Annotated in this window: 56 protein-coding genes and 2 pseudogenes (1 of these 58 running past the window's edge); 34 read left to right on the plus strand and 24 right to left on the minus strand. The window is 33.3% G+C overall.

Annotated features, from left to right (window positions below; translation table 11 throughout):
- The 5 genes from MK119_RS06320 to MK119_RS06340 form a co-directional block, all read right to left on the minus strand.
- A partial coding sequence (locus MK119_RS06320) for a LytTR family DNA-binding domain-containing protein (RefSeq protein ID WP_290671960.1) occupies nucleotides 1-679 on the minus strand: 679 nt, incomplete at its 3' end.
- Nucleotides 676-1,722 (minus strand): histidine kinase, encoded by a 1,047-nt coding sequence (locus tag MK119_RS06325; protein ID WP_290671962.1) that lies wholly within the window; start codon nucleotides 1,720-1,722, stop codon nucleotides 676-678. The genes MK119_RS06325 and MK119_RS06320, both read right to left, overlap by 4 nt.
- 21 nt (nucleotides 1,723-1,743) lie before the next feature.
- Nucleotides 1,744-2,862, minus strand: a complete 1,119-nt coding sequence (locus tag MK119_RS06330; protein WP_290671964.1) for a serine hydrolase domain-containing protein — start codon at nucleotides 2,860-2,862, stop codon at nucleotides 1,744-1,746.
- A gap of 140 nt (nucleotides 2,863-3,002) precedes the next feature.
- Nucleotides 3,003-3,527 (minus strand): hypothetical protein, encoded by a 525-nt coding sequence (locus MK119_RS06335; RefSeq protein ID WP_290671966.1) that lies wholly within the window; start codon nucleotides 3,525-3,527, stop codon nucleotides 3,003-3,005.
- A gap of 91 nt (nucleotides 3,528-3,618) precedes the next feature.
- Entirely contained in the window at nucleotides 3,619-4,563 is a 945-nt protein-coding gene (locus MK119_RS06340) for an SPFH domain-containing protein (protein ID WP_290671968.1), read from the minus strand.
- 93 nt (nucleotides 4,564-4,656) lie between these two features.
- Between MK119_RS06340 and MK119_RS06345 the strand changes: the two genes are divergently transcribed.
- Nucleotides 4,657-5,310: a hypothetical protein gene (locus MK119_RS06345; RefSeq protein WP_290671969.1), complete on the plus strand. Its 654-nt coding sequence runs from the start codon at nucleotides 4,657-4,659 to the stop codon at nucleotides 5,308-5,310.
- Between the two features lie 116 nt (nucleotides 5,311-5,426).
- Here MK119_RS06345 and MK119_RS24225 read toward each other — a convergent pair.
- The 6 genes and pseudogenes from MK119_RS24225 to MK119_RS06370 all read right to left on the minus strand — a co-directional run.
- A pseudogene (locus tag MK119_RS24225) lies at nucleotides 5,427-5,651 on the minus strand (OmpA family protein); the annotation flags it as partial.
- A gap of 21 nt (nucleotides 5,652-5,672) precedes the next feature.
- A complete protein-coding gene (locus MK119_RS06350) occupies nucleotides 5,673-5,885 on the minus strand; it encodes a hypothetical protein (RefSeq protein ID WP_290671971.1) in 213 nt (70 codons plus the stop codon).
- A gap of 1 nt (nucleotide 5,886) precedes the next feature.
- Nucleotides 5,887-7,398, minus strand: coding sequence for a glutamate--tRNA ligase (gltX, locus tag MK119_RS06355; RefSeq protein ID WP_290671973.1), 1,512 nt, complete (start codon nucleotides 7,396-7,398; stop codon nucleotides 5,887-5,889).
- Between the two features lie 292 nt (nucleotides 7,399-7,690).
- Nucleotides 7,691-9,634 (minus strand): T9SS type A sorting domain-containing protein, encoded by a 1,944-nt coding sequence (locus MK119_RS06360; protein WP_290671974.1) that lies wholly within the window; start codon nucleotides 9,632-9,634, stop codon nucleotides 7,691-7,693.
- A 148-nt stretch (nucleotides 9,635-9,782) separates the two neighbouring features.
- The gene (locus MK119_RS06365; protein ID WP_290671976.1) at nucleotides 9,783-10,832 is read right to left on the minus strand and encodes an alkane 1-monooxygenase; all 1,050 of its coding nucleotides are present in this window, start codon (nucleotides 10,830-10,832) and stop codon (nucleotides 9,783-9,785) included.
- 154 nt (nucleotides 10,833-10,986) lie between these two features.
- Nucleotides 10,987-11,814 carry a transporter gene (locus MK119_RS06370; RefSeq protein ID WP_290671978.1) on the minus strand — a complete coding sequence of 276 codons (828 nt, stop codon included), beginning with the start codon at nucleotides 11,812-11,814 and terminating at the stop codon, nucleotides 10,987-10,989.
- Nucleotides 11,815-11,924: 110 nt separating this feature from the next.
- Between MK119_RS06370 and MK119_RS06375 the strand changes: the two genes are divergently transcribed.
- The 15 genes from MK119_RS06375 to MK119_RS06445 all read left to right on the plus strand — a co-directional run bounded on the left by MK119_RS06375 (nucleotide 11,925) and on the right by MK119_RS06445 (nucleotide 26,942).
- Nucleotides 11,925-15,350 (plus strand): DUF4175 family protein, encoded by a 3,426-nt coding sequence (locus tag MK119_RS06375; protein WP_290671980.1) that lies wholly within the window; start codon nucleotides 11,925-11,927, stop codon nucleotides 15,348-15,350.
- Complete coding sequence (gene ybeY, locus MK119_RS06380; protein ID WP_290671983.1) at nucleotides 15,343-15,765, plus strand: rRNA maturation RNase YbeY; 423 nt, start codon at nucleotides 15,343-15,345, stop codon at nucleotides 15,763-15,765. The genes MK119_RS06375 and ybeY overlap by 8 nt, the downstream gene beginning before the upstream one ends.
- A 50-nt stretch (nucleotides 15,766-15,815) precedes the next feature.
- Nucleotides 15,816-17,687, plus strand: a complete 1,872-nt coding sequence (mnmG, locus tag MK119_RS06385; protein WP_290671985.1) for a tRNA uridine-5-carboxymethylaminomethyl(34) synthesis enzyme MnmG — start codon at nucleotides 15,816-15,818, stop codon at nucleotides 17,685-17,687.
- A gap of 33 nt (nucleotides 17,688-17,720) precedes the next feature.
- Nucleotides 17,721-18,548 (plus strand): GNAT family N-acetyltransferase, encoded by an 828-nt coding sequence (locus MK119_RS06390; RefSeq protein ID WP_290671987.1) that lies wholly within the window; start codon nucleotides 17,721-17,723, stop codon nucleotides 18,546-18,548.
- A 203-nt stretch (nucleotides 18,549-18,751) separates the two neighbouring features.
- Nucleotides 18,752-19,594: a class I SAM-dependent methyltransferase gene (locus tag MK119_RS06395; protein WP_290671989.1), complete on the plus strand. Its 843-nt coding sequence runs from the start codon at nucleotides 18,752-18,754 to the stop codon at nucleotides 19,592-19,594.
- A gap of 327 nt (nucleotides 19,595-19,921) precedes the next feature.
- Entirely contained in the window at nucleotides 19,922-20,446 is a 525-nt protein-coding gene (locus MK119_RS06400; protein ID WP_290671991.1) for an OmpH family outer membrane protein, read from the plus strand.
- A 293-nt stretch (nucleotides 20,447-20,739) separates the two neighbouring features.
- Nucleotides 20,740-23,118 carry a TonB-dependent receptor gene (locus tag MK119_RS06405; protein WP_290671992.1) on the plus strand — a complete coding sequence of 793 codons (2,379 nt, stop codon included), beginning with the start codon at nucleotides 20,740-20,742 and terminating at the stop codon, nucleotides 23,116-23,118.
- A 4-nt stretch (nucleotides 23,119-23,122) separates the two neighbouring features.
- Complete coding sequence (locus tag MK119_RS06410; protein WP_290671994.1) at nucleotides 23,123-23,971, plus strand: DUF4249 domain-containing protein; 849 nt, start codon at nucleotides 23,123-23,125, stop codon at nucleotides 23,969-23,971.
- Between the two features lie 196 nt (nucleotides 23,972-24,167).
- Complete coding sequence (locus MK119_RS06415; RefSeq protein WP_290671996.1) at nucleotides 24,168-24,689, plus strand: RNA polymerase sigma factor; 522 nt, start codon at nucleotides 24,168-24,170, stop codon at nucleotides 24,687-24,689.
- 10 nt (nucleotides 24,690-24,699) lie between these two features.
- Entirely contained in the window at nucleotides 24,700-24,831 is a 132-nt protein-coding gene (locus MK119_RS06420) for a hypothetical protein (RefSeq protein WP_290671998.1), read from the plus strand.
- Between the two features lie 62 nt (nucleotides 24,832-24,893).
- Entirely contained in the window at nucleotides 24,894-25,244 is a 351-nt protein-coding gene (locus tag MK119_RS06425; RefSeq protein ID WP_290672000.1) for a hypothetical protein, read from the plus strand.
- Nucleotides 25,225-25,566, plus strand: coding sequence for a hypothetical protein (locus tag MK119_RS06430; protein ID WP_290672002.1), 342 nt, complete (start codon nucleotides 25,225-25,227; stop codon nucleotides 25,564-25,566). Before MK119_RS06425 ends, MK119_RS06430 begins: the two co-directional genes overlap by 20 nt.
- 143 nt (nucleotides 25,567-25,709) lie before the next feature.
- Nucleotides 25,710-26,132, plus strand: a complete 423-nt coding sequence (locus MK119_RS06435; RefSeq protein ID WP_290672004.1) for a hypothetical protein — start codon at nucleotides 25,710-25,712, stop codon at nucleotides 26,130-26,132.
- 187 nt (nucleotides 26,133-26,319) lie between these two features.
- The gene (locus tag MK119_RS06440; protein ID WP_290672006.1) at nucleotides 26,320-26,640 is read left to right on the plus strand and encodes a hypothetical protein; all 321 of its coding nucleotides are present in this window, start codon (nucleotides 26,320-26,322) and stop codon (nucleotides 26,638-26,640) included.
- Entirely contained in the window at nucleotides 26,604-26,942 is a 339-nt protein-coding gene (locus tag MK119_RS06445) for a hypothetical protein (RefSeq protein WP_290672008.1), read from the plus strand. The genes MK119_RS06440 and MK119_RS06445 overlap by 37 nt, the downstream gene beginning before the upstream one ends.
- A 97-nt stretch (nucleotides 26,943-27,039) precedes the next feature.
- On the opposite strand, the gene MK119_RS06450 is transcribed toward MK119_RS06445, so the two are convergent.
- A complete protein-coding gene (locus tag MK119_RS06450) occupies nucleotides 27,040-27,540 on the minus strand; it encodes a hypothetical protein (RefSeq protein WP_290672010.1) in 501 nt (166 codons plus the stop codon).
- A 902-nt stretch (nucleotides 27,541-28,442) separates the two neighbouring features.
- Here MK119_RS06450 and MK119_RS06455 point away from each other — a divergent pair.
- Genes MK119_RS06455 through MK119_RS06465 form a run of 3 tightly spaced genes read left to right on the plus strand, consistent with a single transcriptional unit; the run spans nucleotide 28,443 to nucleotide 32,589 of the window.
- Nucleotides 28,443-28,955 (plus strand): RNA polymerase sigma factor, encoded by a 513-nt coding sequence (locus MK119_RS06455; protein WP_290672012.1) that lies wholly within the window; start codon nucleotides 28,443-28,445, stop codon nucleotides 28,953-28,955.
- 53 nt (nucleotides 28,956-29,008) lie between these two features.
- The gene (locus tag MK119_RS06460) at nucleotides 29,009-29,932 is read left to right on the plus strand and encodes a FecR domain-containing protein (protein WP_290672014.1); all 924 of its coding nucleotides are present in this window, start codon (nucleotides 29,009-29,011) and stop codon (nucleotides 29,930-29,932) included.
- Nucleotides 29,933-29,988: 56 nt separating this feature from the next.
- Complete coding sequence (locus MK119_RS06465; protein WP_290672016.1) at nucleotides 29,989-32,589, plus strand: TonB-dependent receptor plug domain-containing protein; 2,601 nt, start codon at nucleotides 29,989-29,991, stop codon at nucleotides 32,587-32,589.
- Here MK119_RS06465 and MK119_RS06470 read toward each other — a convergent pair.
- Together MK119_RS06470 and MK119_RS06475 are read right to left on the minus strand one after the other, a co-directional pair.
- The gene (locus tag MK119_RS06470) at nucleotides 32,586-32,774 is read right to left on the minus strand and encodes a hypothetical protein (protein WP_290672018.1); all 189 of its coding nucleotides are present in this window, start codon (nucleotides 32,772-32,774) and stop codon (nucleotides 32,586-32,588) included. The two genes, MK119_RS06465 and MK119_RS06470, sit on opposite strands and share 4 nt — an antisense overlap.
- A 324-nt stretch (nucleotides 32,775-33,098) precedes the next feature.
- Nucleotides 33,099-34,259 carry a DNA polymerase III subunit delta' gene (locus MK119_RS06475; protein ID WP_290672019.1) on the minus strand — a complete coding sequence of 387 codons (1,161 nt, stop codon included), beginning with the start codon at nucleotides 34,257-34,259 and terminating at the stop codon, nucleotides 33,099-33,101.
- Nucleotides 34,260-34,979: 720 nt separating this feature from the next.
- Here MK119_RS06475 and MK119_RS06480 point away from each other — a divergent pair.
- The 8 genes from MK119_RS06480 to MK119_RS06515 all read left to right on the plus strand — a co-directional run bounded on the left by MK119_RS06480 (nucleotide 34,980) and on the right by MK119_RS06515 (nucleotide 45,100).
- Nucleotides 34,980-35,558, plus strand: coding sequence for a DUF2652 domain-containing protein (locus tag MK119_RS06480; protein WP_290672021.1), 579 nt, complete (start codon nucleotides 34,980-34,982; stop codon nucleotides 35,556-35,558).
- 57 nt (nucleotides 35,559-35,615) lie between these two features.
- Nucleotides 35,616-36,041, plus strand: a complete 426-nt coding sequence (locus tag MK119_RS06485; RefSeq protein WP_290672022.1) for an SRPBCC family protein — start codon at nucleotides 35,616-35,618, stop codon at nucleotides 36,039-36,041.
- 184 nt (nucleotides 36,042-36,225) lie between these two features.
- Nucleotides 36,226-37,413: a phosphoglycerate kinase gene (locus MK119_RS06490; protein ID WP_290672023.1), complete on the plus strand. Its 1,188-nt coding sequence runs from the start codon at nucleotides 36,226-36,228 to the stop codon at nucleotides 37,411-37,413.
- A gap of 141 nt (nucleotides 37,414-37,554) precedes the next feature.
- A complete protein-coding gene (locus MK119_RS06495; protein ID WP_290672025.1) occupies nucleotides 37,555-39,237 on the plus strand; it encodes a S41 family peptidase in 1,683 nt (560 codons plus the stop codon).
- 146 nt (nucleotides 39,238-39,383) lie between these two features.
- The gene (locus MK119_RS06500; RefSeq protein WP_290672026.1) at nucleotides 39,384-41,027 is read left to right on the plus strand and encodes a LysM peptidoglycan-binding domain-containing protein; all 1,644 of its coding nucleotides are present in this window, start codon (nucleotides 39,384-39,386) and stop codon (nucleotides 41,025-41,027) included.
- 26 nt (nucleotides 41,028-41,053) lie between these two features.
- Complete coding sequence (locus MK119_RS06505) at nucleotides 41,054-42,040, plus strand: DUF4837 family protein (RefSeq protein ID WP_290672027.1); 987 nt, start codon at nucleotides 41,054-41,056, stop codon at nucleotides 42,038-42,040.
- Nucleotides 42,041-42,425: 385 nt separating this feature from the next.
- Nucleotides 42,426-42,617, plus strand: a complete 192-nt coding sequence (locus MK119_RS06510) for a hypothetical protein (protein WP_290672028.1) — start codon at nucleotides 42,426-42,428, stop codon at nucleotides 42,615-42,617.
- 356 nt (nucleotides 42,618-42,973) lie between these two features.
- On the plus strand, nucleotides 42,974-45,100 hold the full coding sequence (locus MK119_RS06515) for a Tex family protein (protein WP_290672029.1): 2,127 nt from the start codon (nucleotides 42,974-42,976) through the stop codon (nucleotides 45,098-45,100).
- 113 nt (nucleotides 45,101-45,213) lie between these two features.
- Here the strand turns inward: MK119_RS06515 and MK119_RS06520 are convergent, their stop codons facing one another.
- The 10 genes and pseudogenes from MK119_RS06520 to tatA all read right to left on the minus strand — a co-directional run bounded on the left by MK119_RS06520 (nucleotide 45,214) and on the right by tatA (nucleotide 50,181).
- Nucleotides 45,214-45,846 (minus strand): hypothetical protein, encoded by a 633-nt coding sequence (locus tag MK119_RS06520; RefSeq protein ID WP_290672031.1) that lies wholly within the window; start codon nucleotides 45,844-45,846, stop codon nucleotides 45,214-45,216.
- Nucleotides 45,847-45,871: 25 nt separating this feature from the next.
- The gene (locus MK119_RS06525) at nucleotides 45,872-46,180 is read right to left on the minus strand and encodes a hypothetical protein (protein WP_290672032.1); all 309 of its coding nucleotides are present in this window, start codon (nucleotides 46,178-46,180) and stop codon (nucleotides 45,872-45,874) included.
- The gene (locus tag MK119_RS06530) at nucleotides 46,177-46,599 is read right to left on the minus strand and encodes a hypothetical protein (protein ID WP_290672034.1); all 423 of its coding nucleotides are present in this window, start codon (nucleotides 46,597-46,599) and stop codon (nucleotides 46,177-46,179) included. Before MK119_RS06530 ends, MK119_RS06525 begins: the two co-directional genes overlap by 4 nt.
- A 36-nt stretch (nucleotides 46,600-46,635) precedes the next feature.
- Nucleotides 46,636-46,992, minus strand: a pseudogene (locus MK119_RS06535) (alpha/beta hydrolase-fold protein); the annotation flags it as partial.
- Nucleotides 46,993-47,182: 190 nt separating this feature from the next.
- Nucleotides 47,183-48,037, minus strand: a complete 855-nt coding sequence (locus MK119_RS06540; RefSeq protein WP_290672035.1) for an acyl-CoA thioester hydrolase/BAAT C-terminal domain-containing protein — start codon at nucleotides 48,035-48,037, stop codon at nucleotides 47,183-47,185.
- A gap of 66 nt (nucleotides 48,038-48,103) precedes the next feature.
- A complete protein-coding gene (locus tag MK119_RS06545) occupies nucleotides 48,104-48,505 on the minus strand; it encodes a hypothetical protein (protein ID WP_290672037.1) in 402 nt (133 codons plus the stop codon).
- A 181-nt stretch (nucleotides 48,506-48,686) separates the two neighbouring features.
- A complete protein-coding gene (locus tag MK119_RS06550) occupies nucleotides 48,687-49,340 on the minus strand; it encodes a hypothetical protein (protein WP_290672039.1) in 654 nt (217 codons plus the stop codon).
- A 28-nt stretch (nucleotides 49,341-49,368) separates the two neighbouring features.
- Nucleotides 49,369-49,698, minus strand: a complete 330-nt coding sequence (locus MK119_RS06555; protein ID WP_290672041.1) for a hypothetical protein — start codon at nucleotides 49,696-49,698, stop codon at nucleotides 49,369-49,371.
- 24 nt (nucleotides 49,699-49,722) lie between these two features.
- Nucleotides 49,723-49,887: a hypothetical protein gene (locus MK119_RS06560; protein ID WP_290672043.1), complete on the minus strand. Its 165-nt coding sequence runs from the start codon at nucleotides 49,885-49,887 to the stop codon at nucleotides 49,723-49,725.
- Between the two features lie 105 nt (nucleotides 49,888-49,992).
- Nucleotides 49,993-50,181 carry a twin-arginine translocase TatA/TatE family subunit gene (gene tatA / locus MK119_RS06565; RefSeq protein ID WP_290672044.1) on the minus strand — a complete coding sequence of 63 codons (189 nt, stop codon included), beginning with the start codon at nucleotides 50,179-50,181 and terminating at the stop codon, nucleotides 49,993-49,995.
- Between the two features lie 129 nt (nucleotides 50,182-50,310).
- Between tatA and MK119_RS06570 the strand changes: the two genes are divergently transcribed.
- The 7 genes in view from MK119_RS06570 to rfbC are tightly spaced (at most 53 nt apart) and all read left to right on the plus strand, a layout consistent with a single transcriptional unit that may run on beyond the window.
- The gene (locus MK119_RS06570; RefSeq protein ID WP_290672045.1) at nucleotides 50,311-51,183 is read left to right on the plus strand and encodes a M23 family metallopeptidase; all 873 of its coding nucleotides are present in this window, start codon (nucleotides 50,311-50,313) and stop codon (nucleotides 51,181-51,183) included.
- 53 nt (nucleotides 51,184-51,236) lie between these two features.
- Nucleotides 51,237-52,736 carry a GH3 auxin-responsive promoter family protein gene (locus MK119_RS06575; RefSeq protein ID WP_290672047.1) on the plus strand — a complete coding sequence of 500 codons (1,500 nt, stop codon included), beginning with the start codon at nucleotides 51,237-51,239 and terminating at the stop codon, nucleotides 52,734-52,736.
- Nucleotides 52,737-52,778: 42 nt separating this feature from the next.
- Entirely contained in the window at nucleotides 52,779-54,473 is a 1,695-nt protein-coding gene (locus MK119_RS06580; protein WP_290672049.1) for a hypothetical protein, read from the plus strand.
- Between the two features lie 10 nt (nucleotides 54,474-54,483).
- Nucleotides 54,484-55,581: a hypothetical protein gene (locus MK119_RS06585; RefSeq protein ID WP_290672051.1), complete on the plus strand. Its 1,098-nt coding sequence runs from the start codon at nucleotides 54,484-54,486 to the stop codon at nucleotides 55,579-55,581.
- Nucleotides 55,574-56,593: a dTDP-glucose 4,6-dehydratase gene (rfbB, locus tag MK119_RS06590; protein WP_290672052.1), complete on the plus strand. Its 1,020-nt coding sequence runs from the start codon at nucleotides 55,574-55,576 to the stop codon at nucleotides 56,591-56,593. Before MK119_RS06585 ends, rfbB begins: the two co-directional genes overlap by 8 nt.
- A 7-nt stretch (nucleotides 56,594-56,600) precedes the next feature.
- Nucleotides 56,601-57,458: a glucose-1-phosphate thymidylyltransferase RfbA gene (gene rfbA / locus MK119_RS06595; protein ID WP_290672053.1), complete on the plus strand. Its 858-nt coding sequence runs from the start codon at nucleotides 56,601-56,603 to the stop codon at nucleotides 57,456-57,458.
- Nucleotides 57,459-57,466: 8 nt separating this feature from the next.
- Nucleotides 57,467-57,671 carry the 5' end (the start) of a dTDP-4-dehydrorhamnose 3,5-epimerase gene (gene rfbC / locus MK119_RS06600; protein WP_290672054.1) on the plus strand. 329 nt of this gene lie beyond the right edge of the window, so the window shows 205 of its 534 coding nt (coding positions 1-205); its start codon is at nucleotides 57,467-57,469; the stop codon falls past the right edge of the window.

Raw genomic sequence — 57,671 nt, forward strand, 5'->3', positions numbered from 1 at the left:
AATTCAAAATTTGCTGTAAAACGTCCTTTTTTAGTCGTACACTGATGGGAATTTTATGTTCTCCAATCAAAATTTGATTTCCTGTAATTTCTGAAATTTGTGCTTTGGAAACCAAATATGATTTATGTGTTTGTACAAAAAATGAATCTGGTAAATTGTCTCGTAATTGTTTTAAGGTAGAATGTGTAATGATGATTTCTGAAGTAGTTACAATTTTTACATAATTCTGCATTGCTTTCAAAAATAAAATTTCATTAGGCTTTATTTTTTTAAGTGACTTATCACTCTTTACAAAAAATACATGTTCGTCCTCAGTTGTTTTGGTCAAACGATACGCTTTGTTAACAGCTTGTAAAAAACGTTCAAACGAAATAGGTTTTACCAAATAATCAATTACTTCATAAGAAAAACTCTCCAAAGCATATTGTGGATACGCAGTGGTCATAACAACGAGTGGAGAAGACTTCAAACTTTTTAACCAATCTAAACCTGACACAATTGGCATGTTAATATCTAAAAATAATAAATCTACTTTTTGTTGCTGTAATATATCATTTGCCTGAAGCGCATTTTTACACACACTAACCACATTCAAAAAGGAAATATCATTGCAATATGCTTGCAAGCCTTTTCTAGCCAAAGGTTCATCGTCTATAATAATACAATTGAGTATGTTCATGATATATCAATTAATAAATCTACAGAATATGAATCATTTTCTTCTGTGACAGTTAATGTATGCTTTTCTGGATATAAAAGTGTCAATCGTCGTTGTACATTTTGTAAGCCAACACCACCAACAGCTGTTTGTTGCAATGAGGCATCAGTAGTATTTTTTACAGATAATGCTATTTTGTGTTTCGATTCTTTGATGTCAATTTCAATCCTATTTTCTGTGGCTTCATAATGATGACTTATATGTTTGAAGGCATTTTCAATAAAAGGAGTCAGCAATAATGGCGCAATTTTCAAAGAAGCATTTTCATAATCAATCGTATAATTTAATGTAATATCATCTCCTTTGCGAATGGCTTCTAAACGAATATACTGAGACACATAATCTAATTCCTTTTCTAAATTAATAAAGGCTTCACTGCTTTCATACAATTGGTAACGCAATAACCCTGAAAATTGCAACAAAGTATCTTTTGCCAAGGTATTATTACTTCCAATTAAATGATATACACTGTTGATTCCGTTAAATAAAAAATGCGGGTTTAGCTGTGCTTTTAAATACTTTAATTCCGTTTGATGCGTCTCTTTTAACAACTCTTGCTTAGCGCGTTCTGCGTTGCGATATTCAAACAAAAAACGATACAAAAACCCAAAAGCACCATACAAAACATGAAAAAATAAATTCTGAATAAACACAGAAAAAACAATAATTGAAAACGGTGCTACCGGGTGAATCATGTTAAAACTTGAGGCAACATACAAATCTAAATAGCTCTCTACAGCAGTAATTCCGAATAAAATAAGCAAAGAATAACTCCAAAATGCCCGTTTTTTATGTTTGATAAAGAACCGTGGAACCAGCCAAAAAACTTGAATATAACACAGAAATGCATTAAAAAACATTCCATAACTATACACAATAGGCATTGTGCCTGAAGCATTGTCAAATCCCATCCAGGTTATATTTCCTGAAGTGATGTACAAATAATTCAACACCCAAAAAACCAGATGTGCTAAGATGAGTATGTATAGTTTTGTTCTGGACATTTATATAGAACTTGTATGATATCAGTTTTTAGATAATAACTCTATCAAAGAAAAACATAAATTATCAATTTTTGGACCTTGTGGACTAAAAGCAGAAAGATTAGATAGGAGCAGCGCCGCTTTTTTATTTTTCTTATCAATAATCATACAGGATAAGTAGCCACCAGTGCCGCCATTATGAAACAATACTGTTTTGCCTTCTTTTGTAATAATGTGCCAACCCAAACCTACGCGAACCATTTCGTTTACTTTGATGGTTTCTTGTTGAGGTAAATTGTACACAGTATTTTCATCTTCGAAGTTTTTACGGATAAATTTTTCCATATCAACAACATTTGATTTCATTCCACCGGCACCAACTAGCGCATCAGTAAAGTCCCAATTAGAAGCTTCTGTACCATCTGCCTTTATTCCAATAACCAATTTATTCTGATCAACCTTTGATAAATCTGTAGTGGTATGATTCATCTGTAAAGGTTTTAAAATCTGTTCTTGTAACAAACTTTCATAACTTTTCTTCGTTTTTTCTGTGAGTATGTAACCTAACAATCCAGCACCTAAATTGGAATACGCACTCACTTTCGTAGGTTCATTTTGTAGTGAAATTCCATTTTTCAAATACGTGTGTAACATATCAATGGTATATTTTTTATACGGATTTTCCATGTTTGTTTGTAATAATGGAAAGATATTTTGCGGTAACCTTGGCAAGCCTGAAGAATGATTGGCAAGTGTTTGTAACGTAATCTTATCCGTATGTTCAGGTGATGTTTCAATTTTGAATGGTAAAACATCTATCAACTTATCATTCAGTTGAAGGTTTCCTGCATGAATTTGATGTGAAAGTAGGAGTGAAGTAAATACTTTTGTGTTAGAACCTATTTCAAAAATAGCACCTTTATTATCTATAGTTTGTAAGGTATCATTCTTACGAATAACTCCAATGTAGTTTGTTTTTTCTCCATCAATCAAAGCAATAGAGAGTTGTACATTATTAGGAAAAAGTTCACTGTTTTCAGCAATGACTTTTGCTATTTCTGATGACATGTTGGACGTGTCAATAGCATTTATGGCTTTCTCTTGAGAAAAACCTAACTGAATATTTAAAAAAATGAAGAGTAAAAAAAATGTTCGTTTCATGATGATTCTTTTGATGTTTCAAAGTAATCACATAAAACGAACACTATATAATTTATTTGACGAACGTATACAAGTTTTTGATGAGCGTGAGTGAATTTCGGCAACACTCGATTTGACTTCTATATAATTGAAAGATTTTATTATTCCTTAATATCTTCGATATCCATCGTATTTTCTGGAATCTTCATAGACGTTTTAAAATCAGGAAAATAACTAATTATTGTTCCAGTATCTTTCATTTCTTTGGCTTCAACAAAAGTCCATTTTTTAGTTGATTCATTAAAAAAACCAATCATATAACTCGTTGCTGTAATACGCTTTTTGTTCATCAGCATCACATTATAGTTTTGAACATAGCAGCGATATTCACCTTGTTCTTTTACTACATCAGACACAGATTTGGTTTCTGCTGTTTCATACTTAAAACCGCCAGCTTTCATTTGATCAAAAGTACTTTTTAAAAACTCTTCCATAACTTCTACGCCGCCAGCTGCTTTGATAAGATTAGGATGTGTAAAACTAAGCAGTGTTTTATAATCTTCATCTATAGTAGCTTTGCAAGCAGCTTTTGCATCGCGCATAGCACTTGCTTTTAGCGCTTTCATATCTTGTGAAAATACTTGTGTAGCGCAACATATAAATAGGAGTAAAGTGATTTTTTTCATCTGTTCATGTTTATTGTTATTGAGCTTAAATATACACATAAAAAAAACCCGAAACATTTAATTTCGGGCTTTGTTGTGTATCGTATGGAGATTACTTGTCTTTATCAGTTTCTCCTTTTTTACGTTTTGCTTCTTTCATAGCTTCTCCAATTTGATTACTTGCGGTAAAGCTTGCCACCATATTGTTAAGCATATCACTTCCAGCTTGTGGAGAGTTAGGCAATAAGATTAAGTTACTATTGGTTTCTTCTCCAATAGACTGTAAAGTATCATAATGCTGAGTTACTACGATCAACGCAGAAGCCTCTTGTGAGTTGATTCCAACTTTGTTCAATACTTCTACAGATTCTTCCAAACCGCGTGCAATCTCTCTACGCTGATCTGCAATACCTTGACCTTGTAAACGTTTGCTTGCTGCTTCCGCTTTAGCTTTTTCAACGATTAAAATACGTTGTGCATCACCTTCATACTGTGCAGCAATTTTTTCACGTTCTGCAGCATTAATACGGTTCATCGCCGCTTTTACTTGTGCATCAGGATCAATATCTGTTACTAAGGTTTTAATAATGTCATATCCATATTCAATCATTGCATCGTTTAATTCAGATTTTACCGCAATTGCAATATCATCTTTTTTTACGAATACATCGTCCAATTTCATTTTTGGAACTTCGGCACGAACTACGTCAAATACATACGATGTAATTTGATCGTGTGGATAATCTAATTTATAAAAAGCTTCGTATACTTTGTCTTTAATTACTTTATATTGAACAGAAACTTTTAATCGGACAAATACATCATCTAATGTTTTTGTTTCAACGATTACATCTAACTGTTGAATTTTTAAGCTCATCTTTCCTGCAATTCTATCCATTAAAGGAACTTTTAACTGAAGTCCTGACTGGCGAATACTTTGAAAACGTCCAAAACGTTCTACAATAGCAGCAGTTTGTTGTTTTACAATGAAAAATGTTCCAAGAATAATAATAAGTAATAGTACTCCAGCAACTACATAATAAGGATTTATTGGCATAATTTGAAGATTTAAAATGTTAGTATATAAAAATAATTTTTTTTGCGTAAAAAAAGGATACTTTTGAGAACTTTAAACCCAAAGTTTCCTCAAATGCAAAAACCTACTTACATAACATTAGTATTGATTTCACTACTTTTTGTTACAAAATCTTTTTCCCAAGGTCGTTATGACAATTACAATCGCTTCGGGATTTCGGCTGGAATTCATCAGTTTGATATTCGTACAAATGACTTAGTAACCACAAAATCTACTGGCTTTCAAGGCGGATTGTCAACACGTGGAACCGTGGCCAGACATTTTGATATGGTGTACTTTTTACACTTAAACTGGCATGAGTTTAATGTATTAGGAAGAGAAACCGCCTCAGCAACTATCAACCAAGAAATTCCATTTAATCTATTAGCTGCAAAAATTGGTGTGTTGGGAAGTTATAAAATTAGCGAGAAACATTTTAGTGTGGAGTTTGGTCCAGCTTTGCAATTGTCTGAAAAATTTGAAATAGACAGTCAGTTTGAAGACTATGTTTTACAAGGATACGATTCGTTTACTGCCAAAGAAGCACGCCAAACCAATCGTTTAAATGTGATGGGCGTTGTCGGAATCTCTGCCGGATTTCAATCATTTAAAATCTCCTTGCAATACGAATATGGATTTACAAACGTTTTAAGTAAACTCACCGTAGACAATAATAAACTAAAAGGAAATATAGAACAGTTGAGTGTTTTAGCCACTTTCTATTTGTAATGTAGTGAAACTCTAATTTCGGAAGTCCAGAGGACGCACAGAAATACGTTAGTTGAACTAATCCCGCTGCAGAGTGGGATCATATAACACAAAAGAGCGCCGATAAGCGCTCTTTTTTATAGTTTCTTAATAATAATCTCAATTCTCCGATTCTGTTTTCTTCCTTCTTTAGTTTTATTAGAGACTAAAGGTTGTGTTTCTCCATATCCTTTAGCTACTAATGTAGAAGCTTTACAACCGTGAGCTATTAAAAGTTCTTTTATTTTTTCAGCTCTTTTTTGTGATAATGCTAAGTTTAAATCTTTATTTCCTACAGAATCTGTATGCCCTGAAATTTCAGCAAAATAGTTGTTAGAAACCTTTTAGATGATATCACTAATGGCGATGATTTCTTTTGCAGGATTTTCTATTAACTTATTAGTTCCACTTTTGAAAATTAAATTTTTAGTGTATTGCCAAAAAGGATTTCGATCATCTTCTGTGATAATTATTGTATTATTTTCTTTTACAGAAAGACCATTATTAATTTTGCATGAAGCGAAACATATAATAACAATAAGCACAATTTTTTTCATCTTACAACATTCCTAATACTTTCTGAATACGCTTAATGGTTTCTTGTTTTCCAATCATAAACATAATCTGAAATAAATCTGGACCACTTAATGCACCAGCCAATGCAAAACGTAATGGTTGCATTACTTTTCCAAAACCAATTTCATTGCTTGTAATCCAACCTTTGATATTCGTTTGTAGGCTTTCTACGCTATAATCTTCGGTAGACTCTATAATTTCTATCAATTTATTTAAAATGTCTCCTGTGCCTTCTTTTAAGGCCTTTTTCTGTGCTTTTGGATCAAATTCTGTTGGTGCTACAAAGAAAAAGTGACTCAAATTCCATAAATCTTTGGTAAAAGAAGCTCTTTCTTTAATCAACTCAACAACCATTTCAATATAATTGATGTCAATATCAGCCAATTCAGGTTGACTTTCTTTAAAAGTAATAGCCAAACTTTCTTTAGATTTTAATTGCATGTATTGTTGGTTGAACCAATCCGCTTTTTTGATGTCAAATCGTGCACCCGCTTTGTTGATTCGTTCCAATTCAAAATCTTGAACCAATTGCTCTAAGCTAAAGATTTCTTGTTCCGTTCCAGGATTCCATCCTAAAAAAACTAAGAAATTGATCAATGCATCAGGGAAATAACCTTCATCTTTGAATCCCATGTACAATTGATCTTCTTTATCATCGTGCCATTCTTTTGGAAATACTGGGAAACCAAACTTAGCACCATCACGCTTGCTTAATTTTCCTTTTCCTGTTGGTTTAAGGATTAATGGTAAATGTGCAAATGTTGGTGCTTCCCATTCAAACGAACGGTATAATAAATAATGCAATGCTAACGATGGCAACCATTCTTCTCCACGAATTACATGTGTGATTTCCATTAAATGATCATCTACAATATTAGCTAGGTGATAGGTTGGCATTCCATCACTTTTAAACAATACTTTGTCATCTAAAATGTTAGTGTCAATTTTTACATCCCCGCGAACAATATCTTTTAAATGTAAAATTTCATCTTGTGGCGATTTGTAACGCACTACATACGGTTCACCAGCATCTATTTTTGCCTGAACTTCTTCTGTAGAAAGCGATAAAGAGTTTGTCAATTTTAAACGATTGTGCCAGTTGTAAATAAAGGTTTTTCCTTTGGCTTCATGATCTTTTCTGTGACCATCTAAGGTTTCAGCCGTATCAAAAGCGTAATATGCATGTCCTTTTTCAATCAATTGGTCAGCATATTGTTTGTATAAATGTTTACGCTCACTTTGTCTGTATGGACCAAATCCACCATCTTTTCCAACACCTTCGTCAAAAGGAATTCCACACCATTCCAATGATTCTACAATATATTCTTCCGCTCCTTCAACAAATCGGTTTTGATCTGTATCTTCAATACGTAACACAAAATCTCCACCATGTTTTTTGGCGAATAAATAATTAAATAAGGCAGTTCTAACGCCTCCAATGTGTAGCGGTCCTGTTGGACTTGGTGCAAAACGAACACGAACTTTTTTAGTCATAGGTAATAGTATATGGTTTTAAAGTGCAAATGTAATACTATTTTGATGTAGAAAAAGTATAATTCTAAAAAGTCAATTGCCCTACTACAAGTGTTTGAATATCTAAATCTTAATTAATAAGTGAAACCTTCAAAGTTTTTAGCCTTGAAGGTTTCGGTAATCAGCAAGTTGAGAAAAATCCTATTTTAAATAAGTGATGTCAAATCGAGTGCAGTTGAGGTGCAATGATAGTATGAAGTTTGCTTTGATTTTTAACTGTACCCGAAGTGACATTTATAGGTAGAAAGTCTTATTATTTTTTAATAAACTTCTCAGTGTGTTTGATACCTGATTCCGTTTCTACCGTCAAGAAATACATGTTATCACTTAATTGTGAGACGTCAATTTCTGAAACTTCAATCGCTTTGCTTTGTACCAACTTTCCAGTAACGTCTGTAATTTTATAGGATACAATCGGTTCGTCACTGTTGAATCTTAATACGTCTGCTGTTGGATTTGGAAACATATTAAAGTTGATCAAGTCGGCTTCGTCTCTTCCTAAGGTTCCGTGCGAACTTCCCATTACAAATAATGAACGTAAATGATCCTTTACTTCATCTGTAAAGACATTAATTGTTGTATTTGTGTTGCTCAGCGAACTTAATGTGATTTGATATGACCAATCTTCATCATAACAGCTATCACAACAAGACGGAACATATAATCCAATTACATACAGCTTGTTAGGTTCAAAAGTATAGTTAGGGAAGGTTGTCGTAAGTCCCCAAACTGGATTTGTAGATGTTGGTAATTGATTGTTAAATCCGCCCATATTACTAGACCAAGCAAAGGTATTAGGAACCATATTGATAAAGTCTACAGGATTTGTGAATGGGAAAGAAGACAATTCTAATTCATATACAAACCATGTATATTGATATCCATTATTTTGTTCTGTACAAATATCACCAACAAGTAAGGAATCATCCGTTGTATCAATACTATTTATTGAGCCAGTTAATTGTTGTGGACTTCCCTGGTGCAGTACACTAATGTTGAGGTTTTGATCTAGTTTTGCTTGTAATGAAATATCATCAATTGCTAAATCGTTTCCATCGCCCAAACCATCTTCTTTTAAGTGAATTTTGATATCTAATACATCTACATCACCATCAAAACATTCCGATATTTGTTGCCAATCACAAGGATCGTCGCTGTTGGTATCAATCGTAATCCAATCGTATAATTGCCCATTTACTTCCAAACGAATTTCTGGTTTAATGTTGAATGTACATTGCGGTAAATCTTTGAAGTTTGCACAGAATTTATAGGTTTTTTCAAAATCAATTGGAATGCTTTGCTCCCAAATTATACTACTTGTTCCGGCTGGTTGTGTTGTACGACCATTTACTAACAAGAAGTCTGTATTGTTGCTATATTGTTCTGGATCAACACAAGCAGAATGATCAGTTACTGTAGTTCCAAAAATACTTGCATCGTTTGATACGTGGTATGCACCTGGATATAAACTGGCATCTTCAGTATAGCTGTTCCCAAATCCGTTCGCACCATTTTCAAAATTTCCGTTTTCTACCAAGTTATCACCTTCACAGCAAAATGCACCTTCATTATTTGGTTCGCCTGGATCAATATCACAATCCTGAATACAAATATTGTCATATCCGTATTCTTCTGTTGGACTTGAAGTTAAATCTAAGAAAAATCGAATTCCCGAAATATTACTGATTAAGTTATTCCAATCGTTACAATCCAATCCAGCACCCATGACCCATTGCCCATTTTCATTTGATGGCAAATCGGTTCCTTCACAGGTTTCAATAGGAGCACAAATATGGACCCAACCGCCATCTTCAACAGCTTGCACATTGGCTACAAAAGTTGCTGTTGCTGTTGGACTTGTTGGATTTCCTGTATAGATAATAAGTCTAGGAGATACAGGCTCTCCAAAGTTTCCATCCTCAATTACTTGAAAATCCCAGCATAAACATTGCCCTTCAAATTCTCTCCAATTTCCAGCATAATCAACATTGTTGTAAATATAAGAAGAACCTTGATCGTCATACGAATGTAGAAAGAAGTCATCCGCGTTTCCACTTGGTCCAAAAGGATCTGCTGTATTTGCGCCAGCAGCAACGCCATTCCAGTTAGAGACATCCTGATCGTTAAAATCATCACAGAATTGTCCAAAGCTTACTCCATAAAAAAGGAGTAAACACAAGGTAATTGTGTTTTTCATAATGTAAAATGTTTAAGATTCTATAATTTGTTTCAAGGCAAAGATGCACCAGTAAGAAACGATAGGTTAGAAGCAAAGCACTAAGATTTGCATCGTGTTTTACCTAATAAGATTATAGAAAAACTTAAGAGTTACAGGAAAAACACCCTTATTTAGTCAGAGAAACCATGTCAGAAGGAATACGTTTGTTCATCACTTTAAACCATAAAGGCGGAATTAAAGCCATGACCATAGAAGTGGGATAACCATAAGGCATCTGCGGGCTTTTTTCATGACAATCCAACAATTGATATTTTTTAGAAGCTTTGTAATGATGATCGCTGTGACGTGTGAGTTCATACAAAACAATACGCCCAATTACATGATTGGAATTCCAAGAATGAATTTCACGTACACGCTCGTAACGTCCAGAAGTTAATTTCTTTCTGAGCAATCCGTAATGTTCTATATAGTTGATGGTTTCTAGTAGTAAAAAACTAACTACGGCGCTAGCTAGAGCAAAAAGTAAAGCTAAACTTCCTAAGAAATAGAATACAATAGCCAAATAGTAAATCTGCAGTAGCGTAAACCAAAACATGTTATTTTTAAGCGAGAAAAAGGAATACTTTCCGCGCAGGCGTAAGTTTTGTTGAATTTTCCAGGCATTCATATACTGTCTTGCTGTTGAGGTAAACCAGAATGAATACACAACTTGATTGTATCGTGCAGTTGCAGGATCTTCTTTGGTAGCGGCATGTAAATGATGTCCAAAATTATGTTCCACAAAAAAGTGCATATACATAGAAGGAAGTAATAACAACTTTGCCATAAGCTGCTCATATTGTTTTTGTCGGTGACCTAATTCGTGCGCAACATTGATACCGTTAGAACCTAAAACTATTCCTGTAGAAAATATCAACCCGATGATTTCAAAGGTTTCATACATTCCTGTAGAAACATTCAAAAGTGTCACAATCAATAATCCAAAAACAACAGGAATATTTAAGTACAATAACCAGTCAAAAATTGGATTCACAGATTTTTGTTCCACTTCTTCTTTGGATAAATTTTCTATGTTTTGCGGAAAAATCAATTCCATAATCGGAATCACCCCAAAGGCATATATGGGAGTTAAAAATGTATAATATCCTCCCAAGCATAAAGCAAGTACGGCAACTAGTGGCGTAGAAAATGCCGCTAAATATTTCAAATCTTTCATAAGTCAATTTCAATTCAAGGTTCATAAAAATACTACTTTTTTTCCTGAATTGAAATTGTTATTTGATTATTGAAAACTATATATGTTTTGTGTTTACAATTATAATTTAAGAAGTTCCTTATAAAATAAAAGGAAGGATCTAGGGGAAACTTTTTTAAAATCGCTTATACAATCCAATAGTTAGTGCACCTTGTTTGGCAACATTGTTCCCAGAGAATGCACCTCCAAAACCTAAAATACCACCAAATGTTCTGTTGAATTCTCCGATGACTTTCAACCCAAAAGCCCTATATTCTTGATTGTTTACGTATAAAGCAGTAGCGGCGTTTCGTAAAGGTATGTTAACGTCACCATCATTAAATGAACTTATGACATCAATAAAACCAGCCAACCAAATTTTTGAATGTACTTTGGTTCCTATTTCACCTCCAATCTTAAAATTATTGCTATAGTTGTTTGTTTTTAAATCAACTCCCGTAAACGATTGAATGTAAAACTTGTCAAAACCACGTCCAAAGTTTACAGTAGGTGTAAAAGTCCAAGCGTCTTGCCCAGTTCTAACTCCAGAAGCTGCCTCAAAAGTTCCAGTATTTGCTTCTACATTTAGTTGACCAGAAATAATCCATTCTTTATTGTAAAACTGATGCCTCAATCCTACAGAAACATTTCCAAAAGCTGATTTGGATTGTTCTAAAATAAAGGCAGTTCCATTTACAGCATCGCCAGTACTTACAAACTTTAAAGGCAGATTTATAATTAAAGTTGTTTTGTCTGACACACCGTATTCTCCATACAATTGTAGTGTATTGTCGGTAATTTCTCGATCTGATTGATAGTCAGGATCACCAAAAATTTCATCATAATTTGAAATAGTGGTAAACGAAAGTTGTGTGTAAAATTTTCCTTTTTCCTGTGTCCAAGGACTTTGTGCAAACAAAATTCCTGAACTCAATAGGGCGATAACTATATATAAATTTTTCATAATTAGCTTATTTATGATGACTTAGTAGCAAGTTTTAAGGAAATCTTACAGAATGTTTAACAAGTTACGCATACTATTAATTGCGTAAATATGTTATTTTTATCAGTTATATGATGAATGCATACGAACACATACAAAAGAAATTAAGTCAATTTGTAACCAAATATTATACAAACGAACTTATCAAAGGCGCGATATTATTTTTTAGCATCGGTCTATTATATTTTATCATCACCTTATTGGTGGAACATTTTCTATGGTTAAGCACAGGAGCAAGGACAGCGTTATTCTGGGTTTTTATTCTGGTAGAAGTAACGCTTTTCGCGAAATTTATTATGCTACCAATGACAAAATTGTTTAAACTACAGAAAGGAATCAGTTTCAAACAAGCATCTCAAATTATTGGAAATCATTTCCCAGAAGTGAATGATAAATTACTGAATGTATTGCAATTGTCTGAAGCGTCTCAGGAATCTGAATTGTTATTGGCAAGTATCGAACAAAAATCGAAAGAACTACAACCAATTCCGTTTCAAGTAGCCATCAACTTTAAAAAAAATATCAAATATGCCAAGTATGCTATTCCTCCGTTAGCAATTGTGTTGCTAGTGTGGATTTCTGGAAACAGTTCATTATTTAGTCAAAGTTATGAGCGTGTAGTAAATTACAAAACCGACTATGAGCCACCAGCGCCTTTTCAATTCATTGTTGTAAATGACAGTTTTCAAGCCATCGAAAATCAAGCATATAAATTACAAGTGCAAACCTTAGGTGATGTAATTCCAGAGGAAGTGCAAATATCGTTAGGAGACGAAACCTATTTTCTTCAAAATAAAGGAGTAGGAACGTTTGAATATACATTTTCACAACCAAAAGAAGCTACAACATTTACGCTAAATGCTAATGAAGTTACCTCAAAACCGTATACGCTAAATGTTGTAAAAGTACCTTCATTGGTAAATTTCCAAATGGTATTGGATTATCCAGCATACACCAAACGAAAAGACGAGGTTTTAAAAAGTACTGGAAATGCAACCATTCCAGAAGGAACCAAAATTACATGGGAAGCCAAAGCAAAACAAACAGAAAAATTAGAATTAATTTCAAAAGATACTACGTATGTGTTTGGCAAGGAGGCTAATGACTTTAAATTGGAACAAAAAATATATCAAAAAATAGATTATCAAATAAGCACAAGTAATTCTGAACTTAAAAACTATGAAAATCTTGGATTCAGCATTAATGTAATCAAAGATGAGTACCCAAAAATAGATTTACAATCCAAAAGAGATTCAATAGATGGCAGAACGATGTATTTTTTAGGACAAGTTTCGGATGACTACGGATTGCGAAGATTACAATTGGTATACTATCCATCGGAGAATGTAGCCAATAAAGCTTCGGAAAACATTCCAATCAGTACCTCAAACATTGATCAATTTCAATATACATTTCCAGGAAATTTACAATTGGTTAAAGGTGTAAATTATGAATTCTATTTTGAACTAACGGATAACGATGGAATTCGAGGAGGAAAGAAGGTAAAAAGTGAAATCTTCAGCTATCGAAAACTTACTGATACAGAATTGCAAACAGAACAGTTGCAACAACAAAATGAAACGATTAAAGACTTAGATAAATCATTAGAAAAACTTCAAAAGCAACAAGACGAACTCAAAAAGATCACGAGAAACCAAAAGGAGAAGAGTGAACTTAATTTTAACGATCGTAAAAAGCTTGAAAAATTCTTGCAACGTCAAGAACAAAGTGATCAAATGATGAAGAAATTTTCTAAGCAATTAGAGCAAAACTTAGAAGATTTCCAAAAAGAAGAAACGCAAGATGATCAAGATAAAGAGTTGTTGAAAGAACGTTTAGAACGTCAACAAAAAGAATTGGAGAAAAATGAAAAGCTGATGGAAGAATTAAAGAAATTAGCTGATAAAATTAGTGAAGAAGAACTCCAAGATAAACTAGAAGAATTAGGGAAGCAACAGCAAAACAATAAAAAGAATTTACAGCAAATTCTTGAATTAACGAAGCGCTATTATGTAACCAAAAAGGCTGAAAAAATTCAAAGACAACTGCAAGAACTTGCTAAAGAACAAGAGGAGCTATCCAAGAAAAATGGAGGCGATAATACAAAAGAAAAACAAGACGAACTCAATAAGAAATTCGAACATTTGCAAAAACAAATGGATGAATTAGATGAAGAGAATAACAAACTCAAAAAGCCTTTAGACTTAGAGCGCAAAAAAAACGACGAAGAAGACATTAAGCAAGAACAGCAAGATGCAACTGAAGATTTACAAAACAGTGAGGAATCAGAAAACGAACAGCAAAAAAGCGAGCAACAACAAAGCGCAAAACAAAAGCAAAAAAAAGCTGCTCAAAAAATGCAACGTATGAGCAAAAGTATGCAAACTGCCATGCAAATGAGTGGGCAAGAAAGCATACAAGAAGATGCTGAAATGCTACGCCAAATACTAGACAATTTGGTTCTATTTTCTTTTGACGAAGAAAATTTAATGAAAGGTTTTGAAGAAATTGACAATTCAAATGCAGGCTATGCTGCTAAGCTAAAACGTCAAAAAGAATTGCGTAAAATGTTTGAGCATGTAGATGATAGTTTGTTTGCATTGTCTTTACGTCAGCCTTCTATCTCCGAACGAATCAATGGTGAAATTACGGAGATATATTATAACATCGATAAATCTTTAGAGCAATTGGCAGAGAATAATGTTTACAGAGGAGTAGCCGCACAACAATATGCTTTGACATCCACAAATAAGTTGGCAGATTTTCTAAGTAGTGCACTAGACAACATGAACCAAAGCATGGGACAAGGTCAAGGACAAGGTTCTCAAGGAATGGGGCAAAGTGGACAAAACCAAGGTCAAGGAAAAGGATTTCAGTTGCCAGATATTATTCAATCACAGGATGAATTGAGTAAACAAATGCAACAAGGTATGAAGAAAGAAGGCCAAGGGAAAGATGGTAAAGGAGGCAAAGAAGGTGGTAAAGAAGAAGGCGATAAAGGCAAAGGAAATAAAGATGGAAAAGATGGAGAAAACGGTCAAAAAGGAGGTGGATCGGGAAGTGGAAATGAAGACGAGTCAGGTAAATTATATGATATATTCAAGCAACAACAAGCGTTAAGAAATCAATTAGAACAGCAATTAAAAGATAAATACGGAGGAAAAATCAAAGATCCAAAGGCGATGGAAATATTGAAACAAATGGAGAAAGTAGAAACTGAATTGCTCGAAAGAGGATTCAATGATGAAACAATGAAAAAGATGATTGAGCTCAAATATCAACTCCAAAAATTAGACAAAGCTGCCTTTGAACAAGAGAAAGAAAGTAAACGAGAATCTACTACAAATCGCAAAGATTTCAACAATACTACAAATGAAATAATGCCTGATGCTCGACAGTATTTCAATCAAATTGAGATATTAAACCGACAAGTATTACCTTTGCGCAATAATTACAAAAAGAAAGTACAAGAGTATTTCAAGAAAAAGGATGATTAGTTTTCATTATGAGACACAATTTGAACTTACAAACGAGGGACAAATTGAGCAATGGATTAGCAAAGTAATCGCATCTGAGGACAAGCGAGAAGGAGATATAAATTATATTTTCTGTGATGATGAATATCTGCATAAATTGAATGTAGAATTTCTAAACCATGACACGCTTACTGACATTATAAGCTTTGACAATTCGGTTGGAAACGAATTGCACGGAGACATTTTTATCTCCGTGGAACGTGTTGCCGACAACGCCAAAGATTTCAAAGTTTCCACAGAAGAAGAACTGCGTCGTGTGATGGTACATGGTGTTTTGCATTACTGCGGATACAAAGATAAAACACACAAAGAGCAGGAAGAAATGACCGCTAAGGAAAATGATAAACTTGAAATGTTCCACGTGGAACACTCTTAAATCACTTTCAAATATAATCGATAAATATAACCGAATTTCAATCGTTAGATATGTTTAATACGGAATATGATGTGATCGTAGTTGGAGCTGGACACGCAGGATCTGAAGCTGCCGCCGCTGCTGCGAATATGGGAAGCAAAACTTTGCTCGTTACGATGAACTTGCAGAACATTGCACAGATGTCTTGCAATCCTGCTATGGGAGGAATTGCCAAAGGACAAATTGTGCGTGAAATTGATGCGCTTGGTGGATATAGTGGAATTGTTACGGACAATTCGGCCATTCAGTTCAAGATGCTGAATAAGTCAAAAGGACCTGCAATGTGGTCGCCAAGAGCACAAAGCGATCGTATGCGTTTTGCAGAAGAATGGCGTCTTATGTTAGAACGAACAGAGAACCTTGATTTTTATCAAGAAATGGTGCGTGGTTTAATCATTGAAGGAGGAAAAATAAAAGGTGTAAAAACATCTCTAGGACTAGAAATTAGATCCAAAACTGTAGTACTTACCAATGGAACTTTCTTGAATGGATTGATCCATATTGGAGATAAAAACTTTGGTGGTGGAAGAGCAGGAGAAAGAGCCGCAACTGGAATCACAGAAGAACTTACGGAACTCGGTTTTGAATCTGGAAGAATGAAAACAGGAACACCACCACGTGTGGATGGTAGATCGTTAGATTATTCAAAAATGATCATTCAACCTGGAGACGAACAGCCGGATAAATTCTCATATCTAAAAAACACAAAAGCATTAGAGAATCAACGTGCTTGTCACATGACATATACATCACCAGAAGTACATGATTTACTTCGTGAAGGTTTTGATAGATCGCCAATGTTTAATGGTAGAATTAAATCGATTGGACCTAGATATTGCCCTTCAATTGAAGATAAAATTAACCGTTTTGCAGACAAAGATCGTCATCAATTATTTGTAGAACCGGAAGGTTGGAATACAGTTGAAGTATATGTAAATGGCTTCTCAACTTCGCTTCCAGAAGATGTTCAATTTAAAGCCTTACGATCTGTTGCTGGTTTTGAAAATGTGAAGTTCTTTAGACCAGGTTATGCAATCGAATATGATTACTTTCCACCAACACAATTAAAGCATACATTAGAAACTAAGATTGTAGACGGATTGTTTTTTGCAGGACAAATTAATGGAACAACAGGATATGAAGAAGCAGCCTCGCAAGGACTGATGGCAGGAATAAATGCAGCACTAAAAGTCCAAGAAAAAGAAGAATTTATCCTAAAAAGAAATGAAGCTTACATCGGAGTTTTAATTGATGATTTAATCACAAAAGGAACAGAAGAGCCTTATCGAATGTTTACGTCTCGAGCAGAATATAGAACACTACTAAGACAAGACAATGCCGATTTTAGATTAACACCAGTTGGACATGAATTAGGTTTGGCAAGTGAAGAACGTTTACGTGCGATGGAACAAAAGAAAACAAACTCAGATGCATTTATTCAATTCTCTAAAGACACGAGTGTAAAGCCAGATGAAATAAATCCTGTACTCGAAGCAAAGAACTCTTCAAAAGTAAAGCAACAAGATAAGATGTTTAAGATCTTCGCACGTCCAAATATCAGTATGGATGACATGCGAAAAGTTGCTTCAGTAGAGAACTTTATTCAAGAAAATAATCTTGGAAAAGACGTATTAGAACAAACAGAAGTACAAGTTAAATACGCAGGATATATCAACAAGGAAAAAAATAATGCAGACAAGTTAAATAATTTGGATCGTGTAAAAATTCCTCTTGATTTTAAGTATGAAGGTTTAACAAACCTGTCCATGGAAGCACGTCAAAAACTATCCAAAATCAGACCCGTAAACTTATCACAAGCATCACGAATAAGCGGTGTTTCTCCTAGTGATATAAGTGTGATGCTAGTATATTTAAACAGATAAAATTTTTAGTGTTCCACGTGGAACACTTTTCTTATGGAAATAAAATCATTAGAAAATACACCGATCAGAGATATTGTAGCTACTTTAAATTTTGCGTTCTCTGATTACTTTATTCCGATCAATTTTACGGAAGAATATGTAAACGAACGTTGGACAGCTTCGGGTGTAGATTATAATTTATCCTTTGGTATTTTTGACAGAAACAAACTTGTTGGTTTCATTATTCATGCAATCAATTTTTATGGAGAAACTAAAGTTGCCTATAATGCTTCTACTGGAGTTGTTCCTTCACACAGAAGACAAGGTTTGTTGTCTAAACTTTACGAAAAAGCAATTTCTGTTTTAAAAGAAAACGGAATCCAAAAAAGTACATTGGAATGTATCACAAAAAATGAACGCGCAATCTTAGCGTACCAAAAAGTTGGATTTAAAATTGATCGTCATTATCATTTGTACAAATTAGATTGGAAAGGAGTACGAATTAAAACTGCATTAAAAGTAGAAGAACGTTCCAATTATTCTCTTCAAGATTTTAAATATTTACAAAATTATTTCCCATCGATAGAAAATCAAGATCATTGTTTAGAAAAATACAAAGAGAACTTAAAATCGATTGTTGTTTTAGAAAGTGAAAAAATTGTAGCGTATTTAATTTTTCATAAAATTTCAAAAAGAATTCATAGGTTAGGAGTGCACGAAAATAATTGGAATACTTTTGGCGAAATTTTATTTTCAGGATTACCCGCAGGAAATTATAATATTATTAATATAGATTCAGAAAATAAAAACATTCACAATTTTTTCAAAAAAATGAATTTTGACAATTATATTAATCAATATGATATGAGTTTTATTTTATAATAAAGGTTAGTTTTTATAACTGTGGAAGTATTTTGTAAAAACTAAAATTTTTTAATAAATATAAACTTATGTTCCACGTGGAACATTTTTATAAATTACTTTTTTAGATAGAATTTGTAGACATTTTTGAAATTGAGATAAAGCAAAAAATAAAAATATAATTGTATCTAACTAGATACGATAAATAAAATAGGAGCACTAAAATGGAAAACATAACGGTAAAAGATCATTCCGTTTCAAACGAAGAATTTCAATTGGTTTTTGATGAAACTTTAGAAATGTATAAAACCGAGCCGCAACCGAGTTTGGAAACCTTAGCTTCTTATTACGAAAGTGAAGATTATATTTCACACACAGATGCTAAAAGAAATCTTTTTGAAAAAATATATCATTGGGTTCGTACTTATATGCTTTCTAAAAAAATGATGCTTGTTGATCGGTATACAAAAAGCGATGCTGAAAAAGTATTAGACATAGGTTGCGGAACAGGAGACTTTTTAGTAATGGCCAAAAAATATAAATGGGAAGTTGCAGGAATTGAACCTGACGAACAAGCACGAAAAATTGCTATTACCAAAATTAAAACAGAAATTCATACGAACGAATGGCTTTCTGAAATTCCAGATCATAGTTTTGATGCTATTACCATGTGGCATGTTTTAGAACATGTTCCAAATTTAGAAGAGCAGATTCAAACCTTAAAAAGAATAGTAAAACCAAAAGGAAGTATTTTTATCGCTGTTCCAAATTTTAAAAGTCATGATGCAAAACACTATAAACAATTTTGGGCAGCGTATGATGTTCCACGACATTTATGGCACTTTTCTCAAAAAGCAATAAAATCACTTTTTGAAAAGGAAAATATGAAAGTAGTAAAAATCTTACCAATGAAATTTGATGCTTATTATGTGAGTTTGCTTTCCGAAAAACACAAAACTGGAAAAATGAACCCAATCAAAGGATTTTACAGAGGATTTGTTTCAAACTTTAAAGCAATCTTATCTTCTGAGTATTCTTCGCTCATTTATGTCATTAAAAATGACTAAAATCACATTTTAAAGCGTTTTAAGCATATTTTACACTGTATTTTATATAATGTGATGTCTTTTTTTTAATGTGCGTTAAAAAATGCCGTAAAAAAAGTTAATTTTAATTGCTGTTGTTTATTATTTTTAATTTAATGATAAATTATACTTATAATTTGATTTTTCATGAAAAATGATGCAATCTTCACAATTTGTTATGTAAACTTTATTTCTATTTTTGCGGCAAGGAAAATTAAAAAACGTCGTTTCCAAATACGAAGATGAAATTGGAAATTAGTGATGTCTTTATTTTTTGAAAAGAATAGATAACAACAAAAAACTATACAAATGAAAAAACTAATTGTTTTAGGAATTGCTGTATTGGCATTCTACTCTTGTGAGAAACCTGCAAAAATTGGTTTTGTTGAGAATAGCAAATTGATTGGCGAATATCAGGAGAAAAAAGATTTAGAAGCTGAGTTTAAAGCACGTATTGAAGCTTTTAATAAGAGAAAAGATAGTATGCAGCAAATGTTTAATTTAGAATATAAACAAGCGCAAGAAAAAGCAGCAAAATCTTCTCCAAAGAAACAACAAGAATTATCACTACAAATTCAACAGTTAGGAGAGCGTTTGGATAAGCAAATAAACATTGAGCAAAACCGTATTTCTGATGAAAGTAAAGTGAAAAACGATTCTATCATAAACAAAATAAAGCGTTTTGTTAAAAATTATGGAGAAGCGAATGGATACGACTTTATTTTTGGACTAAACGAAATCACTGGGAATTTATACCACGGAAAAAAAGAACATGATGTTACCAAAGCTGTTTTAGATGAATTAAACAAAGACTACGCAGCAAAGAAAAAGTAATAGAAACTACATACAAGATTCAATGAAAAGACTTTCGAAAGAAGGTCTTTTTTTTATGCCAAATATAAGCTGCTAATTCTACAGTAGAATTTGTATTAACATCGTATTTTCAAATAATTGCATTTGTGTAGCATACACAAAAAAGACATAATACTTTGTTAAAAAATCCATTAAAAATTTAACCTCCGCTCATATAGCGTTACTTTTGTTTCTAAAAAAATGTTAAACGTGCAACCTTTTATACTTGTAATTGTCAATAGCGTTGTAATATCAATCGAAAATCTATTAATCAGATGAAAAACAGTCTTATTTGGCTATGTCTTTTAGTAACTGCCACAATGTTTTCACAAGAAAAATATAGTGTAAGTGGAACTATAAAAGATGGCAAAAATGGAGAAACACTATTTGGCGCTACAGTGTATCTCAAAGGAACTACAAATGGAGCCGTTACCAACGAATATGGTTTTTATTCCATTACTGCGCCCAAAGGAACATATACGTTAATTGTGTCTTTTCTTGGCTATGAAAATGTAAGTAAAGAAATAACCTTAGACGTAGATCAAACCGTTAATTTTGAAATAAAAGAAGCATCTACCTCACTAGAAACTGTTGTGATAGAAGCGGAAGAATCCGAACGTGTAAACATTAGAAAACCACAAATGAGTGTTTCTAAACTCAATGCAGCAACCATAAAGCAAATGCCTGTTGTGCTGGGAGAAGTAGATGTCATTAAATCTATTCAAATGTTACCAGGAGTGACAAATGGTGGTGAAGGCACTGCAGGATTCAATGTGCGAGGTGGTGCTGCCGATCAAAATTTAGTATTACTTGACGAGGCAATTATATACAACACTTCGCACTTTTTTGGCTTTTTCTCTGTCTTTAATGCAGATGCCATCAAAGATATTAAGCTGTATAAAGGAGACATTCCAGCAAAATTTGGAGGACGAATTTCATCTGTGTTAGATGTGCGTCAGAAAGATGGAAATAGTAAAAATTTAGAGGTCAATGGTGGAGTAGGACTTATTTCGAGTCGTTTGGCAGTAGAAGGACCAATGTTCAACAAAAAAGGTTCGTTCTTAGTAGCAGGAAGAACGTCGTATGCACACTTATTTATGCCATTAATTCAAGAAATAAAAGACGATAAAATTTCATTTTATGACTTGAATTTAAAGACCAATTATGAAATTAACGAAAACAACCGAATCTATCTTTCAGGATACTTTGGTAGAGATATTTTCGACATTTCAAAATTCATTAAAAACCGATACGGAAATGCGTCTGCCAACTTGCGTTGGAATCATGTATTTAACGAAAAACTATTCTCTAATCTATCACTAATTTACAGTAAATACGATTATAGAATTGTATTGGATTTTATCAAACTTGATTGGGTCGCAGATATCAAAAACTTCAATTTAAAATATGACTTGCGCTACTATGCTAGTGATAAATTAAAGCTCGATTTTGGAGTTAGTGGAATTACGTACGATTTTAATCCAGGAGAAGTAAAACCTACAGATCCTAGTTCGTCAATTAATTTTAGAAAATTAGATCAAAAAAGAGCTTTTGAAGCAGCAGCTTACATCAGTGTGGAGCATGAATTAACGGATAAATTAACAGCGCAATATGGTTTGCGTTTTAGCACATTTAGTCGCTTGGGAGGACAAGTGTTATCTGATTATGCAAACAATCAACCAGTTGTCTACAATGACGAAATTGGCATTTATGAAGAAGGTGAAGAAATCGGTACAACTGATTACAAGAAGAGTGAAAGCATCAAAACATTTGCAAATTTTGATCCAAGACTTGGATTATCGTATCAATTGAATGATGACTCTTCGGTAAAAGCCAGTTACACTCGATCAGTACAATATGTACACTTACTTTCAAATACAGTTTCTGTGACACCTGTAGATGTTTGGGCTCCAAGCGGACGTTATATAGAACCACAAAAATCCAATCAATATGCGGTAGGATACTATCGAAATTTTAAAGACAAAACCTACTCTTTAGAATTGGAAGCATATTACAAAAATGTGGATAATAGAATTGACTATATTGATGGATCTGATTTAATAGGAACAAACAATATAGAAACAGAAATTTTAAACGGAGAAGCAAGAGCGTATGGTTTAGAAATATTATTCCGTAAAAACTTAGGGAAATTCAAAGGATGGTTTGCATATACACTTTCAAAATCTGAACAAAGAGCACTTGGTGGTAATGCTGGCGGACCGGGAATCAACAGAGGAAATTGGTATAATACACCGTATGATAGAACACATGATTTTTCAGTAACGGGAACGTATGACTTTAACGATAAATGGAAGTTTAGTGCCAATTTTGTGTATCAAACAGGTCGTCCAGTAACCTATCCAAACGGACAATATGAATATGAAGGCTTGTCTATTGCTAGTTTTGATGAACGAAATGCAAATCGTTTACCAGCATATCATAGATTAGATTTGTCAGCAATTTATACGCCAGGCAAAAACAAAAACAGACGTTGGCAAAGCGAATGGGTTTTTGGCTTGTACAACGCTTACGCGAGAAGAAATGCAGCTTCTATCTCATTTACACAAGATTTTGATACAGGTGTAAATGAAGCACGTAGACTTTCTATTTTTGGAAGTGTTATTCCATCAATAACCTATAACTTTAAATTCTAGAATCATGAAAAAATATATAAAACTAACTACGCTTTTAATGCTATTTATAGTATTAATTTCTTGTGATGATAAAATAGATATAGATGTTCCTGAAGCACCACCACGTTTGGTAATTGAAGCTTCTTTAGATTGGGAAAAAGGAACTACAGGAAACAATCAAACAATCAAACTAAGCACATCTACACCGTATTTTGATACTACATTGAATACTAGTGTTATTGGTGCTACTGTAAGTGTTAGAAATAATAACTCAGGTGCTGTATATAACTTTGTTGATCAAAATGATGGAATTTATACGATTGATAATTTTGTACCTGTAATAAATGATTCATATACATTGACGGTAATTCATGATGGAGAAACGTATACTGCAACCGAAAATATGATGGCGGTTACGCCTATTATGAACCCAACACAATCGCTAGAAGGAGGTTTTGATGATGAAGTATTAGATTTAACCATCTTCTTTGATGATCCTGTTGATGAGGAAAACTTTTATATGGTAAGTGTAAAAGAAGAAGGTGATTTATTTGCCGAATTAGAAACGCAGTCCGATGAATTTACCAATGGAAACACCCAAGAAGAATTCTTTGAAAAGGATCGCGATGATGAAGATGAAACGGCAGAATATAACCCTGGAGATACTATAAACGTTAAACTATTCGGGATTTCACAGCGTTACTATAATTACATTACCTTATTAGTTGAGCAATATGATTCTGGAGGCGATCCATTTGCAACCATCCCTGCTGAAATAAAAGGAAACTGCATTAATGAAACAAATGAAGCTAATTACGCTTTTGGATATTTTAGAGTTACAGAATTTGAACAAATAACATATACGTTCCAATAAAACTCAGAATACAGCAGTTTATTTAATTCGAATTTTTATTGAAGTAGAAAGCGTAGTTTTTATTGAAATTACGCTTTTTTTATAAGAAGATGAGTTTTTGATACTAGACAATTTTTTAAAAATTGCAACCTTTTGATAATTCAATTGTCTATAATAAAAAAACAAACCATAATTGAACACCATACGTTAAGACATAGTGAGCAACGCTATCTTATTTAAGCATAAAGAACTCATAGAAAAGAGCAAGATAGGAGATCGTAAAATGCAATGCAAACTGTATTCATTATACGTAGATGCTATGTTCAATGTGAGTATTCGGATTGTGAAAGTAAAAGAAGACGCCGAAGACGTAGTTCAAGATAGTTTTGTAGATGCATTTAAAAATTTAGCATCATTCAAATATGAAAGTACGTTTGGTTCTTGGTTAAAACGGATAGTGATTAACAAAAGCATTAACTATTTAAAAGTAAAACGGATTCCATTAGTAGCGATAGAAGAACAAGAATATTGGATTTCAGATGAAAAAGAACTAAACCCCGAGCAATTAGATATTAAAAACATAAAAAAAGCCATACAAAAACTGCCAACAGGGTATCAAACAATAATCAATTTATACCTCATTGAAGGATATGACCATAATGAAATAGGAGACATTTTAGAAATAAGTGTATCAACTTCTAAATCAAAATACCACAGAGCAAAAAAGAAGTTAATTTAATTAATTGATCATGAAAGACGAATTAAAAGACGACATACAAGCCAACAGAAACCAATTCGATGATCACGCTATAGATGAAGCTGATAAGCTAAAATTATGGGCAAAAATTAGTGAAGAATTTCCTGAAACACCTCAAAAGTAATCCCGCTTTGGGAAAAAACTTCATTCAGAGTAGCAGCAGCTGTAGTACTACTATTTGGATGTTTGTTTGCTTACTTTTCTAAAAATAATGTTGAAGGAGAATATGATATGGTGAGTGATGAATTTCGTCAAATAGATAAGCACTATAAATCACTTGTTGTAAATCAAATTAAACTAGTAAAAAACAGTACCAACTTAACTAAGGAAGAACAAGCAGACTTCTTAAGTTATATTGACGAATTAGATCAAGAATATATCAAACTCAAAAGTGAATTAAAACAAGGTGTAAACAATCAATTAATAATAGAAGCAATAATTAATAACTACAGGAAAAAAATAAAAATCATGGAGGATCTGCTTCGAAGATCGTATCCTGTTCAAAATAAAGTAGACGATGGCGAACTCATTTTATAAAGCATTCTTAGGTTTAGTGTTTTGTTTGCTGTCGTATCAAAGTGCAGTATCACAACACAAACTCACAAAAGAAATCAAAGAAACACATGCATTTACTAATGAAAGTAAATTATACTTAGAAAATAAGTATGGCGATATTTTTGTGAGCGGTTGGGATAAAAACAATATCGAAATTGTAGTAGATGTTGAAGCCGAAAGTAAAAATGCAGAAAAAGCACAAAAATTATTAGATAGAGTTCAGGTTTCTATTGTCGCTAGCAACGATCAAATAAAAGCTTCTTCAAAATTACACCCAAAAAAGGAGGTTTTCTCGGAAGATTAGATCCTTTCAAAAATGAAAAAATAAAAATCAATTATACGATCTATCTGCCTAAAAGAGCTTTTATAGAAGTACATAACACCTATGGAAATATTATTGTTTCTGATTGGAATGGAACACTGAAAGCAGATGTTGAACATGGAGAAATGCAATTATCAACAGCACTCAAAAAAGCAGATTTGACTATTAAACATGGAAAATTGAATGCTGTAAGCTTAAATGATTCGCACATTACCAGTAAAGATGCAACGATAACGATTCATAGCGGAATATTCTTAAAAATTGATTCTGATGGCTCTGAAATGATTTTAAATAATATGCAAAACTTGGACCTAAACTCAAACAAAGACCATATAGATATTTTAAAATCAGCAGGAATTTCAGGAACAATAAAACATTCAAAAATATTTCTAAAAAATCTAGGAGGAGAAGCTACGTTGAGGTTACACTATGGAGAATTAAGAATTTTAAAACACCTTACAAACTCTCCAAATATAAATATTGATCAAAAAGAAGCAGAAGTTTACATAAACATATCAGAAACTGATTTTATTTTTCCGCTAAGTTAGAACAAGGCGTATTACGTATTCCTAAAAAGATGAATAACATAGAAAGTGAAATGATAAAAAGGAGAGAAAAAATAAGACGTATAAGCGCATCGTATGGGAATAGAAAAGGGAAAATTTCCTGTACAGTTTACAAAGGAGTCATCATCCTAAAAGAACTATAAATGAGAAACAACGAAATAATCAAAAAATGAAAAAGTTAATAACAGCAGTATTTACACTATTCATTTTCAACTCGATCATAGCACAAACCAATGAAACAGAAGACTATGTAGAATTTGACGATCGCAAAAATGTAGTGCATGGATTTTATTTAGGCATATCGCAACATTTTGGAAGGATTTCTAGTGAATGGGCTAGATTAACCAATCTGAAAGTTGCATATGTAGCTAACAGAAAGCTTGAAGTAGGTTTTAGTGCAACTGTTTTTACAGTGAACAACCCAACAATACTATTCGATATAGAGGAGATAAAGTGTTACTTTTTGGTGGATATGCCGGATTACATTTAGAACCCATTCTATATGGAAATAGATCTATCAGTGTTTCGTTTCCGTTACTTGTAGGTGGTGGAAGATCTTTTATATTAGAAAAAAAGGAAAATGGAGACTTTGACGAAACTCCTTTAGAAAATGATACGGAAGATTATGATTCATTTTTTGTAGCAGAACCTGGAATTAATGTACTGTATAATGTTTCCAGATACTTGCAAATTGAAACAGGAATACGATATCGTTTTGCAGAATCTTTTAGACTTCCAGATTATGGAAAGGATAATATTAGTGGCTTTTCTGTGGGAATAGGTCTGAAATAGGAATCTTCAATCTAGGAAGAAAGAAAAAAATAAAAGACAAATTTTAATTGCTAAAAAAAACCTCTTAAAAAACAATTTCTAAGAGGCTTTATAGGTGTCATATATGATAAGATTCATTATGGAAACTGTTGTAAAAAACAGCGGGTCTTCCTGCTGAAATAACAGTCATGTGTTGTCTTGAATACAATTCACCATTATCGGTTCTTCCACTAGCAATGATATTTTTCATTCCTCGGTAAAACTTACTTACATAATCTCCATCAACGACTTCAATACCCATCAAATGTGATGTTCCTATTCTTGTTTCAATAATATATCCTACACCATTTTCTATTAAGATTTTTTGCCCAATAGCTGGTGGTGGAAACAATTGACTTATAGTAATATTGTGTAATGGAGCTAATCTGATATAATTTGATTCATCTACAATAGCAGGAGTTGCTACAGCTGCTTGTGCTTCCGAATTTCCATGTAACATAGATACTGTACGACCAAATCTTGGCGTGTTAGAGTTGTCTAAACAAAACATCCACAGAGTTACAAACTTTTTACCATCTTCTGTTTCTGCAACGGCACAATATCGAGCGTGTACTTTCAATGGATTTACACGTTTTCCGTCGTCGTTTAAATCTAAATTATAAAATATATTCGTTGTTAATGTTCTTGCAGAATATGTTCCTCGCCTTTAACAATAACTTCTTCTAAAGGCTCTGTTGGGTTAAAATAAGCAAAAACGGTTACGTTTTTTCTGCTACTTGAATTGCGTATGGTTTAATTAATTTTAAATGAATTCCTACTCTTTTTTGGTTTTTCGGATTTCCCCTTACATCATCAAAATAATACAGTAGCTACTCACTTTATGAAGATATTTTTCTGATTACAATACAAATGTCGAATGATCTAGGAATAATTTTTAGCGCATAAATACTTGATTTTTGAAAAGGGTTTAATAGTCTAATAATTTGATAATCAATTTATAGTAAAAGTAAAAATGATAAAATTGAAGTAAAATTTATAAGTTATTCTGTATTGAAAAATTAAATAGATACATTAAAAATATATAGCTTAAAAAAGACATAAAAAAACCTCGGCAATAAAGAATTACCGAGGGAAGAAAAACTAGTAAATAGGTTTTGAGATGTATTTTCTTTTTCCCGAATTTTGTGAGACAACTATTAAAATAGCTGCTTTTCTTTTTCATAACAATTCGTTTCCCATCCTAATTTCTTAGTTCAGTTAAAAAGGGCAACAAAGACTTTAGCCTCGATCTCAATAGCTTTGCTGCCGCTTATTTTCAACTAATAAAAAACCGACTTAATTGAACTTAATTTGTTTTATGAACGTATTAGAAATGTTAAATTTCTAAATGATTAATATCTTTTCTGTGCTTATTTTGATGATAAAACAGGTAACTTTGAAAATACCCTACCAATATTTTAAAAAAAAATTAAAAATAAATTTACGTAGTTTTGGAAAACCAAATTAATAACCCAGTAATTAATGACTTCGGAAGACAAATCTGTTTGCGAATCAAAAAACTATGAGAGTATCTTTAATACACATGCCGAAACACTTCGGAATTTTGTGTATTATAAATGTGGTAGTGAACAACTAGCGGAAGACATTGTTCAAGAAGCCTTCATTAAGCTTTGGAAAAATTGTGCAAAAATAATTTTTACGAAAGCAAAGTCGTACTTATTCACCGTGGCAAACAACATGTTTTTAAATGAAGTGGCACACCAAAAAGTGGTGCTAAAGTATAAACAACAAACAGGAAGCAAAGTTTCTAATGAAACTCCCGAATTTATATTAAGACAAAAAGAATTTCAAGAAAAATTACAACGCACCATTGCAAAATTGCCAGAAGGGCAACGAGAAGTGTTCTTACTCAATAGAATAGATAAAAAAACGTATGTAGAAATTGCTGAAATTATTGGGCTTTCAGTAAAAGCTGTTGAGAAACGAATGCATAAAGCATTAGTGACATTGAGAAAAGAAATAGGAAATATTTAAAAAAAAGTAGGGTATTTTATAGAGAAACTGTTTAATAAGCGAATCAAACACAAATGATGGAAGAAAAATATGATGATACGTTTCTAGCAAGATGGCTTGCCAACGATCTCACAGAAGAAGAAAAACTTCGTTTTGAAAATTCTGCTGAGCATCAGGACTATCTGCAAATCATTGAAAGTGTCGACCTTATGGAGGCACCTTCTTTTGATAAGAAATCTATATTGAGTTCGATTCAACAGAAACAACAAATACAGACTTCTAAAGTTAGAAAACTAAAAACATCGTGGTTGTACACTGCAGCTGCAGCTGTTGTTCTTTTATTTGTTGGCTTTTCTTCTATGTACTTAAATGCTGATGAAACTTTTGAAACAGGTTTTGGTGAAAAAATCACCGTAAACTTACCAGATGGATCTGAAGTACTTTTAAATGCAAAAACAACACTTTCTTTTAACGAAAATTCTTGGGATACCGATAGAACTGTTTCTCTTGACGGAGAAGCGTATTTTAAAGTAAAAAAAGGAGAAAAATTTACGGTTGCTACCACTTCAGGAACTGTTGAGGTATTAGGAACAGAATTTAATGTTCATACTCATGATGATGATATTTTTGAAGTAAAATGTCATGAAGGAAAAGTAAAAGCAACATCCAAAACACAAAAAACAGCAATATTAACACAAGGAAAAGCATTTTCTTATGTTGAAGGAAAAACAACTTCTTGGAGCTTCAATACCAACGATCCTTCTTGGAGAGATGGAGAAAGCAATTTTATGGAAATGCCTATAAAACATGTGATTAAAGCATTACAAGACCAATATGAATTTGAGTTTATTGCTGAAAATATAGACACTACACAACGTTTTACAGGAACTTTTTCACACAAAAATTTAAAACTTGCGTTGCGAACTGTTTTTGATCCTATGGAAATTTCATATACTTTTAAGGGCGAAAAAACAGTTATACTAAGAAATGCGAAATAATATTGCCCTTTTTTAATCGAAAAGGATTCGCGCAATGAAGTTTTACAGTTACGTATATGAGAAGTGTATTAAGTGTTGTCTTTCTGTTCATCACCTGTTCATTGTTTGCTCAAAACAATGGATCATTCTCTTTTGAAAAAGCACCACTGAAAAACGTATTGACTGCTATTGAAAAAGTGTATGATGTAAAATTTTCATACAATGCAGAACTTGCTGAAAACAAAATAATTACACTACAAGTTAAAGAGGCTTCCTTAAACACTGTCATCCAACGTTTGCAAAAACAAGCACCTATTGTTTTTGAAAAAGTAAATGATCGCTACTATATTATTCGCAACCAAAGTCAAGAAGGAAAAATACGAATTTGTGGTATTTTGGTCGATGCAAAAAGCCAACTGCCTATAGTAGAAGCTTCTGCGGTCAACATTTCACAAAATAAAGGAACTTTAACCAATGCAAATGGAAAGTTTGAATTGTTCTTAGCATTTCCAACAGATACCATAGAAGTACGTTTTCTTGGATATAAAACCCAACGCATGACCGCTCAGGAATTGCATAATGAACCCTGTGAAACCATTTCAATTGAAGCAGATCAATTTGATTTGGGTACGGTTTTAATTAGTAACTATCTAACATCTGGAATTAATAAAAACAATGATGGAGCGCTTTCGCTTTCGCCGTCAAAACTAGGAATACTTCCTGGACTCACAGAACCAGATGTATTACAAAGTATTCAACTATTACCGGGAATTCAAAGTCCAAACGAAACAGCTTCCGGGCTCTTTATTCGTGGAGGAACACCTGATCAAAACTTAATTTTGTGGGATGGAATCAAAATGTACCATTCTGGACACTTTTTTGGTTTAATTTCAGCATTTAATCCTTATGTAATTGAAGAAGTTTCTGTGTACAAAAGCGGAACGGAAACACGTTATGGAGATCGTATTTCAGGAGTTATTGACATTCAAACAGATACCAAAGTACCAGAAAAATTATCGGGAGGATTTGGATTCAATATGACGCATGCTGATGCCTATTTAAAAATACCAGTTGCTAAAAACTTTGGTCTAATGGTCTCGGCACGTAGAGCATTTACAGATGTTTGGGAAACATTTACCTATAATAATTTTTCAGATCGTGTATTTCAAAACACAAAAATTACCAAAAGCTCAGAAATAGTAGAAAATGTATTCTCTGAAACGGACAACAAATTCTTCTTTACAGATTATACCATAAAACTGATTGCAAAACTCTCAGATAAAGATGAAATCACGCTGAGTAATCTGCGTACCAAAAATGAGTTGGATTTTATGTCTGAAGTGGATCTTTTTCAAGAAACATCTAGAGATCAACTTAGCATTCGCAATGATGGTTTTAGCGGATTTTGGAAACGACAATGGAATCCTAACTTTTCACATACTTTAGATGCATATTATTCTCGATTTGATTTTGATTACTTAGGAACATTCCGAGGAAATTTGGTAGGTGCTACAGAGCAAGATCAAAAGCGAAATAAAATCAAAGACATCGGTTTTTCATACAATACCAATTGGAAAATAGACGAAAAACGCAGTCTACAATCCGGATATCAATTTTCTTCTAACGATGTTTCCTATGGTTTTTCAGGTTTTAACGGAACCGAGGAAGGTGTAGAAACCTATAATTTTGGAGAAGAGAGTATCAATAATTCACATGCCTTATTTACGTCGTTTAAATACAATGATAAAAACGAATTAATCATCAATGCAGGTTTGCGAATGAATTATTTTAGTATTACGGAAGAAACCTTATTTGAACCGAGATTATATGTGGAGAAAAAACTAAATGATGCTTTTAGTGTAAACTTCTCAGGAGAATTAAAACACCAAGCAGTCAGTCAAATACTAGAATTCAATACGGCAAACTTTGGATTGGAAAATCAAGTTTGGGCGATAGCGAATGGAGATGAATTTCCAGTATTAAAAAGCAGGCAAATTTCAGCAGGAGTTCTATTCAGTAAAAGAGGTTGGCGTGTAGATTTAGACACGTATTACAAAAACATTACAGGACTAACATCCTTCAATAGAAGCTTTGGTAATACAAGTGTTTTAGAAACTTTTACAGAAGGAAACAGTAAAATATATGGAGTTGATGTATTGATTGAAAAAAAGATCAATGATTACCAAACGTGGATGGGATATTCTTACACAAACAATGAATTTGAATTTTCTCGTATCAACAACGGACTAACGTTTCCTGGTAATTATGACATTCGTCACTACTTCCGTTGGGCACATTCGTACACCATAAACAACTTTAAATTCTCTCTAGGATGGAATTACCGCACAGGAACGCCATACACGCCTGTAACGTCCGAAACGCAGTCTAACGGTAACTTATTTGTCTTTATTGGAGAAACGAACAGTACACGCATCCCTGACTATCATCGCTTGGACTTTTCAGGAACATATACGTTTGATTTTGATAAAAAGAATAAATGGAAAGGAAAAATAGGGTTTTCATTACTTAACATCTACAATCGTAATAACCTGTTGGAACGTTATTATGAAATCAGACCGTTCCTAAACCAAGAAAACAATGTTCAATTTCGTTTAGAAACGGTTGATAAATTCTCATTAGGAATGACGCCTAATTTGGTATTTAGAGTAGATTTTTAATTTTTCTCCTCTTTTTTTGGCTCATCCAAACACACTGCATTTGGATCTGTTGGATCGTCAGAACCTACAAAATCACAAGAAACACAGGTAGTAGTAATCACTTTTCCTCCACCAATTTGATTGGCATCAAGAGAAGAAATAGTTCGTTTGTTTAATGGAATTTTTTTAAACACTAACTTTTTCATAATGTACTTGTTTTTTAAAATTATGAAATACGTTTTAGATAAGTATACAATCGCATACACCAATTCTCCAACTGATAGAGGCTGGATCAAATGTACATACTGGATTTAATTGCATTGTATGAGGCTCTCCACCTTCGCAACAACCTGTTCCACCTTTACAAGGACCTTCACAAGTTTGAGCAGGTGTAGCTCCACTAGTAAGGTTAGAAATTTACTTTTTGTTGAGCTTTAGGCTTTTTAAATTCCGTTTTTTCATAATAAATGATTAAAAGTTCATCATCATGAAAAACGTAACCCACTATGAAAGTTAAAAAATGAAAAAAATTATAAAGGAAGGTCTTTTCTATGCAGTAAACGCGTCAATTTAATCGACAAATCCGTCAATACGATTTTGGCATTTCCGTTGCGCTCTATATGATAAATAGCATCTTGCAACTCATTGGTAATGTCTAAAATGTTATTTCCATGTACAAAAGGAGCAAATTTTTCCAAGAAGAAACCTTTCGTATGCGACTCAAAAAACACCAAATCAGTAGCTGTATAATTGTGTAATAAAGCTTGTCTAAAAAGATTTAGGCAAAAACCTAAAAACTTTTTCTGAGTTTCTCGTCCTGTTTTAGCAACTTCCTCACTCCAAGAAATTAAATCGCGAATAGCTGTTTTATTTCCTTTGGCTTTAAAAGCAGAACGAACCCAAGTCACAAACCAAGTTTCAAACATAAAATCTTCCGAATCTTGATGTACCAAATCCACCGCTTTGTTATAATTTCCGTTTGCCTGATGTGCAATTTTAGTGGCTTCAACTTCGGAAACATTCAAATTTTTAATCAAAGAATCTTTAATGGCTTGTTCGCCCAAAGGTGGAAAATGCAAAACTTGACAACGGGAACGAATTGTATTGATAATTTGCTCTTCATCTTCTGCAATCAAAATAAAAAGGGTTTGACTTGGCGGTTCTTCAATTAATTTCAGCAATTTATTGGCAGCAGCCGTATTCATACGTTCAGCCATCCAAATAATCATCACCTTATAACCACCTTCATACGATTTTAACGTCAATGATTTTACAACATCTAAGGCTTCATCAACACCAATCTGCCCTTGCTTATTATCTATTCCAAGCAACTTATACCAATCAAATAGATTTCCGTACGGTTGTTCTTTGATAAATTGACGCCATTCTTCTAAAAAATGCTTGGAAACAGGATGACTTTTCACTTTATGATTTCCCGCTACCGGAAAGGCAAAATGCAAATCGGGATGAGATAGATTGCTCAATTTTAAATTGCAAGCTTCATTTCCGTCCGTATTTTCACCATCCACATTTTTACACAACACATATTGTGCATAAGCCACGGCCATTGGAAGTGTGCCACAACCTTCAGGACCAACAAAAAGCTGCGCATGTGGAATACGTCCACGATCGGCACTTAAGGTCAAATGTTTCTTAATATGTGTGAGTCCTAAAATATCTTGGAAAAGCATGTGGCAAATATAGGAGTATGCTTTGAATTATTCAGCAAAATCTAAAAAACTCAAAGTATCCAAGAATAAAACTTTTATAAATAGAAAGCTATTTTAATTTTACAAAAGCTCTTTTTCACGAATAGCTTCATCGATATCAACAGTTACATATTTGTGACTGTTAAAAAAAGACTTATTGGAAGTCAATTTGATGGTAGCAACAACACTTCCGTTTTTCTTTGTATCTACAGAAGTTATCGTAACTTTTGCACCTTTAATGTTTTTATAACTAGCAATTCCTCCTTTTTTAAGAATAAAATTTGCTTTTGGGAAATTGATATGCTTGTAACTATTATTATGCGCTTCACCAACTGTAAAAACGTCTCCAACTTTAACATCGGAGTTTTGAGCTTAGATTGAACTTGTGAAAAAACTAAAAATGACGGCTAAAAAAAGATACTTTTTCATGAGATTACATTCGAGATTAATACTTACTTAAAAAAACAAAAAATTGCGAAATCATGAATGAAACGCATTGATTTTTTTTGATTAAAAAATAAATGTAACTCTTTTTGATTTTTCTGCTTTTTTAAGTCTAAAACAATCATTATCAACAATTATTCAAGTAAAAGTAAAATAATTTTTAAAAATGGATACTTCAAAGTAGTTTTTGAATGATTTTACTAAAAATTACGACAAACTAGATATCTTTATAGCAACTCGATCAAAAAAACACATACAATGGCGGACAAAGCGCTTTTATTTATTCCTGATATTTCAGGATTTACCGAATTTGTTCAACATACGGCCATTCAACACAGTCGTCTTATTATTTCAGAATTACAGGAATTACTAATAGATAACAATATCACAGGTTTACAATTAGCAGAAATAGAAGGTGATGCACTATTTTTTTACAGAATAGGTGAAGTAGACATCAAACAAATTCGTGATCAGGTAAAACGTATGTACATTGCTTTTCATACCTATTTACAACGCTATGAATATGAAAAAATTTGTCAATGTTGCGTGTGTTCATCTGTGTATAATCTCTCTTTAAAATTTATTATTCACTATGGAGATATAGAATTTATTTCTGTAAAAGATACCAACAAACCTTACGGAAGCAATGTGATCAAAGTACATCGACTGCTCAAAAACGATGTGCCCATTTCAGAGTACACTTTATTTACGGAAGATGTAGACCAAGAAACCTTAAAAACTGCCGAATATAACTTGCAAACCAATTACGATTTTGGAAATATCAACTATGCCTACGAATCGCTTTCTGATTACAAAACGGAACTTCCAGAAATCTAGCCAATACCAGACAATGTTCCTAAACACAATTTATACAGTGAAGAAGCCAGTATTGACATGCCTATTTTAGAGCTGTATGAAGTTATTAGCAATTTTGATTATCGGTTGTTATGGGCAAAAGTAATTGACAAAGTAGAATATGAAAAAAATCGTATCAATCGACTAGGAGATAAACATAAGTGCCTAATAGACAAAAAAGAGGTCACACCAACGACAGTTACCAAAAAAGCTGAAAAAAATCAGCTGGTTTATGGAGAGTCGACAACCGAAATTCCATTTACTAAAAAATTGAATGTCTATTATGTCTTAACTCCTGAAAATGATCAGAAAACACGACTCAGAATTGAGATATTTGTCGATTTTAAGCCTTTCGGTGTCTTACTAAAACGTTTGATGAAAAAAAACTTCAAAAAAGTCGTTCCCGAAAATATAAAAGAACTTATATTGCTTGCTGAATCAGGATTTAATCCGAATTCTGCATAAGAACTTTGTGATGAAGTTCTCAACTACAAAGAAGACTAGTGCTTTCTTAATTTCAGCATAGGATCGCTATGTTTACATTAAAAAGTATAGTGTAGCGCTAGTATTTGAAGTAGTTGATAACTGCAATAGATTTTCTAATGTAGAGTGCGGATTTAAAACAACAATAACCGAAAAATAAATACTTGTGAAAACGCTAAACGATTTTAACTTTAAGGATAAAAAAGCATTAATTCGTGTCGATTTTAATGTACCGTTAGATGATGAATTTCAAGTAACTGACGATACACGTATTCGTTCAGCAAAACCAAGCATCATCAAAATATTAGAAGATGGAGGAAGCTGCGTACTTATGTCGCACTTAGGAAGACCAAAAGGATTTCAAGAAGAATTTTCACTACGCCATATTGTAGAAGTAGTTTCGCAAATCATTGGAGTGCAAGTAAAATTTGCTGGAAACTGTATAGGAGAAGAAGCTAACAAAGCTGTGGCTGAATTAGAAAACGGCGAAGTATTACTCTTGGAAAATTTACGTTTTCACGAAGAAGAAAAAGGTGGCGATGAAGCTTTTGCAGCACAATTAGCACAACACGGAGACATCTACGTAAACGATGCCTTTGGTACAGCACATAGAGCGCATGCTTCTACAGCAGTAATTGCACAAAACTTTGCAGATAACAAATGTTTTGGATTCTTATTAGCGAAAGAAATAGAAAGCATTGCCAAAGTCATGGAGACAGGAGAAAAACCAGTAACAGCAGTACTTGGAGGCGCCAAAGTATCTTCTAAAATTACCATTATTGACAATATTTTAGACAAAATAGATCACCTAATTATTGGTGGAGGAATGACATTTACATTCATCAAAGCACAAGGCGGAAGCATTGGAAACTCTTTAGTGGAAGATGATAAATTGGAATTGGCGAAAGAAATTATGGCTGAAGCTTCGGCTAAAAATGTGACGATTCATTTGCCAGTTGATTCTGTAATAGCAGATGCTTTTGCAAACGATGCCAATACCAGAGTAGTTGACGTAAGAGAAATTCCAGACGATTGGATGGGATTAGATGCTGGACCTGCAACACAAGCAAAATTTGCTGAGGTTATTGCACAATCAAAAACCATTCTTTGGAACGGACCATTAGGTGTTTTTGAAATGCCAAGTTTTGCCAAAGGGACCATTGCTTTAGGAAATGCAATTGCAGAAGCTACTAAAAATGGAGCCTTTTCTTTAGTTGGAGGAGGAGATTCAGTTGCCGCTGTAAAACAATTTGGTTTTGAACCAAAAGTAAGCTACGTAAGTACAGGTGGTGGCGCAATGTTAGAAAGCTTGGAAGGAAAAACATTGCCAGGAATTGCAGCAATTCTATCATAAAGATATACTCAAAAATATAAACAAAAATCCTGCTTTATAGCGGGATTTTTCTTTTTTAAAAAAGCTTAAACCGCCGTTAAAAATGTTAAAAAGAGATTGAATTAGCAAGTGTATTTATATTTTTCCATTCAAATAAACTACATGAAAAAAAGCATACTTTTTATAGCATGTTTGCTGTTATTTGTGAGTGTACAAGCACAATCTGTAACTGAACAAACCAAAATCAAAGAATTTGGACTTATTTGGGGATTTTTAAAATACCATCATCCTGTATTATCAGATGGAAAAAAAGACATTGATGCCGAATTTTTACAGCACTTTAAACAATTAAAAGACATCAACGATAGGAAAGAGTTAAATGCATTTTTTCTCAAATGGATTCTGAGTTATGGTGAGGTTTCTGAAAAAGTCAAAAAACCAAAAGAAACCTACAAATTTGAAAAAAATCTAAACTTAGATTGGATTCAGAATGAAGCGTTTAACGTAGAGCTTCAAAAAACACTGTTAGCATTGCGTGCTAATGTAAAAAACTTCAAAGGACACTATGCAAAACTGGAAACACTAACACGTTTTGTAAGCTTCAATGAAGAAAAAAAGCTAGAAAACTTTTCTCCTGAAAACTTAGCACACAGAATGCTAACACTATTTCGATTTTGGAATGTGGTTAATTATTATGACGTTAACAAATACCTAGCTGACGAAAATTGGAATGATGTTTTAGAACATTCAATTATACAGTTTTTAGATGCAAATACTGCCAAAAGCTATGACAAAACGAAAACAGAACTCATAGCAAGCTTGAATGATTCACATACGTTTTATATTGGGAAAGCCTACGGATTGCCAAGGTTCAAATACAAAGCGGCTTTTCAAACTACTTATATCAATGATACGCTGGTAATAACAAAATTTTGGAACAAGAAACTTTGCCAACAAAACGGAGTTGAACTTGGTGGAACAATTACCGAAATAGAAGGCAAAACGGTAAAAGAATACATCAAAGCAAACTTTGGAAACCTTTACAATTATGCCAATGAAAATGTGCTCATGTACAGAACGCAAGCAGTTGCCTTATATCAAGAAGATCGAAAAGAAGTTAACATACGTTATACAAAGCCTAATAGTGATCAAAATGCGTCAAAAACCATACAGTTATTTAATATCATGGAAGTTGATGACCAAAAAGAAAGCATTGCAAAGCAAGCGCATTATGGACAAAAATTCTATGAAATCAATTCAAAAACAGCGTACATCGGCTTAGGATATCTAGAGAAGAAAGATTTAGGAAAAATACTGAAAAAATCAAGCAAATACGAAACGATAATTTTTGATTTGCGAAAATATCCGAAATACGTAGACTTACCAAAGTTAACCAAATGGCTCTATCCAAACAGAAGTAAATTCATCAAAGTATTATTTCCAACAAAAGTGCCCGGTTTGGGAGAATACGATGCGGAAGCACCGTTAAGCTTTGTCTCAGATCCTTTTTCTGGAGGAAGAAAAAATAAAAAATATTACAAAGGAAAAGTGATTTTATTGGTGAACAAATCAACCATAAGTCAAGCCGAATACATTGCTATGGCTATTCAAAATAGTCCAAATTGCATCACAATTGGCGAGCAAACGATGGGCGCAGTTATGAATATCACAAGTATTCCAATGCCAGAAGGTCCTGAAATTAACTTTACAAGTATGGGTGCTTTTTATCCAGATGGCACCAGTGTTCAGCGAAAAGGACTAAAAATTGACTATAAAATTTCTCAATTGGCTTCGCAACCAGAAAGAGACATGATGTTAGAGAAAGCCCTAAAATTAGTAGATTAAAATACGTTGAACCTAATCTAAATTTCTGTAGCTAGACTTTTTTAAGATACTGTAATTTCTGAAATAGAAGAAAAAACACGAATTTAGCGGCAATCCCGTTTTTATACACAGAAATATGTGTAAAATCGATAAAATGACCTACATACATGAAATATTTAGCTAGCATTGTTTTCTTATTACTGGCATCAGTGGGAATTGCCCAAGAAGATGAAAAAAAGCCAGCAGTAAAAAAACCTGCATTCGAAATAGTAAAAGACACAATCATTCTTGATGGTAAAAAAACCATCATGACAGATACCATTTATTTAGATACCAAAAACGAAATCAAACGCACATTTGATGATACTCTTCCTGAGTTAGACAGTACAAAAACAGCTTTAGAAGGCTTTAATGGACTCAACCAGGAAAATGAAAGCTATAAGTTGCTAGACAACCAAATGGCAGCAAAAATTGATAGTTTATGGCTTCGCGAGCTTGGTGGAGCAGAACTATTTGACACCATTCACAAAGAAATTACTGAATTAAAATACGATCCTGTCGTATATCAAGAATTACCAACGGATACCTTGAAAGCTCGCTTGGCGCGATTAAACACAAAAACACCTTTCAATATTGAGTACAATCCGTCATTAGAAAGTGTGATTCGCAGATTTTTAAAAAGACGCAAAAAGTCAATGGAGCGCTTGATGAAAATCAGTCAGTACTACTTTCCAATGTTTGAACAAGAATTGGACAACTATAACATTCCGTTAGAAGTAAAATATTTGGCGATTGTAGAATCTGCCTTAAATCCACGTGCTCGATCACGAGTTGGTGCTACAGGCTTATGGCAATTTATGTATCAAACAGGAAAGCAATATGATTTAAATGTGAGTTCGTACGTTGATGAACGCAGCGATCCTGAAAAATCAACCAAAGCGGCTTGCCAATATTTAGCAAGTTTATACAAAATATTTGGCGATTGGGATTTAGCATTAGCAGCCTATAACTCAGGACCAGGAAATGTTTCCAAAGCTATCAGACGCTCTGGCGGATATGTAAATTACTGGAACATTCGTTCAAACTTACCACGTGAGACTGCAGGATATTTACCAGCATTCTTAGCAACCATGTATATTTTTGAATATGCAGAAGAACATGGTTTTCAGCCAGAAAAAATTGAAGTACCGCACTTTGCTACTGATACCATTCGCGTAAAGCAATTATTAACGTTTGATCAAATTTCTGAAGTATTAAACGTAAAAGTAGAAGACTTACAGTTTTTCAATCCGTCGTACAAACTAGACATCATTCCACACATAAAAGGTCGAAACTATACGTTGCGATTGCCAGTACAAGAAGTTGGAAAATTTGTCAATAATGAAGATGCAATCTATGCGTTGGCAAAAGAAGAACTAGCCAAACGTGAAAAACCATTGCCGCAACTTTTCGAAATGGACAAACGTACGCGTTACCGTGTTCGTAAAGGTGACTACTTAGGGAAAATTGCAAGACGATTTGGAGTACGTGTAAGTGACTTAAAACGATGGAATGGACTTCGATCAAACCGATTGCGAATAGGTCAACGCTTAACAGTATATCCTCGAAAACCTGGTTTTGCGACTAAAAAACCATCCAAATCGAAAAAAAATAAAAGCAACGCAAAAACCTATACGGTCAAGTCTGGCGACTCTTTGTGGAGTATTTCACAAAAATTTCCCGGAGTTTCTGTGAAAAATATTAAAAAATGGAACGATATTAGTGGGAATAAATTAAAACCAGGAATGAAACTACGAGTTTCTAAAAAATAGTAAACAATCATAAAAACCGATTTGACGTGAAAAAATTATACGTATTTCTAGCAGTCTTGGCATTATTTTCTGCATGCGAAGACCCTAAAGACAAAGATGTGGCAGCTCAATACTTGCCATTATCTGGTGGAAAAGTAAACATGATTGCGGTAGTAATGGATGGCGATCAATGGGAAGGAAGAATAGGCGATAGTATTCGAAGCATTTATGGAGTGCCAACTGATGGTTTGCCAATGATAGAACCAATTTTTTCTTTAAGACACATCAAGCCAGAAGTATTTAAAAAACAAATCAGAACGTACAGAAGTGTGATCATAGCACAGACATCTGATAAAAAAATGTTCAAAATCCGTAAAAACGTATACTCAAAACCACAAAGAATAGTATATGTTGGTGGAACTGAAGACGAAATTGTAACACAACTAAGTGAAAATGCCGCTGCCTCTATCAAAATATTGAAGGAAAACGAATTATTTTCTAAACAGGAAGCAATTAGAGGTTCTTTAAATCAAGAAAAAACCCTTGAAGAAACATTTGGAATTAGCTTAAATATTCCTTCTGTGTACAAAATGGTAAAAAAGGAAGACAACTTTGTATGGTTTGAGCGAAAAGTAAAAAACGGTACCATGAACATTATTGCGTATGCATTACCATTAGGAAGTATTCCTAAAGATGATACCACTATTGATGCTATTATCAAAATGCGCGATTCTATAGGGAAAACCTATGTGCCTGGAAGAGATCCAGAAACAATGTATATGATTACAGAAAAAGCGTATACGCCGTTTTTATATGAAGCAGAAGTAGATAGCAAATTTGCCTTTGAAACCAAAGGGATGTGGGAAGTATACGGTTTTCACATGGCAGGTCCATTTATCAATTATGTGGTAGAAGACAAAGAACACGATCGTTTAATGGTGATCGAAGGATTTACCTTTGCGCCATCTGAAGACAAAAGAGATTTTATGTTTGAAATTGAAGCAATTTTAAAATCTTTGAAGGTTAATAAATAAAACATACAATCATACAAAATATGCAAAAGCATGCAAGATACTTCTTGTGTGCTTTTTTGCTTTTTGTTCGCTTTCACGAGAATAAATGCTGCACTATTTTTATAGAAAAAGAAAAGTATATCTAGAATTTTAATTGTACATTATTCACTTAAAAGTACACAAAAATGTTAGCTGATTTTATACAAAATCTTGGCAATACGGAACTAGAACTTGAATAATAGCATTATCAGAAAAACGAACCGTATCAACTTAGAGATATTGGCTATTTGGCAACACAACAGATGTAGAAAATCATCAAATAGAATTTATTCAAAAAACCTTCAACGAAAATTCGCCAAAATCCAATAAAACTGAGACTTTCAAAAAAGATGCTGCGGTATTAGGCTTGTTTACCATCCGAACCAAAGATCCTTTAAAAATTATTGCCTTTTACGAAAACATACTAGATCTTAAACTATTTGTACGAATGTATGTCGATAGAGGAATAGGATTTACACTGTATTTCCTAGGAGATAAAAATTTACAAGCACCAAATCCTGATATAGATGCTCTTGAAAATATAGAATGGATGTCCTAGCAGCAACATTTATTTACTGAAATTCAATATTATTGGAATAGTAAATACAATACAGAACTCTCTTTGAATCCTAGGTCTCAAAATGGACTACAAAAAATCAATTTTTCTGGCAATAGTGCACACTTAAAAGAAAAACTAACTTCGAATAAAATTCCATTTTCTGAAGAAGCACACACAATAGTATTTGAAACACCTGATACACATGTGATTTCGTGTAAAAATGTATAAAATGATGCATTGATTGGAAAGGAATAAGAGAAATAATCTTTCTTTCAATCAAACTAAAAAACTAAATTGCGTTTCCAAAGAATAATTTTCTAATTATTGAGTCATTCAACCCTTCAATAAAAAATTTCATGACGCAACTTCAATACATCCAATCGCAACTTTCATTACCAGAAAAAAGTATTCTAAAAACCATTGAATTACTGAATGAAGATTGTACCATTCCTTTTATTTCAAGATATAGAAAAGAAATGACTGGAAATTTGGATGAAGTGCAAATAGGGCAAATCGTCAAGCTAAAAACAGCGTTTGAAGAGTTAGAAAAACGAAGAGAAGCAATTCTAAAAGCGATTACAGAACAAGATGCGTTAACTCCGCAATTGCAAGAAAAAATAGCGCAAGCAAAAACCTTGACGGCGTTGGAAGATTTGTATTTACCGTTTAAGAAAAAACGAAAAACCAAAGCTTCTGTTGCCAAAGAAAACGGACTAGAACCTTTGGCAAAAATCATCATGAAACAGCAACATGAAGATGTAGCGTATGCTGCACAACGATTTGTAAAAGGAGAAGTTGCTTCGGTACAAAAAGCTATTGAAGGAGCACGTCACATTATGGCTGAATGGATTAACGAAAACGAATACGTTAGAAACAAAATAAGACGTTTGTACCAACGAAAAGCTACAATTACAACTAAAGTAGTTAAAACAAAAAAAGACGACGATACAGCGCAGAAATACAAGCAATATTTTGATTGGAGTGAATCGCTTCAAAGGACACCTTCGCATAGACTCTTAGCGATGTTGCGTGCTGAAAAAGAAGGGTTTATCAAACTCAAGGTTGAGGTAGACAAAGAAGAAGCACTCGATATGATGGATAATATGATCATAAAAACGGATGTTACTTCTTGTACAGATCAAGTTTTTATTGCTATTGAAGATGCTTATAAACGCTTATTATCTCCTGCAATTGTCAAAGAAGTAATGAACGAAGTAAAAGCCAAAGCAGACGCCACAGCAATTTCTGTATTTGCAGATAACTTAAAACAATTATTACTTGGTGCGCCGTTAGGACAAAAACGCGTTTTGGCAATAGATCCAGGTTTTAAGTCGGGTTGTAAAGTAGTGTGTTTGGATGAAAAAGGCGATTTATTACATAACGAAAATATATATCCGCATCCGCCACAGCGAGAGATTTCTCAGGCAGGCAAAAAAATACGATCGTTGGTAAATGCGTATAAAATTGAAGCCATTGCTATTGGAAATGGAACTGCTTCACGCGAAACAGAATTCTTTGTAAAAAAGATTCAATTTGATCGCGATTTGCAAGTGTTTATTGTAAATGAAGCTGGTGCTTCGGTATATTCAGCTTCTAAAATTGCCCGTGCCGAATTTCCAAACTATGATGTAACGGTTCGTGGTGCAGTTTCTATTGGAAGAAGACTTAAAGATCCATTAGCAGAATTGGTAAAAATTGATCCGAAAGCAATTGGTGTTGGACAATATCAGCACGATGTCGATCAAACAAAGCTAAAAGACGAACTCGATACGGTTGTCATGAGCTGTGTAAATGCGGTTGGTGTAAATGTAAATACCGCAAGTAGCGCATTGCTAAGTTATGTATCTGGAATTGGTATGAATTTGGCAGAAAATGTAGTGAAATTCAGGACCGAAAATGGTAAAATTGATTCGAGAAATAGTTTAAAAAAAGTGCCTCGATTAGGTCCAAAAGCGTTTCAACAAGCAGCAGCGTTTTTACGAATTACAGATGCCAAACATCCATTAGATAATTCAACCGTACATCCAGAAAGTTATCATATCGTTGAAAAAATGGCGAAAGATGCCAAACTATCTGTTGATGAATTAATTGGAAATAAAACAGTATTGAGCAATATAAAACTTCATAATTATTGTACTGATACAATAGGATTACCAACCTTAAACGATATCATTAAAGAATTGGAAAAGCCTGGAGTTGATCCGCGAAAAGCAGCCAAACTCTTTGAATTTGATCCGAATGTAAAAACCATTTCCGATGTAAAAGTTGGAATGTCGTTGCCGGGAATTGTCAATAACATCACCAATTTTGGTTGTTTTGTAGATATTGGCATCAAAGAAAGTGGTTTGGTACACATTTCTAAACTTGCCAATGAATTTATAAGTGATGTCAATGCGGTTGTCAAACTACACCAACATGTTACGGTGAAAGTCATTGAAGTTGACGAAGCGCGTAAACGAATTCAGTTGTCTATGATAGATTAAACGTACCTTCTTGTGTAGACGAATACAAGGTAAATAAAAGTATTGTCACGTTTTAAATTTCTTAAGGTTATAAAAGTAGAAAGAAGTCAAAAAGGCTAATGAATTTCGGTTTATTAACCTTTTATTTTTTCCGTAATATTTTTATAAATATCCATCATATAAAACCCGCCAGAACGCATAAAATAAATTCTGTTTTCTTCTACAAATAAGTCGTATGGTGATTTACTAATATACATCCACAAACGTCCATCTGCTTTGGATTCTATCAACATTTCGTATGTTCTTTTTGCAGCTGCAGGAGTTTTAAAAATGTATTCTTCAACGGTAGCTCTTGGATAAGTATCTCTATTGGGTTGCATCGGTTTTGTTCCCTTTAAAAAAGCATTATGGATTTGATGAAGATCATTTTCTAACGCTTTCAAATCAATAGCGTTTGCTACAGAATCTTGCAATGCTTTGATGCGATATACACTTCCCAAAAGAGCACTTTTTTTAGGAATAACAGTATCTAAGCTTTTTAATTGATAGTTATATTTTAACGAAGCCAATCGTGTAACTTTTTCTTTTAATTTTGAAGAAAGATCTATTTTTTTAGGTTCACTTTTGTGAGAATTGACTTTGGGTGAAACCGTATCTTTTAAAACTTTTGGTGGTTGTTTTTTAGCTGGAATTGTGGTCGTTTTCTCTTTACAAGCAGCAAAGAAAACGAGTAAAATAACAACGAAAAAAGATGCAAATGTTTTCATACCATCAATTTACAACAAAAATGGATTACTTTTTTTGTAATTTTTCAAGTTTCTTTTTGTGATAGTTTGATCCGCTGATGGTATACGCAATTCTAACGTATTTGATAGCGTTTCTTATATCGCCTTGAGAAATGTAATAATCTGACATAGAATCGTATCCATTAGCGTTTTTAGGATAAGTTTCTATAAGCATTTTCAGTACCGTGAATGACTTTTTAGAATCATTATACATAAACATATATCCTAAATTATTAAGTAAATCTTCTTCTGGATACACTTTATATCCTAAATGACTGGAAAGCCTTGTATAATGTTTGTCAAAAGCATTTATCACAGTTTCAGTAGAAGTGTCTGGATTTTGTAGAATATCAATAAAATCACCACGCATTCTATACAAGAATACAAATAATTTATTCCATCATATAAAGAAATTAAAGGAATAGTTTCATGATTTTCAGTAGCATAAAACTTGTGTGCAAATTGTAAAGTACTTGATGATGATTGAGAAGCTATTGAAGAAAAGTTATAGTTGGCATGTAAGCCATCCGTTCTAAACGTGGTGTCTTGTATAAGTACATCAAGATTTTTTTCTGTATCTGAAGGAAATGGATTTGCCATGGATAGAAACAACGATTTTCCACTATATTTTTTATCAGATAAACGTTTGGCTAATTGACGGTTTAACACTTCATTATCCCACCATAAACTAGGATCAATGGCCAAATAATTGGAAAACAATTCAGGATGTTCCAAGAGTGTATTTACAACAAATAAACCTGCAAATGAATGTTATACTAAAATTCTATGACTCGTGGTTGGATACTTTTTATCCATATATGGAATTAATTCATTTGCAATAAAATCAGTGAATTTTTCTCCACCGCCAGAATCTTTGACCCAATCCGATGCACCATTAGCCTCTTTTACTTTTGTAGGTGTTAAATCGCGAACTCTATGTTGAGAATTTTCAATGCCGACAACAATCATTTCAGCAATAATATCTGAATCTAATTGATTGATTACCGTACAAATAGATAAAAAATGCGCACGACCATCCAACACGTATATAACTGGGTATTTTTTCGGGTGATTTGTTGGAATTGTAGCACTTTCAGGAATTTGAATCCAAAGTTGTCTCTTTTCCGAAAGAACTTTTGAATATACTTGATCCTTAGTTCCTAGTTCCCATAACTTATTTTGATTGGATTGTGCATAGGTTTAAAAAATTCCTGTGCATATGAGTAAGCAACTAAGAAGATAGTGTCGTTTATTTTTCATAATTGAGATCGGTAGTTAATGTTTGTTATAATTTCAAACAAATAATACTAAAAATAAACTATTTCTTTATAGGAAATTCATGACTTAAAAAATTAAAAACCAAGTCAAAATGTTGTAAAGGAGCTACATGCGAACCTACAATTGTCACATGTTCTGCATTGTACTGAAAGTTATATGTTTTGAGTCGTTGCATCATTTTATGACACATCGGTGTGGTAGGAGCTATTTCATCTTCAGTGGCAGAAACTAGTAAAATAGGTGCTTTTATTTTTTCAACAGGGATCAATGCTTTCTTTTCTGCTTCTTTATCTTGTAACATGGCTTCAAAAGCTCCGCGCAAGTCACGTTTCATAATAAAAGGTACTGCGGCTTCATTTACAGGAACAAAAGGTAATTCTTGTTGATTAAAAGTCCATGATGAACTTGTAAAGTGTTGTGTGTTTCCCGGAAAAACGGCGTGACTCGGTACAATCCCAACAACACAATCAATATCTGTATAATAACTGGCAACCAATAAAGCCAAATCTGCACCACGAGAACCGCCAACAATTGCAATACGTTCTGCATTTACCTGCGGATGCTGCGTCGCTTTTACAATAGCATTGTGAATATCTTCAATGGCAATTTTTTCTAACAATTTGGGTGTTCCTTGCGCATTAAAATATCCAATAGCTAAAAATGCATACCCTTTTTCTATAATTTGATCTCTTATTTTTTTCCAGTAATTACTTGTCCAAGCATTTCCACCTTCGGAACCACCCAAACCTACAATTAAAGGTTGATTATTGCTTTTTCCGACATACAACACAGCTTCTGTATTTTTTGTAACAAGTGTTTCTTGTGCACTTATTGTAGTAGTTGCAATGAAGAAAAATAGAATAATTATACAGTGTATGTTTTTTGATAAAGTCATAGTCGTTTGCTTTTGAAACAAAGTACGTGTATAGAAGTTTCAAAACATTTGATTTATGTCAAAAAATCATTTTTCAGCACGAATTCTACTCAAGGTTTCTTGTGTAATGCCGATATAAGAAGCAATCATTCCTAGCGGAATACGATGGTAAATATCATGATATGTTTCACGAAAATGCGCATACTTTTCCTTGGCAGAAGCAAAACGCATGGAAGTAATTCGCTCCATCAAATGTCCAAAAATAGTGCCCATAGACAATCGTGAATAGCGTTCCATTTCTGGGAAATGATCAAACAAATACACCAAATCATTCACATGAAGTGCAAAAGCTTCTGTAGCTTCAATAGCATCAATATAATAGATGTCTTTTTTGCGTTGCATAAAGCTTCTGGGAGAATTTATCCATTCATCTTTACTACAAAAATATTCACTCACTTCTTTACCATCTTTCAAAAAATAAGTGCGCAAAATCCCTTTTCGAATAAAATAACTTTTCGTAGAAATTTGATCGGCGTCCAACACAAGTTCCCCTTTTTTAAAATGAACTACATGCAATCGAGCTTCCAATGCTGCTTTTAGCGTATCAGAAAGTGTAATGTATTGCTCAAAATGCTCAAATATGTTTTCAGTGGTTTTAATATATAATTTTTTAAGGTTTCTTTTTTTTTAAAAGTAATAAGATATCAGTAATAAGATATGCTGAAACTGTTGTCATTCCTAAGATTGCATGCACGTATTTTTGAGTTGGAAAAAAGTGAAAAATGCTAATGTACAAAGTAAGCAACCCAATTGGATAAGTAAGAATTAGAATAAAAATGCGAAACAACCAATGTTCGTTAGCAATAGGTTGGTTTGTCATATCAATTGCTAATTCCTCAAAAATGGCTTTTTGCTGAATACGCTTTTCACCTTCATATACAGCTTTACAAAACACTACATACAATATTATAAAAACCACAACAATACAGGTATACAACCAAAAACGCTCATTTTTATACAAGTTAAAAAGCTTCCAAGAAAAAAATGAAAACAGTATTGTAAATACTCCTAAGAAAAACGCTTTTCCAAAAATATTAAGCTTGCTATGAACATGTACTAAATGGTTGTCGTTGTTGAATATAAAAATAAAAACCGAATACAAACTTGCAGTCCAACTCGTATGCTGCCATAGTCGAACTTCTTTTGAAGAACGTTTTCCATATCGTTTTTTATTCTTGTAAAAAAAGCACAAAAAATGTGTCCGAAATGTATCGGGTTTTTCATTTACTATAAGTGCTGCTACTTCTTTTTGAGTAATTTTCATGAATGGAAATTAGTAGGAATACTGTGTATTATTTCAACCTAAAACTTTTAAAAACCTTCATTGCAATGTCAATATACTTATCATACTGATTTTGTTCGCACGTAAGTGTAAGCACTTTTGCTTTATCGTTGATTACATAATAATGCTGTGCAAATTTTAATTTGTAATCATTTTGTTCTCCAGTATATACAACACGATGATATGGAATTGGGCCATTCGTAATTCGCTTACTTTCGATAATTTTTGCGCCTTCAATCATGGTTTTTATTTGCTGTTCAGAAGTCTTGGTATATTTATCAAGATCCAAATTATAGCCAGCTAAATCTAGAATTAAGACATTTATATTTTCTGTAAACATATCCTCTGGATTGTTTTGCGGACTCTACATAATGATATCTGCGCCCATACTTCCAGAAGTATCTATTTCCAAACTGCTAGGATATTGTATAGTATATGCATCACGTGTGATAAATTTCCAAGATTCTTGCGCTTTAATAGTCGTACTAGTACATACAAACACTAAGATGAGAAATGTTATTTTTTTCATGTTAAATTTGATATTTATTACAAGTCTAAAGCTAGTTCTTTCTGTATCAAAAAAAATCCACACTGCATCAGTGTGGATTTTGTATCTTTTATATAAAATAGGAAATTACTCTTTCTCTACTTTCTTAGTATCGTCTTCACCTTTACTTGCATCTTTAAACTCTCTAATTCCGCTACCTAAGCCGCGCATTAATTCAGGAATCTTTCTTCCTCCAAATAAAAGTAATACAACAACTACAATTAAGATAATCGAAGTTCCTCCAGGAATAGCTAAAAACATATTTAGTGACATCATGATGTTTATTATTTATGGTACAAAGGTAAAAATAAATAGATACTTTGCAGTAAAGAAGCATAAAAAAAACACTTCAATACAATTTATTCCTAATATTTTTCTTTTAAGTTTGTAACGCAGAAAACAATCATGGCAAAAGAAAATCGAAAAAAACGACAACTCAAAAAGAAGCTTTTGCACAAGTATCGTTTGGTAATTCTGAATGAAGATACTTTTGAAGAGCGTATTTCTTTCAAACTCACACGCTTAAATGTATTTGTGCTAGTTGCGTTTTCTGCAATTATACTTATTGTACTTACGACTATTTTAATTGCTTTTACCTCTTTACGAGAATATATTCCAGGATATTCATCAACTGCATTGAAGCAAAAAGCGATCCATCTGAATGAAAAAATTGATTCTTTAGAACAAATTGCCCGAAGAGACTCAATTTACTTACAATCTATTCGCAATGTCCTTACGGGAGAAGTGAAAAGTAAAACCATTAATAAGGATTCTTTGTTTAAGTCGTTTGAGGCAGACCCTGATCAGGTAAGTTTAGCACCAAACAAACAAGATTCTTTATTACGTGAAGAAGTAGCTCAGGAAGACAAGTATAATTTGTTTGAAACCGCTACTTCCAAAGTTAATTTTAAGCTCTTTCCACCCGTAAAAGGTGAAGTATCTCAAAAATACAATCCGAAAGAAAAACACTATGCTGTGGATGTAGTTGTGCCAAAAGATACACCTGTAAAAGCCACTGCTGATGGAATGGTTATTTTTGCCGAATGGACGGCAGAAACAGGATATGTTATTATCATTGAACACTCTAACAATTTAATTTCGGTATACAAACATAATGCTTCTTTAACCAAGCAACAAGGCGATTTAGTTAGAGTAGGAGAAGTAGTTGCCAGAGCAGGAAATACAGGAGAATTGACTACAGGTCCGCATTTACATTTTGAACTTTGGAGCGAAGGATATTCCATCGATCCACAATCATTTATTGATTTTAAACTATAAATTGTGAATATAAAAATACATCTGATTTAATTTAAGAAAGCAAACACTCACAGATGAAATCAATCAAAGCCCTTTTAGCAAAACCTTTTGCAAAGCATATTCAAAAAAAAGTATCAAAATGGGCAAACAATCCACTAGAAACACAAGAAAAAATCTTTAAAAAACTCATTAAAGATGCGGCACATACTGCATTTGGAAAAGACCATGACTTTGACAATATTCAATCGCATGACGATTTTGTAAAACGTGTGCCAATTCGCGATTATGAAGCGTTACGACCGTACATAGGTAGAGTTGTAGCTGGTGAAAAAGACATTCTTTGGAAAGGAAAACCTGTCTATTTTGCAAAAACATCAGGAACAACCTCAGGAGCCAAATACATTCCTATTACTAAAGAATCCATGCCAACACATGTAGAAGCTGCTCGAAATGCTATTTTAGGTTACATTGCCGAAACTGGAAATACCGATTTTGTAGATGGAAAAATGATCTTTTTGCAAGGAAGTCCTGTATTGGAAGAAAAAAATGGTGTAAAATTGGGGCGACTTTCTGGAATTGTAGCACATTATGTGCCAGGCTACTTACAAAAAAACAGAATGCCTAGTTGGGAAACCAATTGTATCGAAGACTGGGAAACCAAAGTAGAAGCTATTGTTGATGAAACATTGAATGAAAAAATGGCGATCATCAGCGGAATTCCATCGTGGGTTCAAATGTATTTTGAACGCATTGAAGCAAGAACAGGTAAAAAAATAGGCGAAGTATTTCCAGATTTCAAGCTGTTTATCTTTGGCGGTGTTAACTTTGAACCGTATCGCAACAAATTTGAAAATTTAATAGGAAGAAAAGTAGACAGTATTGAATTGTATCCTGCAAGTGAAGGATTTTTTGCCTATCAAAATCAGCAAAACGATAGAGGAATGCTTTTGCAATTAAATTCAGGAATTTTTTATGAATTTGTAAAAGCAGACGAGTTTTTTGACAAAAACCCAACCCGAATTACGATAAAAGATGTGGAGGTTGGTGTAAATTACGTTATGATCATTTCTACAAATGCTGGACTTTGGGGATATAATATTGGAGATACTGTTGAATTTACCTCTGTAAAGCCATACAAAGTCATTGTTTCAGGGCGCATCAAGCATTTTATTTCAGCATTTGGAGAACACGTCATTGGAAAAGAAGTAGAACAAGCACTAAACGACGCTTTACAAGATTCTGGCGCAAGCATCAATGAATTTACCGTGGCGCCTAAAATCAACCCAGCAGAAGGCTTACCGTATCACGAATGGTTTATTGAATTTGAATCGGAGCCCAAAAACATAGCGCAATTTGCAGCAACTATTGATGCTTCATTGCAACAACAAAACAGCTATTATTTTGACTTAATCGAAGGGAAGGTTTTGAAACGTTTACAAATTACCAAAATTGAAAAAGACGGCTTTCAAATCTATATGAAATCGATCGGAAAATTGGGTGGACAAAATAAAATTCCTAGATTATCAAACGATAGAAAAATTGCGGAAATACTAACGAATTACAAAAAAGCTTAGAAATATCAAATTAACTTGTATTTTTGTGCGGAAAAACCATTTATGAGTAACATTAAAATACACGAAAGAACAAGAGCACAAGAATCATCAGGAGCTATTGAACGTTTGTATATTACCATGAGACATTTATTTAATCGTGGATTTTACAAACCTATGGGTGTTTCTGGGGAAACGTTGCGCCAGTCTTTACTAGTATTGCGTCCCGAAATATATGGTTCTATAGCCGAACAGAAGGCAGAAATTAATGGTTTATTATATGTAATAGATCGTTTGCCAATTGGTATTGAAGAATGTCGTTTTATCAATTTAACATCTGACGAAGGATATAAAAATTCGCACTTCAAAGCAATCATTCCACCAAAAAGAAGGAGAAACTGTTACCGAATTGATGAGGAACAGATGAATATTGAAATTACGCGTGGACGTTCGGAAATCTATGATATTTTAACGCATTTGACGTTTTTATTTATAGAATCACACAAAATTTGCGATCGTGTTTTGATTGGAGAAGATGGAGAAACAACACGCGATTGGGAAAAACTAGAAGCTGCTGTTAGTAAAAAGAAAAAACTAAGTTTAGCCGAACGTGAAGTTGCTATTACACATACAGCCAATATTTTAGGAAGAACTTTTGAAGAAATTTTAGATGCGCATAAAACATTTTCTACTAAAGAAAACCCAGAGCGCTTTTTAAGCATTATCTATTGGTTAGGAAAACTAGCCATCAAAGAAACATCAAAAGGTGAAAAAAGAACGATCACATTCAGTCCTGTGCTACGTGAACGTTTAGGACATCATATTCACGGAGAAGTTTGGGCAAATAATATCAAAAAAGTGCTCAAAGAAAATAAGTTATTACATAGACCAATTCATATCATTAGTGCTAATATGCACAGTGTGATGAACTCTATATTTGCACCAAAATTGTTGCAAAAACAACTCAACACTACTGACGAATTTGATATTTTTGAAGCCCTAAGTGCCTCAGGAAATAATTCACTTAGAAATAAAGTAGAAAAAGAAGCGTTGAAAAAGGGAATGATTTACATTAAAGATGAATCAGGAACAAATATCAACGTACAAATTTTTGATACAGCTAAAATCGATTTTAGCAAAACAACGTACACATGTTGTGCTACTAACGATGCAGAAAAACCTGTATTATTTGTGATGGATTACGCCTTTGGAGAACAAGCCTATGAAACCATAGATGAGTTCTTAAAACCGTATACAAACAAAAACAATGCAGAAAAAGAATACTTAAATGTGGCTTCGGTTTCCATTATGGGGAAAGCAGGAATCTTAGAAGGAGGAAAAGGAGACATTATGATTCCGTCAGCTCATATTTTTGAAGGAACAGCAGATAACTATCCTTTTAAAAATGAATTGACAAAAGAAGATTTAGAAGGTCACGGATTACAAGTATTTGAAGGTTCAATGATTACAGTGTTAGGAACGTCTTTGCAAAACAAAGATATTTTGAAATTCTTCCACGATTCTACATGGAATGTTATTGGACTTGAAATGGAAGGAGCACATTATCAAAAAGCCATTCAATCGGCTTCAAAGATACGAGGAAGTATTTCTGAAAATGTAAAAGTAAGATATGCCTATTATGCATCGGATAACCCACTAGAAACAGGAAGTACCTTGGCTTCTGGAGGATTAGGAACAACAGGTGTAAAACCAACATATTTAATAACAAGAAAAATATTAGAACAACTATTTAACAACTAATAACGAGAATATGAGCGAAAATAACCAAAATGTGCTGCCTGAAAAACCACCACAAACTGGCAATGAAATAGATCTGAAAGAGCTGTTTAGAATGATAGGAAATGCTTTTAGTAGACTCTTTTTATTTATAAGAAATATACTTTTATTCCTACTAGACTTACTAATAAGAGCCTTAATAATTGTTAGGGTACACATTGTAAAATTTGTAATTGTAGGTTTTTTAAGTATCGTAATTGGATGGTTTATTGATTCAAGAAAAGAAGCGGTATATGGATCAAGTATGTATCTAAAAACAAACTACGGAAGTACACGCCAACTATATTCTAATATTAAGTATTATCAAGGACTTGTGGAAGAAGGAGATAGTACGGTGCTAGCAAGTATTTTTAATATTTCTAAAGATGAAGCAGGAAGCCTAAGAGGATTTACTATTGAGCCAGATGTTACTGATAATGGAATGCTGAAAGCATATAATGAATTTATGAAAACAGCAGATACTACATTTGTTTTAAGAGAAATTGATTTTGATAAGTTTAAACGAAATACGAGTCCATTAGATTTCCCAGTGCATCAAATATCTGTATATTCTGCTGATAAAGAAATCATTCCTAATTTACAAGAACCAATTATCACTAGGAATATAGAAAATTATCATATCAAGAGACAAAAAGAAATAAATCTTAAAAATCTTGAAAAACAATCAGAAGCCCTTCAAAAGCAATTGGTAAATATCGATTCATTAGGTAAAGCTTATAAGGAAATCTTATTGCAAGAACCTACAAAGGAAACTACTGCTGGAAAAGCTTCAAATACATACATTCAATTAGCAGCAAATAACGAAAGAAAAACGAAAGAACTTGAGTTAATTGCGGTTAATGAAAAATTAGCGAATAGAATTCTTCAAATCAACAGGCAAAAAGAGCTAGAAAGCGAAACGATTAATGTGTTAAATGACTTTTCTCCTGGTGCAAGAATTAGATCTTTTTACGATAAATATCTATACAGAATTCCAATGATTACAATTTCATTGTTATTGATGTTAATCTTACTAAGAGAATTGAATAAATACTTAAATACGTACGCAGAAAACAAAAGATTGAATGCCTAAAAATGCCATACTTGTTACTGGTGGAGCTGGATTTATAGGAGCTAACTATATTCCGTATTTCTTGGAACAACAGCAAGACACCACGCTTGTGAATATTGACAAGCTTACCTACGCTGGTGATTTAGAAAATTTGGCAGAAGTAAGCAATCATGAAAATTATGTATTTATAGAAGGTGATATTTGCGATAGAGGCCTGATAGAAAAATTGTTTGAAACCTATGACTTTAAAGCAGTAATTCACTTTGCTGCAGAGTCACATGTGGATAACTCTATCAAAAATCCAGATGCATTCATACAAACCAACATTTTTGGAACATTTAACTTATTAGACGTAGCTAAAAAAGCATGGATGGATGGACCAAATCAAGTAAAATCAGGGTATGAAGCGTGCAGATTCCATCATATTTCAACCGATGAGGTTTATGGAACTTTAGGAGAAACAGGATTGTTTACAGAAGAAACATCGTATGCGCCAAACAGCCCGTACAGTGCTTCTAAAGCATCATCCGATTTTATAGTACGTAGTTATTTCCATACGTATGGAATGAACGTGGTAACCACTAATTGTTCAAATAATTACGGGCCAAAACAACATGATGAAAAGCTGATTCCAACGATCATTCGTAAAGCGATTTCAGGTGAAAATATTCCTATTTATGGAGATGGAATGAATATACGTGATTGGTTATATGTATTAGACCATTGCAAAGGAATTCATTTGGTATATCAAACAGGAAAAGCAGGTGAGACCTATAATGTTGGAGGAAGAAATGAACGTACCAATGTGTACATTGCCAATACAATATGCGAATTGTTAGATAAATTGCGTCCAAAAGAAACGTCGTACAAAGAGCAAATTACCTTTGTAACAGATAGACCGGGACACGATTTTCGCTACGCAATTGATGCAAATAAATTGGAAAATGAACTTGGTTGGAAAGCTGCAGAAACCTTTGAATCAGGTATTTTGAAAACAATAGAATGGTATTTAAATAAATACGAGACTAAATAATTAAGAAATGAAGGGAATAGTATTAGCTGGCGGATCAGGAACACGATTGCATCCACTTACACTTGCAGTAAGTAAGCAATTGATGCCTGTCTATGACAAACCCATGATATACTATCCTGTTTCAACACTCATCAGTGCAGGAATCCGTGAAATACTCATCATTTCTACACCACAAGATTTACCCTTATTTCAAAAGCTATTAGGTGATGGAAAAAAGTTTGGATGCGAATTTCATTATGAAGTACAAGAAGCACCAAACGGATTGGCAGAAGCCTTTATAATAGGTGAAAAATTTATTGGCGATGACAAAGTTGCCCTAATTTTAGGAGATAATATATTCTACGGTTCTGGATTAGCAAACTTGTTACAAGCTAACAACGATCCTGAAGGTGGAATCATCTATGCATACCATGTACACGATCCTGAACGTTATGGAGTAGTAGAATTTGATGAAAACGGCAATGCAATTTCTATTGAAGAAAAACCAGCAAAACCAAAATCTAACTATGCAGTTCCAGGGATTTATTTTTATGACAATGAAGTGGTAGAAATTGCCAAAAACATTCGGCCAAGTGGAAGAGGAGAACTCGAAATTACAGATGTAAATCGTGTATATTTAGAAAAAGGAAAACTAAGCGTAAGTATCTTAGACAGAGGAACAGCTTGGTTAGATACTGGAACATTCAACTCATTAATGCAAGCTTCACAATTTGTGCAAGTCATTGAAGAACGTCAAGGACTTAAAATTGGAGCCATTGAAGAAGCAGCATATAGAATGGGATTCATTAGCAAAAAACAATTAGATGAATTAGCAACACCACTATTAAAAAGTGGATACGGAAAACATCTATTAGAAATACAATAAAAAACGTCTTGAACATAACACACACACCATTAGCAGGCTGTTTTGTCATAGAACCTCAAGTATTTGGAGATTCTAGAGGAAGCTTTATGGAAAGTTACAACGAACAAAAATTTCCAGCGAAAGTTCATTTTGTGCAAGACAATCAATCCATTTCACAAAAAGGCGTGTTGCGTGGATTACACTTTCAAAAAGACGAATACGCGCAAGCAAAAC

It is taken from the genome of Kordia sp. (assembly GCF_022447245.1).
Lineage (GTDB): Bacteria > Bacteroidota > Bacteroidia > Flavobacteriales > Flavobacteriaceae > Kordia.

Excerpts from the sequence above, each read along its gene's own strand:
- MK119_RS06350 (WP_290671971.1), bottom strand. The coding sequence starts at position 5,885 with ATGAAAAAAATTGTGCTTATTGTTATTATATGTTTCGCTTCATGCAAA.
- MK119_RS06330 (WP_290671964.1), bottom strand. The coding sequence starts at position 2,862 with ATGAAACGAACATTTTTTTTACTCTTCATTTTTTTAAATATTCAGTTA.
- MK119_RS06400 (WP_290671991.1), top strand. The coding sequence starts at position 19,922 with ATGAAAAAACTAATTGTTTTAGGAATTGCTGTATTGGCATTCTACTCT.
- MK119_RS06455 (WP_290672012.1), top strand. The coding sequence starts at position 28,443 with ATGACTTCGGAAGACAAATCTGTTTGCGAATCAAAAAACTATGAGAGT.
- MK119_RS06395 (WP_290671989.1), top strand. The coding sequence starts at position 18,752 with ATGGAAAACATAACGGTAAAAGATCATTCCGTTTCAAACGAAGAATTT.
- MK119_RS06420 (WP_290671998.1), top strand. The coding sequence starts at position 24,700 with ATGAAAGACGAATTAAAAGACGACATACAAGCCAACAGAAACCAATTC.
- MK119_RS06430 (WP_290672002.1), top strand. The coding sequence starts at position 25,225 with ATGGCGAACTCATTTTATAAAGCATTCTTAGGTTTAGTGTTTTGTTTG.
- MK119_RS06520 (WP_290672031.1), bottom strand. The coding sequence starts at position 45,846 with ATGAAAACATTTGCATCTTTTTTCGTTGTTATTTTACTCGTTTTCTTT.
- MK119_RS06485 (WP_290672022.1), top strand. The coding sequence starts at position 35,616 with ATGCCTATTTTAGAGCTGTATGAAGTTATTAGCAATTTTGATTATCGG.
- MK119_RS06480 (WP_290672021.1), top strand. The coding sequence starts at position 34,980 with ATGGCGGACAAAGCGCTTTTATTTATTCCTGATATTTCAGGATTTACC.
- MK119_RS06560 (WP_290672043.1), bottom strand. The coding sequence starts at position 49,887 with ATGAAAAAAATAACATTTCTCATCTTAGTGTTTGTATGTACTAGTACG.
- MK119_RS06390 (WP_290671987.1), top strand. The coding sequence starts at position 17,721 with ATGGAAATAAAATCATTAGAAAATACACCGATCAGAGATATTGTAGCT.
- MK119_RS06410 (WP_290671994.1), top strand. The coding sequence starts at position 23,123 with ATGAAAAAATATATAAAACTAACTACGCTTTTAATGCTATTTATAGTA.
- MK119_RS06405 (WP_290671992.1), top strand. The coding sequence starts at position 20,740 with ATGAAAAACAGTCTTATTTGGCTATGTCTTTTAGTAACTGCCACAATG.
- gltX (WP_290671973.1), bottom strand. The coding sequence starts at position 7,398 with ATGACTAAAAAAGTTCGTGTTCGTTTTGCACCAAGTCCAACAGGACCG.
- MK119_RS06580 (WP_290672049.1), top strand. The coding sequence starts at position 52,779 with ATGAGTAACATTAAAATACACGAAAGAACAAGAGCACAAGAATCATCA.
- MK119_RS06550 (WP_290672039.1), bottom strand. The coding sequence starts at position 49,340 with ATGAAAATTACTCAAAAAGAAGTAGCAGCACTTATAGTAAATGAAAAA.
- MK119_RS06365 (WP_290671976.1), bottom strand. The coding sequence starts at position 10,832 with ATGAAAGATTTGAAATATTTAGCGGCATTTTCTACGCCACTAGTTGCC.
- MK119_RS06585 (WP_290672051.1), top strand. The coding sequence starts at position 54,484 with ATGAGCGAAAATAACCAAAATGTGCTGCCTGAAAAACCACCACAAACT.
- MK119_RS06360 (WP_290671974.1), bottom strand. The coding sequence starts at position 9,634 with ATGAAAAACACAATTACCTTGTGTTTACTCCTTTTTTATGGAGTAAGC.
- MK119_RS06325 (WP_290671962.1), bottom strand. The coding sequence starts at position 1,722 with ATGTCCAGAACAAAACTATACATACTCATCTTAGCACATCTGGTTTTT.
- MK119_RS06475 (WP_290672019.1), bottom strand. The coding sequence starts at position 34,259 with ATGCTTTTCCAAGATATTTTAGGACTCACACATATTAAGAAACATTTG.
- MK119_RS06570 (WP_290672045.1), top strand. The coding sequence starts at position 50,311 with ATGGCAAAAGAAAATCGAAAAAAACGACAACTCAAAAAGAAGCTTTTG.
- ybeY (WP_290671983.1), top strand. The coding sequence starts at position 15,343 with ATGATTAGTTTTCATTATGAGACACAATTTGAACTTACAAACGAGGGA.
- MK119_RS06440 (WP_290672006.1), top strand. The coding sequence starts at position 26,320 with ATGAAAAAGTTAATAACAGCAGTATTTACACTATTCATTTTCAACTCG.
- MK119_RS06435 (WP_290672004.1), top strand. The coding sequence starts at position 25,710 with ATGCAATTATCAACAGCACTCAAAAAAGCAGATTTGACTATTAAACAT.
- MK119_RS06460 (WP_290672014.1), top strand. The coding sequence starts at position 29,009 with ATGATGGAAGAAAAATATGATGATACGTTTCTAGCAAGATGGCTTGCC.
- MK119_RS06465 (WP_290672016.1), top strand. The coding sequence starts at position 29,989 with ATGAGAAGTGTATTAAGTGTTGTCTTTCTGTTCATCACCTGTTCATTG.
- MK119_RS06500 (WP_290672026.1), top strand. The coding sequence starts at position 39,384 with ATGAAATATTTAGCTAGCATTGTTTTCTTATTACTGGCATCAGTGGGA.
- MK119_RS06555 (WP_290672041.1), bottom strand. The coding sequence starts at position 49,698 with ATGTTTACAGAAAATATAAATGTCTTAATTCTAGATTTAGCTGGCTAT.
- tatA (WP_290672044.1), bottom strand. The coding sequence starts at position 50,181 with ATGATGTCACTAAATATGTTTTTAGCTATTCCTGGAGGAACTTCGATT.
- MK119_RS06340 (WP_290671968.1), bottom strand. The coding sequence starts at position 4,563 with ATGCCAATAAATCCTTATTATGTAGTTGCTGGAGTACTATTACTTATT.
- MK119_RS06515 (WP_290672029.1), top strand. The coding sequence starts at position 42,974 with ATGACGCAACTTCAATACATCCAATCGCAACTTTCATTACCAGAAAAA.
- MK119_RS06540 (WP_290672035.1), bottom strand. The coding sequence starts at position 48,037 with ATGACTTTATCAAAAAACATACACTGTATAATTATTCTATTTTTCTTC.
- MK119_RS06335 (WP_290671966.1), bottom strand. The coding sequence starts at position 3,527 with ATGAAAAAAATCACTTTACTCCTATTTATATGTTGCGCTACACAAGTA.
- MK119_RS06375 (WP_290671980.1), top strand. The coding sequence starts at position 11,925 with ATGATGAATGCATACGAACACATACAAAAGAAATTAAGTCAATTTGTA.
- MK119_RS06470 (WP_290672018.1), bottom strand. The coding sequence starts at position 32,774 with ATGAAAAAGTTAGTGTTTAAAAAAATTCCATTAAACAAACGAACTATT.
- MK119_RS06370 (WP_290671978.1), bottom strand. The coding sequence starts at position 11,814 with ATGAAAAATTTATATATAGTTATCGCCCTATTGAGTTCAGGAATTTTG.
- mnmG (WP_290671985.1), top strand. The coding sequence starts at position 15,816 with ATGTTTAATACGGAATATGATGTGATCGTAGTTGGAGCTGGACACGCA.
- MK119_RS06345 (WP_290671969.1), top strand. The coding sequence starts at position 4,657 with ATGCAAAAACCTACTTACATAACATTAGTATTGATTTCACTACTTTTT.
- rfbA (WP_290672053.1), top strand. The coding sequence starts at position 56,601 with ATGAAGGGAATAGTATTAGCTGGCGGATCAGGAACACGATTGCATCCA.
- rfbB (WP_290672052.1), top strand. The coding sequence starts at position 55,574 with ATGCCTAAAAATGCCATACTTGTTACTGGTGGAGCTGGATTTATAGGA.
- MK119_RS06575 (WP_290672047.1), top strand. The coding sequence starts at position 51,237 with ATGAAATCAATCAAAGCCCTTTTAGCAAAACCTTTTGCAAAGCATATT.
- MK119_RS06495 (WP_290672025.1), top strand. The coding sequence starts at position 37,555 with ATGAAAAAAAGCATACTTTTTATAGCATGTTTGCTGTTATTTGTGAGT.